Origin of the sequence: Micromonospora sp. NPDC005710 (assembly GCF_040630995.1) — a bacterium.
GTDB lineage: Bacteria > Actinomycetota > Actinomycetes > Mycobacteriales > Micromonosporaceae > Micromonospora.
Map to the genome: position 1 here is coordinate 38,334 of NZ_JBEXYP010000021.1, position 57,671 is coordinate 96,004.

Annotated in this window: 52 protein-coding genes (1 of these 52 only partly in view); 34 read left to right on the plus strand and 18 right to left on the minus strand. The window is 71.1% G+C overall.

What is annotated here, in order from left to right; translation table 11 throughout:
* Window positions 1-165: 165 nt before the first annotated feature.
* The 8 genes from ABZ406_RS24585 (at window position 166) to ABZ406_RS24620 (ending at window position 7,130) form a co-directional block, all read left to right on the plus strand.
* On the plus strand, window positions 166-645 hold the full coding sequence (locus tag ABZ406_RS24585) for a Na(+)/H(+) antiporter subunit C (RefSeq protein WP_357765959.1): 480 nt from the start codon (window positions 166-168) through the stop codon (window positions 643-645).
* A complete protein-coding gene (locus ABZ406_RS24590; RefSeq protein WP_357766146.1) occupies window positions 645-2,150 on the plus strand; it encodes a Na+/H+ antiporter subunit D in 1,506 nt (501 codons plus the stop codon). The genes ABZ406_RS24585 and ABZ406_RS24590 overlap by 1 nt, the downstream gene beginning before the upstream one ends.
* Window positions 2,147-2,758, plus strand: coding sequence for a Na+/H+ antiporter subunit E (locus ABZ406_RS24595; protein ID WP_357765961.1), 612 nt, complete (start codon window positions 2,147-2,149; stop codon window positions 2,756-2,758). Before ABZ406_RS24590 ends, ABZ406_RS24595 begins: the two co-directional genes overlap by 4 nt.
* Complete coding sequence (locus tag ABZ406_RS24600) at window positions 2,755-3,018, plus strand: monovalent cation/H+ antiporter complex subunit F (protein ID WP_357765964.1); 264 nt, start codon at window positions 2,755-2,757, stop codon at window positions 3,016-3,018. The genes ABZ406_RS24595 and ABZ406_RS24600 overlap by 4 nt, the downstream gene beginning before the upstream one ends.
* Window positions 3,018-3,377 (plus strand): monovalent cation/H(+) antiporter subunit G, encoded by a 360-nt coding sequence (gene mnhG / locus ABZ406_RS24605; protein ID WP_357766149.1) that lies wholly within the window; start codon window positions 3,018-3,020, stop codon window positions 3,375-3,377. Before ABZ406_RS24600 ends, mnhG begins: the two co-directional genes overlap by 1 nt.
* A 171-nt stretch (window positions 3,378-3,548) precedes the next feature.
* Window positions 3,549-4,904 (plus strand): hemolysin family protein, encoded by a 1,356-nt coding sequence (locus ABZ406_RS24610; protein ID WP_357765966.1) that lies wholly within the window; start codon window positions 3,549-3,551, stop codon window positions 4,902-4,904.
* 52 nt (window positions 4,905-4,956) lie between these two features.
* On the plus strand, window positions 4,957-6,021 hold the full coding sequence (locus ABZ406_RS24615) for a hemolysin family protein (RefSeq protein WP_357765968.1): 1,065 nt from the start codon (window positions 4,957-4,959) through the stop codon (window positions 6,019-6,021).
* A gap of 179 nt (window positions 6,022-6,200) precedes the next feature.
* Entirely contained in the window at window positions 6,201-7,130 is a 930-nt protein-coding gene (locus ABZ406_RS24620) for a sporulation protein (protein ID WP_357765971.1), read from the plus strand.
* 147 nt (window positions 7,131-7,277) lie between these two features.
* Here ABZ406_RS24620 and leuE read toward each other — a convergent pair whose 3' ends face one another.
* Window positions 7,278-7,949: a leucine efflux protein LeuE gene (gene leuE, locus ABZ406_RS24625; protein ID WP_328650461.1), complete on the minus strand. Its 672-nt coding sequence runs from the start codon at window positions 7,947-7,949 to the stop codon at window positions 7,278-7,280.
* Complete coding sequence (locus ABZ406_RS24630; protein WP_357765974.1) at window positions 7,949-9,196, minus strand: bifunctional pyridoxamine 5'-phosphate oxidase family protein/GNAT family N-acetyltransferase; 1,248 nt, start codon at window positions 9,194-9,196, stop codon at window positions 7,949-7,951. Before ABZ406_RS24630 ends, leuE begins: the two co-directional genes overlap by 1 nt.
* A 36-nt stretch (window positions 9,197-9,232) precedes the next feature.
* On the opposite strand from ABZ406_RS24630, the gene ABZ406_RS24635 reads away from it, so the two are divergent.
* Window positions 9,233-10,573 (plus strand): aminotransferase class I/II-fold pyridoxal phosphate-dependent enzyme, encoded by a 1,341-nt coding sequence (locus ABZ406_RS24635; protein ID WP_357765976.1) that lies wholly within the window; start codon window positions 9,233-9,235, stop codon window positions 10,571-10,573.
* A 329-nt stretch (window positions 10,574-10,902) separates the two neighbouring features.
* Window positions 10,903-11,607 (plus strand): UdgX family uracil-DNA binding protein, encoded by a 705-nt coding sequence (locus ABZ406_RS24640; RefSeq protein WP_357765979.1) that lies wholly within the window; start codon window positions 10,903-10,905, stop codon window positions 11,605-11,607.
* A 70-nt stretch (window positions 11,608-11,677) separates the two neighbouring features.
* Here the strand turns inward: ABZ406_RS24640 and ABZ406_RS24645 are convergent, their stop codons facing one another.
* The gene (locus ABZ406_RS24645; RefSeq protein WP_357765982.1) at window positions 11,678-11,854 is read right to left on the minus strand and encodes a hypothetical protein; all 177 of its coding nucleotides are present in this window, start codon (window positions 11,852-11,854) and stop codon (window positions 11,678-11,680) included.
* A gap of 20 nt (window positions 11,855-11,874) precedes the next feature.
* Between ABZ406_RS24645 and ABZ406_RS24650 the strand changes: the two genes are divergently transcribed.
* From ABZ406_RS24650 to rny, 5 genes are all read left to right on the plus strand, one after another.
* Window positions 11,875-13,233 carry an MFS transporter gene (locus tag ABZ406_RS24650; RefSeq protein ID WP_357765985.1) on the plus strand — a complete coding sequence of 453 codons (1,359 nt, stop codon included), beginning with the start codon at window positions 11,875-11,877 and terminating at the stop codon, window positions 13,231-13,233.
* 5 nt (window positions 13,234-13,238) lie between these two features.
* On the plus strand, window positions 13,239-13,439 hold the full coding sequence (locus ABZ406_RS24655; protein WP_238681837.1) for a DUF3046 domain-containing protein: 201 nt from the start codon (window positions 13,239-13,241) through the stop codon (window positions 13,437-13,439).
* A gap of 184 nt (window positions 13,440-13,623) precedes the next feature.
* A complete protein-coding gene (recA, locus tag ABZ406_RS24660) occupies window positions 13,624-14,670 on the plus strand; it encodes a recombinase RecA (protein ID WP_053656326.1) in 1,047 nt (348 codons plus the stop codon).
* Window positions 14,671-14,684: 14 nt separating this feature from the next.
* On the plus strand, window positions 14,685-15,383 hold the full coding sequence (locus ABZ406_RS24665) for a regulatory protein RecX (RefSeq protein WP_357765989.1): 699 nt from the start codon (window positions 14,685-14,687) through the stop codon (window positions 15,381-15,383).
* A gap of 728 nt (window positions 15,384-16,111) precedes the next feature.
* A complete protein-coding gene (gene rny, locus ABZ406_RS24670) occupies window positions 16,112-17,878 on the plus strand; it encodes a ribonuclease Y (RefSeq protein WP_357765992.1) in 1,767 nt (588 codons plus the stop codon).
* 101 nt (window positions 17,879-17,979) lie between these two features.
* On the opposite strand, the gene ABZ406_RS24675 is transcribed toward rny, so the two are convergent.
* Genes ABZ406_RS24675 through ABZ406_RS24690 form a run of 4 tightly spaced genes read right to left on the minus strand, consistent with a single transcriptional unit; the run spans window position 17,980 to window position 21,384 of the window.
* Window positions 17,980-18,951, minus strand: a complete 972-nt coding sequence (locus ABZ406_RS24675) for an amino acid ABC transporter permease (RefSeq protein ID WP_357765994.1) — start codon at window positions 18,949-18,951, stop codon at window positions 17,980-17,982.
* The gene (locus ABZ406_RS24680; RefSeq protein ID WP_357765997.1) at window positions 18,948-19,655 is read right to left on the minus strand and encodes an amino acid ABC transporter permease; all 708 of its coding nucleotides are present in this window, start codon (window positions 19,653-19,655) and stop codon (window positions 18,948-18,950) included. Before ABZ406_RS24680 ends, ABZ406_RS24675 begins: the two co-directional genes overlap by 4 nt.
* 40 nt (window positions 19,656-19,695) lie before the next feature.
* Entirely contained in the window at window positions 19,696-20,571 is an 876-nt protein-coding gene (locus ABZ406_RS24685) for a glutamate ABC transporter substrate-binding protein (protein WP_357766000.1), read from the minus strand.
* Window positions 20,572-20,628: 57 nt separating this feature from the next.
* Window positions 20,629-21,384 (minus strand): amino acid ABC transporter ATP-binding protein, encoded by a 756-nt coding sequence (locus ABZ406_RS24690; RefSeq protein WP_357766003.1) that lies wholly within the window; start codon window positions 21,382-21,384, stop codon window positions 20,629-20,631.
* Between the two features lie 195 nt (window positions 21,385-21,579).
* Between ABZ406_RS24690 and selD the strand changes: the two genes are divergently transcribed.
* Both selD and ABZ406_RS24700 read left to right on the plus strand, forming a co-directional pair.
* Window positions 21,580-22,569, plus strand: a complete 990-nt coding sequence (gene selD / locus ABZ406_RS24695; protein ID WP_357766006.1) for a selenide, water dikinase SelD — start codon at window positions 21,580-21,582, stop codon at window positions 22,567-22,569.
* 230 nt (window positions 22,570-22,799) lie between these two features.
* Window positions 22,800-23,279, plus strand: a complete 480-nt coding sequence (locus tag ABZ406_RS24700) for a hypothetical protein (RefSeq protein ID WP_355009925.1) — start codon at window positions 22,800-22,802, stop codon at window positions 23,277-23,279.
* 55 nt (window positions 23,280-23,334) lie between these two features.
* On the opposite strand, the gene ABZ406_RS24705 is transcribed toward ABZ406_RS24700, so the two are convergent.
* On the minus strand, window positions 23,335-23,583 hold the full coding sequence (locus ABZ406_RS24705; RefSeq protein ID WP_357766010.1) for a DUF2277 family protein: 249 nt from the start codon (window positions 23,581-23,583) through the stop codon (window positions 23,335-23,337).
* Between the two features lie 162 nt (window positions 23,584-23,745).
* Here ABZ406_RS24705 and ABZ406_RS24710 point away from each other — a divergent pair, with 162 nt between their 5' ends.
* From ABZ406_RS24710 to fxsT, 6 genes are read left to right on the plus strand one after another with little or no spacing between them, the layout of a single operon-like run.
* Window positions 23,746-23,925: a hypothetical protein gene (locus tag ABZ406_RS24710; RefSeq protein ID WP_357766013.1), complete on the plus strand. Its 180-nt coding sequence runs from the start codon at window positions 23,746-23,748 to the stop codon at window positions 23,923-23,925.
* Window positions 23,926-23,955: 30 nt separating this feature from the next.
* Complete coding sequence (locus tag ABZ406_RS24715; protein ID WP_357766015.1) at window positions 23,956-26,259, plus strand: FxsB family cyclophane-forming radical SAM/SPASM peptide maturase; 2,304 nt, start codon at window positions 23,956-23,958, stop codon at window positions 26,257-26,259.
* Entirely contained in the window at window positions 26,256-27,065 is an 810-nt protein-coding gene (locus ABZ406_RS24720; protein ID WP_357766017.1) for an AAC(3) family N-acetyltransferase, read from the plus strand. The genes ABZ406_RS24715 and ABZ406_RS24720 overlap by 4 nt, the downstream gene beginning before the upstream one ends.
* A gap of 52 nt (window positions 27,066-27,117) precedes the next feature.
* Window positions 27,118-27,777 carry a TIR-like protein FxsC gene (locus ABZ406_RS24725; protein WP_357766020.1) on the plus strand — a complete coding sequence of 220 codons (660 nt, stop codon included), beginning with the start codon at window positions 27,118-27,120 and terminating at the stop codon, window positions 27,775-27,777.
* A complete protein-coding gene (locus ABZ406_RS24730) occupies window positions 27,774-29,045 on the plus strand; it encodes a TIR-like protein FxsC (RefSeq protein WP_357766023.1) in 1,272 nt (423 codons plus the stop codon). Before ABZ406_RS24725 ends, ABZ406_RS24730 begins: the two co-directional genes overlap by 4 nt.
* Entirely contained in the window at window positions 29,042-32,911 is a 3,870-nt protein-coding gene (gene fxsT, locus ABZ406_RS24735; protein WP_357766026.1) for an FxSxx-COOH system tetratricopeptide repeat protein, read from the plus strand. The genes ABZ406_RS24730 and fxsT overlap by 4 nt, the downstream gene beginning before the upstream one ends.
* 57 nt (window positions 32,912-32,968) lie before the next feature.
* Here the strand turns inward: fxsT and ABZ406_RS24740 are convergent, their stop codons facing one another.
* Entirely contained in the window at window positions 32,969-33,877 is a 909-nt protein-coding gene (locus tag ABZ406_RS24740; protein ID WP_357766029.1) for an alpha/beta hydrolase, read from the minus strand.
* A 220-nt stretch (window positions 33,878-34,097) separates the two neighbouring features.
* Here ABZ406_RS24740 and miaB point away from each other — a divergent pair, with 220 nt between their 5' ends.
* Window positions 34,098-35,624, plus strand: a complete 1,527-nt coding sequence (gene miaB / locus ABZ406_RS24745; protein ID WP_357766031.1) for a tRNA (N6-isopentenyl adenosine(37)-C2)-methylthiotransferase MiaB — start codon at window positions 34,098-34,100, stop codon at window positions 35,622-35,624.
* 39 nt (window positions 35,625-35,663) lie between these two features.
* On the opposite strand, the gene ABZ406_RS24750 is transcribed toward miaB, so the two are convergent.
* From ABZ406_RS24750 to ABZ406_RS24760, 3 genes are all read right to left on the minus strand, one after another.
* A complete protein-coding gene (locus tag ABZ406_RS24750; RefSeq protein ID WP_357766035.1) occupies window positions 35,664-37,025 on the minus strand; it encodes a cellulose binding domain-containing protein in 1,362 nt (453 codons plus the stop codon).
* Between the two features lie 241 nt (window positions 37,026-37,266).
* A complete protein-coding gene (locus ABZ406_RS24755; protein WP_357766038.1) occupies window positions 37,267-38,856 on the minus strand; it encodes a cellulase family glycosylhydrolase in 1,590 nt (529 codons plus the stop codon).
* Between the two features lie 586 nt (window positions 38,857-39,442).
* Window positions 39,443-40,651: a DUF349 domain-containing protein gene (locus ABZ406_RS24760; RefSeq protein WP_357766041.1), complete on the minus strand. Its 1,209-nt coding sequence runs from the start codon at window positions 40,649-40,651 to the stop codon at window positions 39,443-39,445.
* A 150-nt stretch (window positions 40,652-40,801) separates the two neighbouring features.
* On the opposite strand from ABZ406_RS24760, the gene ABZ406_RS24765 reads away from it, so the two are divergent.
* From ABZ406_RS24765 to dapF, 3 genes are read left to right on the plus strand one after another with little or no spacing between them, the layout of a single operon-like run.
* A complete protein-coding gene (locus tag ABZ406_RS24765) occupies window positions 40,802-41,569 on the plus strand; it encodes a hypothetical protein (RefSeq protein WP_357766044.1) in 768 nt (255 codons plus the stop codon).
* Window positions 41,566-42,480: a tRNA (adenosine(37)-N6)-dimethylallyltransferase MiaA gene (miaA, locus tag ABZ406_RS24770; protein WP_357766047.1), complete on the plus strand. Its 915-nt coding sequence runs from the start codon at window positions 41,566-41,568 to the stop codon at window positions 42,478-42,480. The genes ABZ406_RS24765 and miaA overlap by 4 nt, the downstream gene beginning before the upstream one ends.
* Window positions 42,481-42,487: 7 nt before the next feature.
* Window positions 42,488-43,333 (plus strand): diaminopimelate epimerase, encoded by an 846-nt coding sequence (dapF, locus tag ABZ406_RS24775; RefSeq protein WP_357766050.1) that lies wholly within the window; start codon window positions 42,488-42,490, stop codon window positions 43,331-43,333.
* A 160-nt stretch (window positions 43,334-43,493) separates the two neighbouring features.
* Here dapF and ABZ406_RS24780 read toward each other — a convergent pair whose 3' ends face one another.
* On the minus strand, window positions 43,494-44,960 hold the full coding sequence (locus tag ABZ406_RS24780; RefSeq protein ID WP_357766052.1) for an NAD-dependent malic enzyme: 1,467 nt from the start codon (window positions 44,958-44,960) through the stop codon (window positions 43,494-43,496).
* 183 nt (window positions 44,961-45,143) lie between these two features.
* Here ABZ406_RS24780 and hflX point away from each other — a divergent pair, with 183 nt between their 5' ends.
* Together hflX and ABZ406_RS24790 are read left to right on the plus strand one after the other, a co-directional pair.
* Window positions 45,144-46,598: a GTPase HflX gene (hflX, locus tag ABZ406_RS24785; protein ID WP_357766055.1), complete on the plus strand. Its 1,455-nt coding sequence runs from the start codon at window positions 45,144-45,146 to the stop codon at window positions 46,596-46,598.
* Between the two features lie 50 nt (window positions 46,599-46,648).
* Window positions 46,649-48,328, plus strand: a complete 1,680-nt coding sequence (locus ABZ406_RS24790) for a hypothetical protein (RefSeq protein ID WP_357766058.1) — start codon at window positions 46,649-46,651, stop codon at window positions 48,326-48,328.
* A gap of 73 nt (window positions 48,329-48,401) precedes the next feature.
* Here the strand turns inward: ABZ406_RS24790 and lexA are convergent, their stop codons facing one another.
* A complete protein-coding gene (gene lexA / locus ABZ406_RS24795) occupies window positions 48,402-49,187 on the minus strand; it encodes a transcriptional repressor LexA (RefSeq protein ID WP_357766061.1) in 786 nt (261 codons plus the stop codon).
* A 543-nt stretch (window positions 49,188-49,730) separates the two neighbouring features.
* Here lexA and nrdR point away from each other — a divergent pair.
* Window positions 49,731-50,231 (plus strand): transcriptional regulator NrdR, encoded by a 501-nt coding sequence (gene nrdR / locus ABZ406_RS24800; RefSeq protein WP_357766064.1) that lies wholly within the window; start codon window positions 49,731-49,733, stop codon window positions 50,229-50,231.
* 34 nt (window positions 50,232-50,265) lie between these two features.
* Entirely contained in the window at window positions 50,266-53,172 is a 2,907-nt protein-coding gene (locus ABZ406_RS24805; RefSeq protein WP_357766067.1) for a vitamin B12-dependent ribonucleotide reductase, read from the plus strand.
* 303 nt (window positions 53,173-53,475) lie between these two features.
* On the opposite strand, the gene ABZ406_RS24810 is transcribed toward ABZ406_RS24805, so the two are convergent.
* Window positions 53,476-53,646, minus strand: coding sequence for a DUF397 domain-containing protein (locus ABZ406_RS24810; RefSeq protein ID WP_357766070.1), 171 nt, complete (start codon window positions 53,644-53,646; stop codon window positions 53,476-53,478).
* Window positions 53,647-53,655: 9 nt separating this feature from the next.
* Window positions 53,656-54,498 carry a helix-turn-helix transcriptional regulator gene (locus ABZ406_RS24815; protein WP_357766072.1) on the minus strand — a complete coding sequence of 281 codons (843 nt, stop codon included), beginning with the start codon at window positions 54,496-54,498 and terminating at the stop codon, window positions 53,656-53,658.
* 504 nt (window positions 54,499-55,002) lie between these two features.
* On the opposite strand from ABZ406_RS24815, the gene ABZ406_RS24820 reads away from it, so the two are divergent.
* Together ABZ406_RS24820 and ABZ406_RS24825 are read left to right on the plus strand one after the other, a co-directional pair.
* On the plus strand, window positions 55,003-55,221 hold the full coding sequence (locus ABZ406_RS24820; protein WP_334509957.1) for a hypothetical protein: 219 nt from the start codon (window positions 55,003-55,005) through the stop codon (window positions 55,219-55,221).
* Complete coding sequence (locus tag ABZ406_RS24825; RefSeq protein ID WP_357766075.1) at window positions 55,218-55,400, plus strand: hypothetical protein; 183 nt, start codon at window positions 55,218-55,220, stop codon at window positions 55,398-55,400. The genes ABZ406_RS24820 and ABZ406_RS24825 overlap by 4 nt, the downstream gene beginning before the upstream one ends.
* A 61-nt stretch (window positions 55,401-55,461) precedes the next feature.
* On the opposite strand, the gene ABZ406_RS24830 is transcribed toward ABZ406_RS24825, so the two are convergent.
* Both ABZ406_RS24830 and ABZ406_RS24835 read right to left on the minus strand, forming a co-directional pair.
* Window positions 55,462-56,361 carry a bifunctional 5,10-methylenetetrahydrofolate dehydrogenase/5,10-methenyltetrahydrofolate cyclohydrolase gene (locus tag ABZ406_RS24830; RefSeq protein WP_357766078.1) on the minus strand — a complete coding sequence of 300 codons (900 nt, stop codon included), beginning with the start codon at window positions 56,359-56,361 and terminating at the stop codon, window positions 55,462-55,464.
* Between the two features lie 171 nt (window positions 56,362-56,532).
* Window positions 56,533-56,844, minus strand: a complete 312-nt coding sequence (locus tag ABZ406_RS24835; protein WP_357766081.1) for an NIPSNAP family protein — start codon at window positions 56,842-56,844, stop codon at window positions 56,533-56,535.
* A 241-nt stretch (window positions 56,845-57,085) separates the two neighbouring features.
* Between ABZ406_RS24835 and ABZ406_RS24840 the strand changes: the two genes are divergently transcribed.
* Window positions 57,086-57,671 carry the 5' portion of a DUF2332 domain-containing protein gene (locus ABZ406_RS24840; protein WP_357766084.1) on the plus strand. 350 nt of this gene lie beyond the right edge of the window, so the window shows 586 of its 936 coding nt (coding positions 1-586); the start codon lies at window positions 57,086-57,088; its stop codon lies off the right edge, out of view.

The following is a 57,671-nucleotide window of genomic DNA, read 5'->3' on the forward strand; positions in this document are numbered from 1 at the left end:
AGTGAGCCGGGTTTGCGAGCCCCGCAGTCGCGAACAGAGGTGGCGCCGTGAGCGTGAGGAGTGAGCCGGGTTTGCGAGCCCCGCAGTCGCGAACAGAGGTGGCGCCGTGAGCGTGAGGAGTGAGCCGGGTTTGCGAGCCCCGCAGTCGCGAACAGAGACAGTGCCGTGACGCGTAGCGGTGCGGGGCCGACGTTGGTGCTGGTGCTGGCCGTCGCGGTGCTTGTCGGGTGCGGGGTGATGCTGTTGTTGGAGCGCAGCCTGACCCGGATCCTGCTCGGGGTGATCATGCTCGGCAACGGGGTGAACCTGTTGATCCTGTTGGGCGGGCGGTCGGGCGGTGCGCCGGTCGTCGGCACCGGGCCGGTTGAGCGGATGAGTGACCCGTTGCCGCAGGCCATGGTGTTGACCTCCATCGTCATCACGTTCGGGTTCACCGCGTTCCTGCTCGCGGTGGCGTACCGCAGTTGGTATCTCTCCGGCGACGACGAGGTCCCCGACGACCTGGAGGACCGGCAGATCATCGGTCGGGCCGGTCGTAAGGAGGTGGGTGCCGTCGATCGCGGCGGGGAGGGCCCGAACGGTGACTCGGAACAGGTCGATCCCGAGCCGGCCCGCCGACGGTTGCGACGGAGGGACGCCTCGTGATGAACATGTTGGTGCCGCTTCCGGTGGTGGTGCCGCTGCTCGGTGCGGCGCTGACCCTGCTGCTGGCCGGCAGGCCCCGGCTTCAGCGCGCGATAAGCGTGCTGTGCCTGGGTGGCACGCTCACGGTGGCGGTGGTGTTGCTGGTGCAGGCGTACCGGCACGGGCCGGTGGTGGTGGCGGTCGGGGGGTGGCCGGCACCGGTCGGCATCGTCCTGGTGGCTGACCAGTTGGCCGCGCTGATGCTCGTGGTCTCCTCGGCGGTGACCCTCTGCGTGCTGCTGTACTCGATCGGGCAGGGGCGCAGCGACACGAGCGAGACCACGCCCGTGTCGATCTTCCACCCGACGTATCTGGTGCTCACCGCCGGCGTCACCAACGCGTTCCTGGCGGGTGACCTGTTCAACCTCTTCGTCGGGTTCGAGATTCTGCTGGCCGCCAGCTTCGTGCTGATCACCCTGGGGGGCACCGCGACCCGGATCCGGACCGGGTCGACGTACGTGGTGGTGAGCATCCTCTCCTCGATGATCTTCCTGACGTCGGTGGGTCTGGTGTACGCGGCCACCGGCACACTCAACCTCGCCCAGCTCGCCCAGCGCCTCGACGACCTGCCCGACGGGGTCCGACTGGCCCTGGAGCTGATGTTGCTGCTGGGCTTCGCGATCAAGGCGGCGGTCTTCCCGCTGTCGGCCTGGCTTCCGGACAGCTACCCCACCGCGCCGGCGCCGGTCACCGCCGTCTTCGCGGGCCTGCTCACCAAGGTGGGCGTCTACGCGATCATCCGCACCGAGACGTTGCTGTTTCCGGGCGGGCGTGCCCACGTGCTGCTCATGGTCGTCGCCGGACTGACCATGGTGATCGGCATCCTCGGTGCGGTGGCCCAGTCCGACATGAAGAGACTCTTCTCGTTCACACTGGTCAGTCACATCGGCTACATGATCTTCGGGGTGGCGTTGAGCACCGCCGCCGGGCTGTCCGGCGCGATCTTCTACGTGGTGCACCACATCACCATCCAGACCACGCTGTTCCTCGTCGCCGGGTTGGTCGAGGAGCGTGCCGGAAGCACCGACCTGCGCCGCATCGGCGGGCTGGCCCGGGTGACCCCGGTGCTCGGTGTGCTCTTCTTCATCCCGGCCATGAACCTCGCCGGAGTACCACCGTTCTCGGGTTTCCTCGGCAAGCTCGGCCTGCTCCAGGCCGGGGTGGCGACCGGCGGCCCGCTGCCCGGGGTGCTGGTCGCGGCCGGCACGCTCACCAGCCTGCTCACCCTGTACGTGGCGTCCCGGGTGTGGAACATCGCCTTCTGGCGCGCGCCCCGGCTGGCCACCAGCGAGCCGGTCGTCCGGTTACCGAAGCTGATGGTGGGGGCGACGGTGGCCCTCGTCGCGCTCGGGCTGGCGTTGACAGTGCTGGCCGGTCCGCTCTTCGACGTCACCGCCGACGCGGCCGCCGACCTGCGGTTGCGCACCCCGTACGTGCGGGCCGTCCTGCCGGGCGGTGTGCCGTGACCGATTCCCCTGAGCCGGCTCCCGACGACTCCCGGCCCGCCACGGCGGGGCGGGGACGGCTCGGGCGCTGGCGGGACCAGGCGGTGGCGCTCGGGTGGCTGGTGGTGGTCTGGAACCTGCTCTGGGGCGACATCAACTGGGCCAACCTGGTCGGTGGCCTGCTGGTGGGGGCGGCCGTGCTGGTCTTCTTCCCGCTGCCGGCGGTCAGCTTCGGTGGCCGGTTGCGACCACGGGCGCTGCTGGTGTTCGCGGGCCGGTTCGCCGTCGAACTGGTGAGCGCGAGCCTGCACATCGCCCGGATCGCCGTGCAGCCCGGCTACCGCCCGCGTGGGGCGATCATCGCGGTCCGGTTGCGGGTGGCCACCGACCTGAACCTCGCGCTCACCGCCGAGGCGGTCTCGTTGGTGCCGGGCACGCTGATTCTCGAGGTGGACCGGGACTCCGGAACGCTCTACCTGCACGTCCTGGACACCCACGGTCCGGCGGACCTGGACGTGGCCCGGAACCGCACGCTCGCCGTCGAGCGGCGAATCGTCAGCGCGGTGGGCTCCACCGCCGAACTGCGCCGCCTCGACGTCACCGCACCCGAGAAGGGAACCCGCCCGTGACCACGTTCCTGGCCGTCGTCCTCACCGTGTTGCTGTCGGTCACCGCGCTCCTCGCGCTGACCCGTCTCTACCGTGGCCCATCGCTCGTGGACCGGGTGATCGCGGCGGACATGCTGCTCGCCACGATGGTCGCCGCGGTGGGTGCCGAGGCGGCGGTCAACCGTCACGCCACCACACTGCCCGTGCTGGTGGTGCTCTCCCTGCTCGGCTTCGTGGGGTCGGTGTCGCTGGTCCGCTTCGCCGTCCGGGAGCAGCAGTGATCGCGACGATCGCGGACTGGCTCGGCGCCGGTTGCCTGGTGGCGGGCGCACTGCTCGGCCTGGCGGCCGGGATCGGCGTCCTGCGCTTCCCGGACGCGCTGTCCCGGATGCATGCGGCCACCAAGCCGCAGGTGCTGGGGGTGCTGCTGTTGCTGCTGGGCATCGCGTTGCGGCTGCGGTCCCCGGCGGACCTCGGCATGATCCTGCTCGTGGCGGTCTTCCAGTTGGCGACCGCGCCTGTCGCGGCGCAGATGATCGCGCGGGCCGCGTACCGGTCGGGGCGGCTCGACCGGGGCCTGCTCGACGCCGACGAGCTGGCCGAACGCGGACCGGGCGGCGGGTCGGCGGGGCCGGCGTGACGACCGCCGAACCGGACGTTTCGCTCCTTCGGCCCACCCCCAGCGGAGTCCCAGCCAGCGCGGATAAAATGGCGGCATGATCGACTCTTCTGCCCAGGAGGGCAGCAGTAGCCAGCCGGGTCGTGCCCGGCATATCCCCGTACCGACGACCCCGGGAGCCCTGAGCAACCCGTGTTGATCGTCGTTGGTCTCCTTCTGATCATCGTTCTCACTGCCGCCACCGGATACTTCGTGGCGCAGGAGTTCGGCTACGTCGCCGTGGACCGGGGCAAGCTGCGCCAGCTCGCCGACGACGGCGATCAGGCCGCCGCCCGGGCTCTGACCGTCACCAGCCGGCTCTCCTTCGTGCTCTCCGGCGCCCAACTCGGCATCACCGTCACCGCGCTGCTGGTCGGCTACGTCGCCGAGCCGTACCTGGGCGGTGGTCTCGCCGACCTGCTCGGCCTGGCCGGCGTCAGCGAAGCGGTGAGCCTGCCGATGTCGGTGGCGTTGGCCCTGGTCATCGCCACAATCGTGCAGATGGTCCTCGGTGAGCTGGCCCCGAAGAACCTGGCCATCGCCCGGGCCGAACGACTGGCCCGGGCCCTGAGCCGATCCACCCTGATCTACCTGGCCGTCGCCGGGCCGCTGATCAGGCTCTTCGACCGGGCCTCGGTCCGGCTGCTGCGCCGCCTCGGCATCGAACCGATCGAGGAACTGCCCAGCGGCGCCACCCCGGCCGACCTGGAACAGATCATCGCCGAGTCCCGCGAGGAGGGCAGCCTCGACGCCGAGATGTCCACGCTGCTCGACCGAGGTCTGGACTTCCGCGAACTCACCGCAGGCGAGGCCATGGTGCCGCGCGTCGACGTGCACACCGTCCGGGCGCACGAACCGGTCAGCCGGGTCGTCGAACTGCTGGACACCGGCCACTCCCGCTTCCCGGTACGCGGCGCGGAGGGCGTCGACGACCTGCTCGGCATCGTCGGCATCGCCGACGTTCTCGGCGTACCCCCGGCGGAGCGGGCCACCACCCCGGTCAGTGCGGTCGCCGGGCCGCCGCTGCTCGTACCGGAGACCCTGCCCCTGCCCACGGTGCTCGACCGCCTGCGGTCCGGGCACCGGCAGATGGCGTGCGTGGTCGACGAGTACGGCGGCTTCGCAGGCGTCATCACGTTGGAGGACATCGCCGAGGAACTGGTCGGCCCGATCCGCGACGAGGACGACCCACCGGACCGGGCACCCGCCCGGCAGGACGACGGCTCCTGGGTGGTGCCGGCCCGTTGGCGGATCGACGAGGTCGCCGACAGCACCGGCATCGCCCTGCCCGAGGCCCCGGAGTACGACACCCTCTCCGGGCTGGTGATGCGGGAACTGGGCCGCGTACCGGAGGTCGGTGACCGGCTGGAGATCAGCCTGCAACCCCAGGGGGCGGACGGCGAGGACAGCGAGGCGGAGCCGCGGGCGCTCGTCGAGGTGCTGGCCGTGGACCGGCACGTGGCCGACTCGGTGCGGTTGCAGTTGACCAAACCGGGGGTGACCGCATGAGCGCGAGGAGCGAGCTTGCGAGCCCCGCGGTCGCGACTGAAGGACAGCACCGATGAGCCCCGGGATCGCACTCTTCAGCTCGGTGATCCTGCTGGCGTTGAACGGATTCTTCGTGGCCGCCGAGTTCGCCCTGGTGGCCAGCAAGCGCTACCGCCTGGAGCAGGCGGCGGCGAACGGTGGTCGGGCGGCCCGGGCCGCCCTCGACGGCGTCCGCGAACTGTCGCTGATGCTGGCCGGCGCGCAGTTGGGCATCACGCTGTGCACCCTGGGTCTCGGCGCGTTGGCCGAGCCGGCGATCGAGCATCTGCTGAGCCCTCTGTTGCACGCGGTGGGCCTACCGGACGCGGCCAGCCACCTGGTCGCCCTGATCTTCGCTCTCGGGGTGGTTACCTTCCTGCACCTGGTGGTGGGGGAGATGGCGCCGAAGTCGTGGGCGATCACCGACGCGGAGCGCTCGGCGACGCTGCTCGCGTTGCCGTTCCGCGCCTTCGCCCGGGTCTCCCGGCCGGTGCTCTCCGCTCTGAACGCCCTGGCCAACGCGATCCTGCGGCTGTTCGGGGTCAACCAGCAGGACCAGCTCGCCCAGGTGCACGGCCCGGACGAGCTACGGATGCTGCTGGAACAGTCCCGTGAGCACGGGCTGCTCGGTGCCGAACAGCACCAACTGCTGACCAGCATGCTGGAGTTGCAGGGCACATCGGTGGCGCAGGTGATGGAACCGTTCGCCACCATGGTCACCGTCCGTCGGGACGACCCGGCCGGGCGGATCGAGGAGGTCAGCCGGGGCAGCGGCCGATCCCGGCTCGCGGTGCTCGACGAGGCGGGCGACGTGTGCGGGCTCGTGCACGTCCGGGAGGCGGTACGGGTGGTCACCACCGGCCGGGTCGCCACCGCCGGTGAGCTGATGACGCCGGCGTTCACACTGCCCGCGACGTCCTCGGTCACCGAGGCGGTGGCCGCGATGCGGGCCCGCCAGTCGCAACTCGCGTTGGTCCGCAACGGCGGTGGCCCGGCCCGACCGATCGGCTTCGTGGCCCTGGAGGACCTCCTGGAGGAGGTCATCGGGGAGTTCGACGACGAGACCGACACCGTGCCCCGCGGGCGTCGGATGCGCTGACCGCCCGACCCGGCCGTACTCGCGAAGTGCGGCCGGGCCGGCGGCTGCTCGGCGTGGGCGGGCTTGCCGTGCTGCTCGGCCGGAGGGCGCTGCTCGGCGTGGGCGGGCTTGAGTGGTGCCCGTCCGGGTAGGCGTGCCTGGTGGGGCTGGCGGAGCCCCGTCCCGGAAGGGGGCGCGCGGTGCGGCTGACGGGAGTGTCACCGGAGTCCGGGCGGACCGGGCTGTCCGTGCAGACCGCGCTGCCCAACCCGAGCACCCGGCCGGGCCTGCGCCTGCCCGGGCGGGTGACCCTCGCGGCCGGCCCGGACGACGTGCTGGTGCGGCACATCCGGCTCGGCCTCGTCACCACTGTGGAGCCGGACGACCCGGCCGGGGCCCGCCGTCTCATGCAGTTCCACCACCTACCGATCGCCGGCCGGTTCGTCGTACCCGCCGGTCGGCGACGGGCTGTCGACTTCGCGTTCCCCCTGCCGTGGGAAACCCCGGTGACCACCTTCGGCGGGGTGCCGCTGCTGAGCCTGCGAATGGGCCTGCGGACCGAGGTGTCGCTCGACCCCGACCTCGACCAGGGCGCCATGGTGCCGGTCTTCGTGCACCCGATCCCGACCCAGCAGCACGTGCTGGCGGCGCTGGACACGCTGGGCTTCATGATCCGTCAGGCCGGCCTGGTCGAGGGCGGGTTGCCGGGGGTGGAGCACGCCCTGCCGTTGCACCAGCGGTGGGGCTTCTGGGTGGGGCCCCTCTACGCCGGCCCGATCACCGAGATGGAGGTCATCTTCGTGACGAACTCGGCGGGCCTGGAGGCGATCCTCTGGATGGATCGCAAGCTGGCGCTGGCCGGAATCACCCACCAGAGCATCAGCCGGTTCCGGATCTGGCACGAGGACGCCGACCGGCGGGACTGGGTCGCCACCGTGGACGGCTGGATCCGGCACGCGATCAACCGGCACGCCGCCGCAGCCGCGCACGCCGACTGGTCCGCGCAGATCGCCGGGTCGGCCCACGTCAGCCGGCATCCCGACGAGCCCATCCGACCGGGCTACGGCCTGGGCGGCACCGCCGGCGGCGCCGGCATAGGAGGCGGCGGCTCCGGCGGCGACGGAACCTAGTCCGGCCCTCGCTCCCGCCCCATTCCCGCGATCTTGCACTTTCTGCTGTAACAAATCCACTCAGAACGTGCATTCCGGCAACCGAAAGTGCAAGATCGCGGCCAGGCGGCCAGGCGGCCAGGCGGCCAGGGGCGGAGCCCGGTGGGGTCAGCCGGCGCTGGCGGTGGCGAGCTTCAGGCTGAAGGCCAGGAAGAGAGCCGCCACGGCTGTGGTGCCGCCGGCCGCCAGGCGGCGGCGTTGGCGGAACTGGGCGGCCAGGAAGGTGCCCGCGAAGATCAACGCGGTCAGGTAGAGCGCGCTGGTCACCTGCGCGATCAGCCCGAGCAGCAGGAACGACAGCGCCGGCCAGGCGTAGCCGGGGTCGACGAACTGGATGAAGAACGAGATGAAGAACAGGATCGCCTTCGGGTTCAGCAGGCTGATCACCAGCGCCTTGCGGAACGGGCTGCGCATCGCCGCCGGCTCCGCGGCGTCGATGAGCCGCGGCGTGTTCGGGTCGTTGCGGTCGCGCCAGCGCCGCACGGCCCCGAGCAGCATGGTCACCCCGACATAACCGAGGTACGCGGCACCGGCGTACTTGATCACCATGAACAGCGGGGGGTACGCCTTGAGCAGCGACGCCACTCCGGCGGCGGAGAGGAACATCAGCACCCCGTCGCCGACGAACACACCACCGGCGGCCCGGTAGCCGACCGCGACGCCCCGTTTGGCAGCGGTGGAGAGCACGAAGAGTGAGTTCGGCCCGGGCAGCAGGATGATGGCAACGGTGCCCAGCACGTACGTCCAGATGTCGGTGATCCCCAGCACGCCCGCCATCATCACGCCACCGGTGCTGTCCGCAGAAGTCTTTCTCGCAGCCTGGCCTGTGCGTTCGGCCACTCGTCGACGGTCATCGCGTACTGCACCGTGTCCCGCCAGGAGCCGTCCGGGCGTTGCCGGTGCATCCGCAGCACGCCTTCCCGGGTCGCGCCGAGCCGTTCGATGGCAGCCTGGGAGCGGACGTTGCGGATGTCGGTGTGCCAGGCGACCCGTACCGCGCCCAGGCCGTCGAAGGCCCGGCTGAGCAGCAGCAACTTCGCCTCGGTGTTGATCCCGGTACGCCACCAGGGCTGGCCGAGGAGGGTGTGCCCGATCGCCACCGCCCGCCGCTCGGGGTCGATGTCGTAGTAGGAGGTGCTGCCGACCACCGTTCCGGTCTTCGCGCACCGTTGCACCCAGGCGACCCGTTCGCCCCGGTGCTGGGCGGCCAGGGCGGCGCCGATCACCTCGGCGGTGTCGGCGGGCGTGGTGGGCGGCCCGACGCTGAGGTGCCGCCACACCTCCGGGTCCGCGGTGGCGGTGTGCAACTCGTCGGTGTGCGCCACCTCCAGCGGCTCCAGCCGAACGTGCTCGCCGTGCAGGGGCACCGGGTCGTGCCAGGGCGTACGGGGCGTCCGCAGGTATGCCGGCAGCGGCGCGGTGACCCCGGCGTCCGGCTCGGGTGCCCCGGCGGTGAGGCGCAGCGGCAGCACGCCCGCCCAGTGCGGCAGGTGCCTGTCGTCGTCGTCCTCGCGGACCCCGCCGGTGCGGGCCCGGACGGAGACCTCCCGCAGGGGCAGCGCCAGGACGGCGGTCTCGGCCAGCTCGCGACGGCTGGGCGGGCGGGTGGCGGTGCTGCGGCCCGCGCCGACCTTCTCGACGAGCGCGGTGAGCATGGCGAGCTTCTCCCGCTCGTCGGTGACCAGTCGGGCGGTGCCGTGCGCGACGACCGAGCGGTAGTTGGCGCTGTGGTGGAACTGGGAGCGGGCGTAGACCAGCCCGTCGAGCAGTGTCACCGCGACGCATACCGGCAACCCGTCGTCGTCGCCGCGGGCGGCGAGCAGCGGCCTACTGCCGGTGGAGCCGTGCAGGTAGAGCGTGTCGCCGATGCGGACGTGCAGGGTGGGCAGCACCCGTGGCTGGCCGTCGACGGTGAAGCTGAGCGCGCAGTCGTACGCCTCGTCGAGCACGGCGTGGGCGGCGGCCCGGTCGTAGCTCATCCTGTCGCGGGAGCGGTGGGGTGTGGTCCGGGCGGTGGGTGGATACATGCGCGCGCCCCTTTGTTCTAGTACAATCTCTTGTTTGTGTCAGCACACTATCAGCTCACCGGTACGACAGCCGTCGAGATTTCGGCCAGCATCGAGTCGGGCATCCGGACCGGCGCCCTCTCACCCGGGGCAGCCCTGCCGCCGGTGCGGGCCCTCGCCGCCGAGTTGGGCGTCAGCCCCGCCACCGTCGCCCGCGCCTACCAGGAGCTACGCCAGCGCGGCCTGCTCGCCACCGCCGGCCGGCACGGCACCCGGGTGCGCCCCCGCCCGCCGGTGGCCGCCCGCCGCTCCGCGCTGCGCCCCCCACCGTTGCCCGGCGCCCGGGATCTGACCCGGGGTGAACCCGACCCCCGGCTGCTTCCCCCGCTGGGCCCGCACCTGGCGGCCCTCGCCGCCGCCGACGGCCCGTCGGTCGGCTACTCCGACGCCGGAGTGCTGCCCGAACTGGCCGAGGCGGCCCGCGCCCGGCTGCGCGCCGACGGCGTACCGGCCGGGGAGTTGACCCTCACCGGCGGGGCGCTGGACGGCATCGAGCGGCTGCTCGGCGCCCACCTGCGCCCCGGCGACGCGGTGGCGGTCGAGGACCCGGGCTGGGCCAACCTCCTCGACCTGGTGGCCGCGCTGGGGTTGCGCCCGATCGGCGTACCGCTTGACGACGAGGGACCGCTGGTCGCCGGGGTGGCCGCCGCGCTCGCCGCCGGAGCACGGGCGCTGATCATCACCAGCCGGGCGCAGAACCCGACCGGCGCCGCCGTCTCCGCGGAGCGCGCCGAGGCGCTGCGGACGCTGCTCGCCGGCCGCCGGGACCTGTTGCTGATCGAGGACGACCACGCTGCCGAACTGGCCCGCGTACCCCTGCACCCGCTCGCCGGTGCGACCGGAAGTTGGGCCTTCGTCCGCTCGGTGAGCAAGCCCTTCGGTCCGGACCTGCGGCTGGCGGTGCTCGTCGGCGACGAGACGACTGTGGCCCGGGTGAGTGGCCGTACCCGGGTCGGTGCCGGCTGGGTCTCCACGGTGCTGCAACGCCTGGTGCTCGCCCTGTGGCGGGACCCGGCGGTCACCGAGTCGGTGCGGCGGGCGGCGCGCAGTTACGAGCAGCGGCGCGAAGGGCTGCTCGCCGCGCTCGCGGAGCACGGCCTGAGCGCACACGGTCGCAGCGGCATCAACGTCTGGTTGCCGGTCGTGGACGAGACCAGCACGGTGACCGCTCTGCGCGACGCCGGCTGGGCGGTGGCACCCGGTGCTCTGTACCGGATCGCCGCCCCGCCCGCCCTCCGCATCACCGTCAGCTCCCTGGACCTCACCGACCTGGCCCCCCTGGCCGCCGCCCTGGCCCACGCCGAAAACCCACCCCCCACCCAGGGCTTCCCCACCTGACCCACCCACCCCCGGTTTCCGCGATCTTGCACTTGGTGTTGGCAGAAAGTCGGATTGGCCCCTGTTTGACTGAGCAGAAAGTGCAAGATCGCGGGGATTCGGGACGGCCGGGACGGGTATGCGGGCGCCCGGAGGTGGGGGACATGGCGTCTGGTGGGGCTCGTAAGGGGATCTGGATCGCGGTTGCGGTGGCGATCATCATCGTCATCATCGTGCTGATCGCTATCGCGTCCGGCGGCGACGGGGGCGGTAACGGGTACTGACGTGGAGCAGCAGGCGCGCCGGGGCGTATCCGGCGGTCAGCATCGAACGGGTATATAACAGTCGGCATGGCCGAGCAGACCGGTAGCGCTCCGGGCGCCCAGCGGTTCATCCCGTCCGACGCCGACACCATCGACGACCTGCGCACCGCCTCCGGCGGCTGTCGGGGCTGCGAGCTGTACCGGGACGCCTCGCAGACGGTCTTCGGCCGGGGCGACGAGAGCGCCCGCGTGGTGCTCGTCGGCGAGCAGCCGGGCGACATGGAGGACCAGAAGGGGCTGCCCTTCGTCGGCCCGGCCGGTCGCCTGCTGCGCCGCGCCGTCGACGACGCCGGACTGGACCCGGGTCACCTCTACCTCACCAATGCCGTGAAGCACTTTCGCTTCGAGCTGCGCGGCAAGCGGCGGATCCACCAGACCCCGGATCAGACGCACATCACCGCCTGCCGGCCGTGGCTGGTGGCGGAGTTCGCCCGGCTGCGTCCGGAGATCGTGGTGGTGCTCGGCGCGACCGCCGCCAAGGCGCTGCTCGGCCCGTCCTTCCGGGTCACCCGGCAGCGGGGCGAGTTGCTGCCGTGGCCGGCGTCGGCGCAGCACCCGGCGGACTTCGAGCAGGTGCCCGTGGACGACGCCGGAAAGCGGGCCGACGCGCCGCCGGCCCGGCTGCTGGCCACCATCCATCCGTCGGCAGTGCTGCGGGCCGACGACCAGGACAAGGCGTACGAGGGTCTGGTCGCCGACCTCACCGTCGTCACCCGCGCCCTACCCGGCTGACCGCGCCAGGACCGCAGAGGTAGGGCTCAGCCGCCCGCCGTGATCTTGCTGAACACCTCCTTGGCGGTGATCAGGCCATCGTGGACGCGGTCAGGTCGCCCCGGTGCCACGCTGCGTCGAACCGTTCGACCACGAGCACCCCGGCATCGCCCATCCGGGCACCACGGGCGTGCGCCGCGTCGGCGGCGACCCCGTTCCGGTGAAACCCGGTGCCGCTGGTCGGTGCTGGTGCGCGAGGATGAACCACCCTTTCCGACAGGAGCGCCGATGGCGACCGACCTGACCCTGCCGCGTACCGCCGCCCGACCCGACGTCGCGTCGATCCAGCGGCGGACCCTTCGGCTGCTCTTCACCACCCAGATCATCGCCGGGATCGGCGTGACCATCGGCATCGCCGTGGGCGCGCTGCTCGCGACCCGGATCGCCGGGACCGCTGTGGCAGGTGTCGCGCAGAGCGCCGGGGTGGTCGGTGCCGCGCTGCTCGCCGTTCCGGTCACCCGGATCATGGCGCGGCACGGTCGCCGACCGGGCCTGGTCCTGGCGTACTCGATCGGGGCCGTCGGCGGCCTGCTGGTGGTGCTGGCCGCGGCCACCCACTGGGTGCCGCTGCTCTTCCTCGGCATGTTGCTCTTCGGTGGGGGCACCGCCGCGAATCTGCAGGCCCGCTACACGGCGGTGGACCTCGCCGAGCCGGCCCGGCGGGGGCGACAGCTCTCCCTGATCGTCTGGGCCACCACCATCGGTGCGGTGGCCGCGCCGAACTTCGCCGCGCTGGCCGACCGGGTCACCACCGGCTGGGGGCTGCCCCCGCTGGCCGGCCCGTTCGCGTTCAGCGCCGCCGCGTTCGTGCTGGCCGCTGTCGTACTCCTCGGATTGCTGCGACCCGACCCGCTGTTGACCGCGCGGCGGCTCGCGGCGGCCGAGGCGCCGGTCACCGACGCCCCGGCGACCGAGGCGCCCGCGGTGGGCGGTGCGACAGCGGCCGCCGCGCCGGTCGAGGCCCGCGCGCCGCGCGCCGCCGGGATGCGTGCCGCCTGGTCGGTGGTACGCGGACAGCCCGCCGCCCGGCTCGGCATCGCCGCCGTGGCGGTGGGTCACCTGGTGATGGTGGCGGTGATGGCGATGACTCCGGTCCGGCTCGGTGAGTCGCACGCCGACGCCGACGTGTTGCGGCTGGTCGGCATCGTGCTGAGCCTGCACATCGCCGGCATGTACGCGTTCTCCCCGGTGGTGGGTTGGCTCACCGACCGGCTCGGTCGACGGGCGGTGATCCTCGGTGGGGTAGGGGTGCTGCTGGCAGCCTGCGCGGTCGCCGGCACCGCCGGGCACCACACGCCCCGGCTCTCGGTCGGTCTGGCCCTGCTCGGGCTGGGCTGGTCGGGGACGATGGTGGCCGGCTCGACACTGCTGTCCGAGTCGGTGCCGGCCGGTGTGCGGCCGAGCGTCCAGGGGCTGTGCGACCTGATCATGGGATTGGCTGGGGCCGGGGCCGCCGTGGTGAGCGGGTTTGTCATGCAGTTCGCCGGTTATCCCGTGCTCACCCTGCTCGCGGCGGTCGCGGCGGCGCCCCTGGTGGCGCTAGCGTTGCGCCCGGTGCCGACCAGGGCACCGGACGAGGAGGGCTGATAACTGTGCGGCTGACCGACTTCTGGACGCGGCTGGACGAGGCGTTCGGGCCCGGCTACGCGGCCAGCATCGCCCGCGATCAGGTGCTGTCCCAGCTCGGCGGACGGACCATCGAGCAGGCCCTGGCGTCGGGGGAGCAGACGCACATGGTGTGGCGGGCGGTCTGTGCCGCATACCCCGACCGAGTGCCCGCCCGACTACGCTGAGCAGCCTTTTCGCCCCTTCCGCGTGTCACTTGTCGAGTCGTACACCTGTTCGGCTATTGTCCACAGCGGGGTGCTCGTCCACAGCTCGCGGCCCGTCGGCTGGTTTTCTGTCGGACCTAGCGCCTAGCGTGTCCGCGTGACGCGAAGCTCAGCAAAGACGCCGGCGAAGGCAGGGGTGGCAACCATGGCAGCAGGGCCTGACCGGGAGAAGGCACTCGACCTTGCTCTCGCTCAGATTGACAAGCAATTCGGCAAGGGTTCGGTGATGCGGCTGGGTGACCGTCCGGTCGTCCAGACCGCGATCATTCCGACCGGTTCCATCGCGCTCGACGTGGCCCTCGGCATCGGCGGCCTGCCCCGCGGCCGGGTGGTCGAGATCTACGGTCCCGAGTCCAGCGGTAAGACCACTGTGGCGCTGCACTCGGTGGCCAGCGCCCAGCGACTCGGCGGCATCGCCGCCTTCATCGACGCCGAGCACGCGCTCGACCCGGAGTACGCGAAGGCCCTCGGCGTCGACACGGACGCGATGCTGGTCTCGCAGCCGGACACCGGCGAGCAGGCGCTGGAGATCGCGGACATGCTGATCCGCTCCGGCGCGATCGACATCATCGTGATCGACTCGGTGGCGGCCCTGGTGCCGCGCGCCGAGATCGAGGGCGAGATGGGCGACAGCCACGTGGGCCTCCAGGCCCGGCTGATGAGCCAGGCGCTCCGGAAGATCACCGGTGTGCTCAGCAACACCGGCACCACGGCGATCTTCATCAACCAGCTGCGGGAGAAGATCGGCGTCATGTTCGGCAGCCCGGAGACCACCACCGGTGGTCGGGCGCTGAAGTTCTACGCCTCGGTCCGGCTCGACGTGCGACGCATCGAGAGCCTCAAGGACGGCACCGACGTGGTCGGTAACCGCACCCGGGTCAAGGTCGTGAAGAACAAGGTCGCCGCGCCGTTCAAGCAGGCCGAGTTCGACATCATGTACGGCAAGGGCATCTCGCGCGAGGGTTCGCTGATCGACGTCGGCGTGGAGCAGGCGATCATCCGCAAGTCCGGAGCGTGGTACACGTACGACGGCGACCAGCTCGGCCAGGGCAAGGAGAAGGCCCGGGAGTTCCTGAAGGAAAACCCGGACGTGGCCGCCGAGATCGAGAAGAAGATCCTGGAGAAGCTCGGCGTCGGGGTCGGCGCGGGCGACGCCGCCGGTGGCCCGGAGCTGCCGCCGGTCGACTTCTGACCGGTCGCTGACCCATGGCAGGACGACGCGCCCGTACGGGGCGGGGCTGGGATGCCAGTCCGCCCCGTACGGGCGATGCCACCGATCCGCCGCGCCCTCGGCGAGGCCGCCGGAGTGGGTCCGAGGAGGCCGACACCGTCGAGTCTCCGGCGCCTCCGCGCGACGAGTCCGAGGTGGCCCGCGAGATCTGCCTGCGCCAGCTCGCCGTACGGCCCCGCACCCGGGCCGAGCTGGCCGGGGCGTTGGCCAAGCGGGGCATCTCCGAGGAGGTCTCGGCCGAGGTCCTGGACCGGTACGACGAGGTCGGCATCATCGACGACGCCGCGTTCGCCAGGGCCTGGGTGTCCAGCCGGCACGCGGGGCGCGGTCTGGCTCGCCGGGCCCTCGCCAACGAGCTGCGCCGCAAGGGCGTCGACGGCGAGGTGGCGACCGAGGCGCTGGACGAGCTGGACGAGGAGACCGAGGCGGACACCGCCCGTGGCCTGGTGGAGCGCAAACTCCGTACGGCCCGAGGCGAGCCGGACGCGGTCTTCCGCCGGCTGGTGGGCATGCTGGCCCGCAAGGGCTACCCGCCCGGTGTGGCCATCCGGGCGGTGAAGGACGCGCTGGCCGCGCAGAGCGCCGAGGCAGCCGAGTTCGCCGAGCAGATCGACGCCGACGCCCTCGCCGACGCCGAGGGCGAGATGGAGCGCGACAGCCGCCCGGTCGAGTGAGCGCTGCGGCGGTGGGTGTGTCCCTGAACGGCCCCTACTCCGCGATCTTGCACTTCCTGCCCAGGCATGAGGGGCGTCCCACCCATGTCGACAACCGAAACTTCAAGATCGGCGCGATCTTCCGCCGTTCTCAGCCTCGCGCGACGGTGTGACTCTCAAAAGCGTGCGCGATCTTGACGTGACAAGCCCGACGAGGGTCGCTGGTGTCACAAAGTCGGCTCCTGGGCGGGGTGTCGCCGTCTCTGAACAGGCACGACATCCGTATCAGGGCCGTCGGCTCGCCGCGTTTGTCCTGCCGTGTCCGACACGACATCAGCTTTGAGTGACGCCACAACTTCTCTCCGTTCGGGGGGTTTGATCATGAGTCCTTGACCAGAGCACCCCCGGCGACCTAGCCTCGCCATACAGGCTCACATTGCCCGACCAGCGCAGGCTAAGCGCACAACATAGATCGCGTAACAGAACAGCATCACTTTGGCCGACTCCGCGGCCTTTGGCGGCAGTTCCGGACAGGCCGGTCCGGAACGCTGCGACAACTGCACCCGGTCGCCGACGTTGCCCACGGGCACCGCCGGCGGAGAAAGCTACCCACGGCCAGCCGCTCCGGTCGGGCGTCCACAGCCGCAGGAGTGTGCCCCCGGCACGGTCGCTGCGGTCTCGACGTTAGGGGAGGCGGCCATGGCGGGGCGGCGGCACAGGTTCATCGGTAGACCCGACGGGGTCCCGGCATGAACGCGTTCGACGTCGTGCTCCTCGCGGCCGTCCTCGTCCTCGCGGTGGTGGTGATCGGGGCCGTGCTGGTCGGCATCCGGACAATGCGCCGGATGGGCACCGGACCGGCTCCGGAGGATCCCGCCTTCATCGCCGAGAAGGACCGCCAGGAGCAGTCCCTGGCCGCCCTGCGGACCGCGGCCGACCAGGCGAACAGCACCATCGACGTCGCGAAGTCGGCGGCTGCGGCGGCCCGTACCGAGGCGGCGGCGGCGAACGCCGAGGCGAAGGCGGCCCGCGCCGAGGCGCGGCGGGTCCTCGACGACGCCCGCGCCGAGGCGGACACCGTGCTGGAGCGCGCCCACAAGCAGGCCGAGGCGGACGCCGAACAGTTGCGGACGGCAGCCCGGCGCAGCGGCGAGCGGGAGGTCGCGGTGCTCGCCGCCACCACCCGGGAGCAGGCCGCCGAGGTGGAACGTCGGGCCGCGAGGATGGACGAGCGGGAGCGGATGCACACCGAGGAGGTGGAGCGGTTCGCCGAGCGGGAGCGGCAGCTCACCGCCGCGAAGGCTGCTCTCGCCACCCGGGAGGCCGCCCTCGCCGAGCGGGAGGCCGAGCTGACCGAGTCGGAGGAGCTGCGCCGCCGGGAGCTGGAGCGGGTCGCCGGGCTCACCGCCGACTCCGCCCGACTGGAACTTGTCGACGCCATCGAGACGTCTGCCAAGCGGGAAGCGGCGCTGCTCGTGCGGGACATCGAGTCCGACGCGCGCAACACGGCCGACCAGCGTGCCCGACACATCGTGGTGGACGCGATCCAGCGGGTCGCCAGCGAGCAGACCGCGGAGAGCGTGGTCAGCGTCCTGCACCTGCCCGGTGACGAGATGAAGGGGCGGATCATCGGCCGGGAGGGGCGCAACATCCGCGCCTTCGAGTCGGTGACCGGCGTCAACCTGATCATCGACGACACCCCCGAGGCGGTGCTGCTCTCCTGCTTCGACCCGGTCCGGCGCGAGGTGGGCCGGGTGACACTGGAGAAGCTGGTCCTGGACGGGCGCATCCACCCGCACCGGATCGAGGAGGTGTACGACCTGGCCCGGCAGGAGGTCGAGCAGCTCTGCCTCCGCGCCGCCGAGGACGCCCTCGTCGAGGTCGGCATCACCGAGATCCACCCGGAGCTGGTGACCCTGCTCGGCCGGCTGCGCTACCGCACCTCGTACGGGCAGAACGTGCTCAAGCACCTGGTCGAGACCGCGCACATCGCCGGCATCATGGCCGCCGAGCTGCGGTTGGACGTGCCGATCATCAAGCGCTCGGCGTTCCTGCACGACATCGGCAAGGCGCTCACCCACGAGGTGGAGGGCAGCCACGCCATCATCGGTGCGGACCTGGCCCGCAAGTACGGCGAGCACGAGGACGTGGTGCACGCGATCGAGGCGCACCACAACGAGGTGCCCCCGCAGACCATCGAGGCAGTGCTCACCCAGGCTTCCGACGCCTGTTCCGGTGGTCGGCCGGGCGCGCGCAGGGAGAGCCTTGAGGCGTACGTCAAGCGGCTGGAGCGGATCGAGGAGATCGCGGCGGGCAAGCTCGGCGTGGACAAGGTCTTCGCCATGCAGGCCGGCCGGGAGATCCGGGTGATGGTCAAGCCGGACGACGTCGACGACATCGGAGCGGCGGTGCTGGCCCGCGACGTGGCCAAGCAGATCGAGGAGGAGCTGACCTACCCGGGTCAGATCCGGGTCACTGTGGTCCGCGAGTCCCGGGTCACCGAGATCGCCCGCTGAGTCGGACCGGCGGCCCTCGCCACGCGGACGGTGGAGATGATCGAAGGCCGCCCCGAACTACTCGGGGCGGCCTTCGGTCTGTCTGGTCGGTGTGGCGTGGCTCAGGAGGCCGCGCCGCCGCCCTCGGCCTGGGAGATCAGGGCTGCCGGCGGTGGGTTCTGTGCCGGCGTGTTGGCGGTCTTGCGGCCCCGGGCGAGCCGTCGTTGGACGTACTGGGCGAGCTTCGAGAGCGAGTAGTTCACCAGGATGAAGAGCACGGCGATCACGACGTAGACCTGGATCGGGTTGCCCAGCACGCCGATGATCTGCTTGCCGATGTTCAGGGTCTCCTCGTAGCTGATGATGAATCCCAGCGAGGTGTCCTTGAGCACCACCACCAGTTGGCTGATCAGTGCCGGCAGCATGATCCGGAAGGACTGCGGCAGCAGGATCATCCAGGTGGTCTGGGCCGGGGAGAGCCCGATGGCGGCGGCGGCCTCGGCCTGGCCGCCCGGCAACCCTTCCATGCCGGAGCGCAGGATCTCGCCGATCACCACCGAGTTGTAGATGGTGAGGCCGATGACCAGGTACCAGAGGTTGTCGAAGTAGAGGCCGAACTCCGGGAAGCCGCGGGCCACGAAGAAGATGGTGATCACCACGGGCAGGCCGCGGAACACCTCGACGCAGACCCTGGTGATCGCCGACAGCAGCGTGCTCAGGCCGCGCAGCAGGTAGGCCACCGGTGTTGCCATCCCGGTGAACCGGAGCCGGGTCAGGCTCTTGAGCTGGATCCGCAGGATGGCGAGCAGGGTGCCCAGCACCAGTGAGGAGACGATGGCCAGCGCAGCCGCGATCAGGGTGTTCTTGAAGCCGAGGCCGATCCGCTCCCACACCTGGGAGAAGTTCTCGTTGGAGGGGTCGATCAGCGGGCCCCACAGCTCCATCGAGAGCTGGCCCTTCTCGTCCAGGGGCCGGTAGATCAGGAAGTAGGCCCCGACGAGCAGGACGACGCCGGCGACGATGCTGCTGATCAGGGTGATCCGCCGCTGCCGCGGCCCGGGGACGTCGTAGAGGACGCTCGTCTGCTGACTCATCGGGCCACCGCCTGTCGCTTCTCGATCCGGTCCAGCAGGGCGCCCAGCGGCACCGTCATGATCAGGTAGCCGATCGAGATGCCGATGGCGACCGGGATGAAGGCGTACCCCTCGGCTCCGGTGAGCTGGTCGGCGGTGGCCGACAGGTCACCGACGACCCCGAAGAAGCCGGCCAGCGCCGAATTCTTGATCATTGCGATGATGACCGAGCCGAGCGGGACGATCGAGGCCTGCCAGGACTGCGGCAGCACCACGTGGCGCAGGTTCTGCCCGAAGGTCAGGCCCAGTGACCGCGCCGCCTCCGCCTGGCCGGCGGGCACCGCGTTGACCCCGGACCGCAGCGCCTCGCAGACGAACGCCGCCGTGTAGAGCACCAGGGCGATGAGCGCGAACCGGAAGTACGGCAGATCGGTGCCGAGTCGGGTGAACAGCGAGTCGAGCACCGGGATGCGGAGGAAGTCCGCGTTGGAGCCGAGCGCCGGCAGGCCGAACGCGGCGAAGAACATCACCACTGTCAGCGGCATGTTGCGGAAGACGTTCACGTAGCCGGTGCCGAGCGCGCGGAGCGGCGGCACCGGTGAGATGCGCAGCACCGCAACGATGGACCCCAGGACGAGGGCACCGATCGCGGCGAGGATGCAGATCTGGAGGGTGAGCCAGAAACCACCCGCAAAGACGTCGAACTTGTCGATGAGCACGTTCACGGGTCGGTGTTCCTCCCCACCCTCCAGATCGAGGATCAGATCAGTAGCGGTTGATGGTGGGCGCCGAGCCCAGTTCCGCGCCGAACTTGCCGGCGGTGGCGTCCCAGGCCTTCTTCCAGCTGCCGTCGGCGACCGCCTTGTCCAGCGTGTCGTTGATGAAGCTGCGGAAGTCCGCGTCCTCCTTCTTCACCCCGATGCCGTACGGCTCCTTGGTGAAGTTGCTGCCGGCCAGCTTGAACGACGCCTCGTCCTTGGCGATGTAGCCGAGCAGGATCACGTTGTCGGTGGTGACGGCGTTGACCTGGCCACCCTTGAGGGCGTCGCGGCACTTGTCGTAGGTGTCGAAGAGCACCAGCTGGGTGCCGACGTCCTTGACGTACTGCTTGATCGTCTCGGCCGGGGTGGAGCCGGTGACGGAGCAGACCTTCTTGGTGCCGTCCTTGAACGAGTCCGGCCCGGTGATGGTCGTGTCGTCCTTCTTGACCAGGATGTTCTGGCCGGCCTCGTAGTACGGGCCCGCGAAGGCGATCCGCTCCTTGCGCTTGTCGTTGATCGTGTAGGTCGCGGCGACCAGGTCGACGGTGCCGTTGACGATGACGTCCTCACGGACCTTCGACGGCGTCTCGACGAACTCGATCTTGTCCTCGGGGATGCCGAGTTCCTTGACGATGATCTTGGCGATCTCGACGTCGAAGCCCTCCGGCTTGCCGGAGAGGCCTTTCTGGCCGAAGCCGGGCTGGTCGAACTTGGTGCCGACCTTGATCTTCTGGGCCTTGTTCAGCTTTTCCATGGTGGTGCCGGCGGTGAAGGACTTGCTGCCAGCGCCGGTGTCCCCGTCGTCGTCGCCACCGCAGGCGGTGAGGCCGAGCGCCAGAGCGGCGACCGCGGCGACTGCCGCAACGCGCTTGATACGCATACTTTTCTCCTTCTTCGACGGAGCCCACCGAGGTGCGGCACGCTCCACTACGGACGCCTAGTGCGTGAGGATCTTGGAGAGGAAGTCGCGGGCCCGCTCGCTGCGCGGGTTCGCGAAGAACTCCGCGGGTGGGGCATCCTCGACCAGTTGCCCGTCGGCCATGAAGATGACCCGGTTCGCCGCGTGCCGGGCGAAGCCCATCTCGTGGGTCACCACGACCATCGTCATGCCGTCGCTGGCCAGTGAGGTCATCACGTCGAGCACCTCGCCGACCATCTCCGGGTCCAGGGCGCTCGTCGGCTCGTCGAAGAGCATCGCCTTGGGCTGCATGGCCAGCGCCCGGGCGATCGCGACGCGCTGCTGCTGGCCGCCGGAGAGCTGGGCCGGGAACTTGTCCGCCTGGTTGGCGATGCCGACCCGGTCCAGCAGGGCCAGGCCGCGCTCGCGGGCAGCGGTCGGCTTCTCCTTGCGGACCTTGATCGGGCCGAGGGTGACGTTCTCCAGAATGGTCTTGTGCGCGAAGAGGTTGAACGACTGGAAGACCATGCCGACCTCGCTGCGCAGCTTCGCGAGGGGCTTGCCCTCGGCCGGCAGGGGCTGGCCGTCGAAGGTGATGGTGCCCGAGTTGATGGGCTCCAGTCGGTTGATGGTGCGGCACAGCGTCGACTTGCCGGAGCCGGACGGGCCGATCACCACGACCACCTCGCCCCGACCCACCGACAGCGAGACGTCGTCCAGCACGTGCAGCGGCCCGAACCACTTGTTGACCGCGTCCAGCACGATGAGCGGTTCGCCCGTCGTCACGTCGTCCACCGTCCCCTGTCGTCTCCCGGATCGGGGTCGGTTGACCCCCGGTGCGGCCACTGTAGGCGGCCTGATGTGGCAGAACGCAACCCAGCGGGTCACGGAGCGGTAACACCGGTCACGATCGTTCTCGGGCGTCCGATTTCGGTCACCGGATGGATGGTCGCGGTGGCGATCGTGGTGCCTTGTCGAGATCATGGGGGGATGACCGAACCCGTACGGTTGACCAGGTACGCCCGCGGCGGTGGCTGCGCCTGCAAGATTCCCCCAGGTGAGCTGGAAGTCATGGTGGCCGGTCTCGGCCCGGCGACCGGCACCGCGGAGTTGCTCGTCGGGCTGGATCATGGCGACGACGCGGCGGTGGTGCGCCTCGACGAGCGGACCGGCCTGGTCAGCACCGCCGACTTCTTCACGCCGGTGGTCGACGACGCGTACGACTGGGGTCGGATCGCCGCGGCCAACGCGCTCTCCGACGTGTACGCGATGGGCGGCATCCCGCTGGTGGCGCTCAACCTGCTCTGCTGGCCGCGCGACGTGCTCCCGCTCGAGTTGGCCCGGGAGGTGCTGCGCGGTGGTCAGGACGTGGCGCGGGAGGCCGGCTGTCACCTGGCCGGCGGGCACAGCGTGGACGACGACGGCCCGAAGTACGGTCTCGCGGTCACCGGCACGGTCCGACCGGAGGAACTGATCACCCTCGACGCCGGGCGGGCCGGGGTGCCGTTGTCGCTCACCAAGCCGCTCGGCGTGGGCGTGCTGAACACCAGGCACAAGGCGACCGGTGAGAGCTTCCCGGAGGCGGTGGCCACGATGAGCGCGCTCAACCGCGAGGCCGCCCGCGCGGCGGTGGCCGCCGGCATCCGGTGCGGCACCGACGTGACCGGGTTCGGGCTGCTCGGGCACGCCTCGAAACTGGCCCGGGCCAGTCAGGTCACTGTTGCCATCGACACCGCCCGGGTGCCGTACCTGGCGGGTGCGCGCGAGGCGCTGCGCGACGGGTTCGTCAGCGGCGGCAGTCGGCGCAATCTGGAGTGGGTGACCCAGTGGACCGACTTCGGTGCGGCGGACGAGGCGGAGCGGTTGCTGCTGGCCGACGCGCAGACCTCCGGTGGTCTGCTGGTGGCCGGCGAGGTGCCCGGAGCCCCGGTGGTGGGCGAGCTGCTGCCCCGTGGGGAGCACCTGGTCGTTCTGCGCTGACCGGGGGCGGTCGACGAGCGGGAGGACACGCGGTGGCGGTGGTGCGGATGGCGCACCATACCCGATAAACTGTCACCTTCCCGCTACTCCGAGCAATGCCGCTCAGGGAAATTTTGCCCGGAATGGTCACAGACCGGTAACTTGCCCCCGGCTGGGGTCAAATGCCCCCCACCATCGTGTGTAAGGCCCGATTCGGAGGCCGGTGGGGACGAACGCAGCGAGGAGGCGGAATGACCGAGCTGTGGAACTGGAGAATCGACGGGGCTCAACCCGTGGAGGTCTACCCGGCGCTGGCCGAGGCGCTTGGCCGGGTGGTGATGCCGCTGGCGGTGGCCGACCCGGCGCGGCTGCCGGCGTACGCGGTGGTGTGTGACGTCTGGCAGGCGCCCGGCGAGTTCGCGACGGTGGTGGACTGCTACGGCGTGCCCGAGCAGCTGTCCGAGCACGCGAGCATCGCCGCACTGGCCCGATTGCTGGGCCGCAACTGCCTGTTGCGCGACGACACGCTCGACGCGGGCCGGCACCTGCTCGTCGCCCCGGACGGCACTGTCCGTCCGGTGCACTTCGACGTGCGGGACACCGAGGACGGCGAGGTGCTCAGCAGGCTGCGGCTCTGCTCGCTCGGTGACCCGGGCTGTCGGGGCTGGTCACAGTGCCATCGCTCACGCTGGGCGCCGGACACTGTCGCCCCGGTGCTCGCCGCGGCCTGACCCTCACCAGGGGTCAGGCCCGGCCGGGTGCACGAGCCCGGTGAGTGGGCGGTGGTCAGGTGGCGGCGGTGGCCGACCGGTCGGTGGTGCCCGAACCGGCTCCCCGTACCACCAGTTGGTCGAGCAGGGTGCGCGTCGCCTCGGCCACGGCGGCCACCGCGGCGTCGAACGCGGCGGCGTTGTGCGCGGCGGGCGCCCGGAAGCCAGAGATCTTCCGGACGTACTGCAACGCCGCCGCCTCGACGTCCGCGTCGGTCACCTGCGGGGTGAACGGTTCACGCAGCGTCTTGATGCTCCGGCACATGTCAGCTCCTCCTCGGTCCACCGCGGTCTCCACTCGCCGTGCCGGCAATGGTACCGACGGTGACACTGGGTCGATATTTGTCTATCCTGGTCACGGACCAGAGCCGTTCGAGCCACAGCCGCCGCTCGCGCTCCCAGCGCCCCGGGCCCCCGGAGACTCATTGTGGACCATGCCCCCGCCCGCTCATCCCGTCCCGACCTAGACAATCTCACCCGTAGCCTGCACGTTCCGCTGGACCGGATCCCCGTCGAGCACGCCGAGGCGGTGCGCAGGCGGGTCGTCACCAACGGCTCGGTGCCGTCGGGCACCGTGCCCGTCGCCGCCTTCAACTCGTCCATCTGATCGATGGCCTGCCGGTGCGGTCCACCCAACGTGGACGGGTCCTGCCGGCCGATCAGTCAGTTCGTGCTGAAGGTGCACAGCCGGTGTGACCTCAGCTGCGACCACTGCTACGTCTACCAGCACGCCGACCAGACCTGGCGTGGCCGGCCGGCGAGGATGCCGCCGGCCACGGTCCGGGCGGCCGCGCTGCGGATCGGCGAGCACGCCCGCGACCACGGGTTGCCGGTCGTGCACGTGGTGCTGCACGGCGGTGAGCCGCTGCTCCTGGGCGCCGCCGGGTTGCGGGAGGTGCTGGCCGAGCTGCGCACGACGATCACCGAGTGGACGCGGCTCGACCTGCGCATGCAGACCAACGGCGTGCTGCTCGACGAGGAGCTGTGCCGGCTCCTCGTCGAGTACGACGTACGGGTCGGGGTGTCCTTCGACGGCGACCGCGCCGCCAACGACCGCCACCGGGTCTTCGCCCACGGCGGCAGCAGCCACGACCACGTCCGGCGGGCACTGGCCCTGCTTCGGCGGCCGGAACACCGCGCCAGCTACGCCGGCATCCTCTGCACCATCGACGTCCGCAACGACCCCGACCGGGTGTACGAGGCACTGCTGGCCGAGAGCCCGCCCCGGGTCGACCTGCTGCTGCCCCACGCCACCTGGGACGACCCCCCGCGGCGCCCCGGCCCCGACCCCACCCCGTACGCGGACTGGCTGGGGCGGATCCACCGGCGGTGGGTGGACGACGGGCGGTCGATGTCGATCCGGATGTTCGAGGCGTTGCGCCCGGGTGGCGGCGGCACCGAGGCGTTCGGTCTCGCGCCGGCCGACGTGCTCGTCGTCGAGGCGGACGGCAGTTGGGAGCAGGTCGACTCGCTGAAGACCGCGTACCACGGCGCGGCCGGCACCGGGTTCGACGTGTTCGACCACCCGGTGGACGAGGTCGCCGAGCACCCCGGTGTCGCCGTCCGGCAGGACGGCGTGGACGGCCTCTGTGCGACCTGCCGGTCCTGCCCGGTGGTCGACAGGTGCGGCGGTGGCCTGTACGCCCACCGCTGGCGCACCGGTTCCGGCTTCGACAACCCCTCGGTTTACTGCCCCGACCTGCTCCGCCTCATCGACACGGTGGACGCCTACCCGCCGCCCGCCCCGCCCGCGTCGGGCGAGTGGTCCGCCACCTCGCCCGTCGACGTGGTGCTTGACGACCTGGCGACCGGGCACGGGTCGGCGTCGACGCTCGCGGTGCTCGCCGCCACCCAGCTCTCCATCACCCGGGCGCTGCTGGTGGCCGCCCGGGACCGGTCCGCCACCCCCGCCGCCTGGGAGCTGCTCGTCCACCTCGACCGGGTGGCGCCGGAGGCGGTCCGGGCGGTCCTGGCGCACCCCTTCGTCCGGCCCTGGCTCGTGCACCGCCTCGACCCGTCGGCCCCGCCCGGCCCGGCGGTCGACCCACTGCCGGCCCTGGCCGTCGCGGCGGCCCTGCGGGCCGGTGTCCCGACCGTGCTGCCCGTCCCGGTGCGGGCCGACACGATCACGTTGCCCACACTCGGCAGCCTGGTGCTGCCCGGCCTGGGGCGGAGCGCCGAGGTGACCGTTCGGCCCGGCGAGGTCCAGGTCCGGGGTGGGTCGGTCGCGCGGACGGTCCTCCTCGATCCGCTGGCGTCGCCGTCGACCGGCTGGTTTCCGACCCGCGACGTGCCGGTGCCCGGTGGCCGGCTGCTGCTGGAGGACGGCGACCCGTACCGCGACTGCTACGGCCAGCCGGTGGAGTCCCGGCTGGAGGTGCCGGTGGCGCGGGCGTTGGGCCGTACCCTGGCGGCCGCCTGGCAGGTCGTGCACCGCGACGTGCCGGCGCACGCGGCGGCGCTCGACGGCGGTCTGCGTGCCGTCGTCCCGTTGGCGCCCGACCCGGCGCGACCCCTGCGGAGCGCTACCGCCCGGCACGCGTTCGGCGCGGTCGCCGTCGCCCCGCACGCCGACCCGGAGACGATGGCGGTGCTGCTCGTGCACGAGTGGCAGCACGCGAAGCTGGGTGCGGTCCTCGACCTTTACGACCTGGTCGAGCCGGGGCAGGACGGTCGGATCCGGGTGCCGTGGCGCCCCGACCCGCGGCCGCCGGAGGGCGTGCTCCAGGGGGTGTACGCGCACCTCGCCGTCACCCAGGTCTGGCAGTCCCGGGCGGCGCATGACCAGGGGGACGCGTCCGCTCACGCTGCCCACTTCCTCGGGTGGACCCGGGACGGCGTCGACGCGCTGTTGGCCAGCCGGTCGCTCACCCCGGCGGGTGAGCGGTTCGTGGGCCAGTTGCGTCACACCCTGGAGGAGACCCGTGTCGGGTCCCGATGAGTACACACCGCCCAGGCTGGACCTTCCCCCGCCTCGCCGACGACCTGCGGGCGTTGGGCGTACGCCCGGGGGTGTGCCTGCTGGTGCACTGCGGCCTGCGCCGGGTGGGCCGGCTGGAGCGCGGCCCGGCGACCCTCGCCGGCGCGCTGCGTTACGTGCTCGGCCCGGCCGGCACGCTGCTGGTGCCCACCCACAACGACGGCAACTCGACCACCTCGCGGGCCCACCTGGCGGCCATCGCCGGCATGGACCAGGCGCAGCGCGGGCGGTACGAGGCGGCGCTACCGGGCTGGGACCGGCGGACAACCCCCTCCCAGCGCATGGGTGTGCTCGCCGAGTACGTCAGGTGCACCCCCGGTGCGGTGCGCAGTGACCACCCGCAGACCTCGTTCGCCGCGCTCGGCCCTCGGGCCCGGCAGCTCACCGACGACCATGACCTCGCCTGCCACCTGGGGGAACGTTCACCTGTCGGCGGCCTGTACGCGGCGGACGGGCAGATCCTGCTGCTCGGCCTCGGCTACGAGGCGTGCACCGCACTGCACCTGGCCGAGTACCGGCTTCCCGAGCCGCCCACGCGTGACTACCACTGCTTCCGGCTCGTCGACGGGCTGCGGGTTCCCCTCCACTTCCGGGGGCTCGACCTGGACGACCGGGACTTCCCGACGGTCGGGGCGGCGCTCGACGAGACGCCCGTCGTGCGGCGTGGTCGGGTCGGTCGGGCCGATGCCCGGCTGCTGCCGGCACGAGCCGCTGTCGACTTCGCGACTACCTGGTTCGCCGCCAACCGGTTGGCGGCGCGACGTTGACGCGGGGACTACGCTGATGGTCCGGCCGCGTGGGGAGGGCGGAGGGGCAGCGGTGAGCACAGTGGACGCACCCTCCAGAACGCGCGCCCCGCTCTTCTTCATCAGCTATTCGCGGGCGCCGGTCGGCCGGGCCACCGGCAAACCCGCCGAGTACGTCTCCCGGTTCTTCGAGGACCTCTCCGTCCACGTCAGCGAACTGGTCGGCCCGGTGACCGGAGTGGACGCCGGATTCCTCGACACCTCGATCGCCGGCGGTGAACGGTGGAGCCCGGAGCTTCTCCAGGCCGCCGGCACCTGCCAGGTCTTCGTTCCGCTGGTGTCCAGCGCACTGCTCGGCAGCGAGTGGTGTGGCCGGGAGTGGGACGCGTTCTCCCGCCGACGGATCACCCCGCGACACAGTTCCGCCTCGGTCCACGAGACGGCGATCGTGCCGGTCACCTGGTCGCCGACGAACGGCACCGCACTGCCCCGGGTGGTTCGGGACATCCAGCGCTTCACCCCGACCGCGATGCCGGATCCCGACATCGCGGTGCACTACCAGCGGGACGGGGTCTACGGCTTGCTGACCATGCAGTGGGAAAACGCGTACCGGGCGGTGGTGTGGCGACTCGCCCAGCGGATCGTGGCCATCCACCGGTCGTACCTGGTGGAGCCGTGGGTGCCGGCGAGCGTGGACGAGCTGTGCAACCGCTTCGCCGAGGAGCCGACGTGAGCCCGCCGACGGACCGGCGCCGATCGGGGGCGCGGGGGACGTACTTCTTCCTGAGCTACGCCCACTCGGCACCGCCCCCGGGGGCCCGGGCCGACGCCGACGTCTGGGTCGGCCAGTTCTTCGCCGACCTGAGCGACGAGGTGCGGCGGCAGGCCCGCCCGGTTGCCGGGATGCGGATCGGCTTCTTCGACAAGCACATCCCGTTGGGCGCCGACTGGAAGGCCGCCCTCGCCGAGGCGCTCGGCGACGCCGAGGTCTTCGTTCCGCTGTACTCACCCGGCTACTTCAGCCGCCCCTGGGCCCTGGGGGAGCAGGAGTCCTTCCGGGCCCGGCTGTCCGCCGCCGGGCCGGCCCGGCTCACCGCCGGTCACCTCACCCCGGTGCTGTGGATCCCGTTCCCCCCGTGGGAGGCCCATCCGGAGCTGGACGGTGCCCTGGACCTGGGCCGGGACGTGCCGGAGTACGCCGCCGACGGCCTGCGCGCGTTCTGCATGCTCGCCTCCTACCGCACCCAGTACGAGCTGCTGCTGAGCCGCCTGGCGAGCCGGATCGTGCACACCGCCGAGCGGCGACCGATGGGCCCGTCGCGGGCACCCGGCCTGGACGAGGTGGTCCGTCCGGCGCCGACCGACCCGGATTTCGTCGTCGCCGTGCTGGCCCCGACCCAGGACCGGCTGCCGACCGATCGCGACCCCGCCGGCTACGCCACCAGCGGCCGGCTCTGGCGGCCGTACGCGCGCAGCCAGCAGTTGCCCGCCGCCGAGTACGCGGCCAGCACCGCCGAGCGGCTCGGGCTGTCGGCCCTCACCGAGGACTTCGCGCAGGCGGGCGCGTTGCTCGAGAGGCGGCCGGCGGTGCTGCTCGTCGATCCGTGGATCGCGGCGGCGCCGGACGCGGCAGCGGTCCTCGCCCGCCTGCTGCACGGCCTGCGCGAGTGGGTGGTCCCGCTGGTGGTCACCGACGACGACGACAGCCAGGACGCCACCCGCTGGGCCACCAGGGTGACCGAGTTGCTGCACGACGCCGGTCTGCCCCAGGTGAAGCGGGCGTGCAGCATGCCGGAGTTCGTCGACCTGATGCCGGCGCTCGTCACCGAGGCGCGCCGGCAGTTCCTCAAGTACGGCCCGGTCGTCCCCTTCGAACCACCGCCGGAGCCGGTGCCGAGCCTGCGGGACGGCCTGCCCCCCGCCGGCTCGACCGTTTCCACCGACCAGGCGTCCCCGCCTGATGATCCGGCCCCACCGCGTCCCCACGGAGAAGACCGATGAACAACGATCGCGAAGGCCAGGTCGTCACCTTCTATTCGTTCAAGGGTGGAACGGGCCGGACGATGGCGTTGGCCAACGTGGCCTGGATCCTGGCGGCCAGTGGCCGCAGGGTGCTCGTCGCCGACTGGGACCTCGAGTCACCTGGTCTGCACCGCTTCTTCCACCCGTTCCTCGACGCCGAGGCGATCCAGGGCACCAGCGGCGTGATCGACATGATCCGCGACTACGAGTGGGAGACCACCCGGGTCGACGACCGACCGGACCGCTGGATGGAGCAGTACGCCCGGGTCGGGCGGCACGCGTTCTCGCTGCGCTGGAACTTCCCCGACGGTGGCGGCCTCGACTTCCTGTCCGCCGGCCGGCAGAACAGCGACTACGCCGTCTCGGTGAGTGGCCTGGACTGGGACAACTTCTACAACCGGCTGGGTGGGGCGCAGTTCTTCGAGGCGCTGCGGGCGGACATGAAGCGCCAGTACGACTTCACCCTGATCGACAGCCGCACGGGGTTGAGCGACGTCGCCGACATCTGCACGCTGCACCTACCGGACACGCTTGTCGACTGCTTCACCCTCAGCGACCAGGGCATCGACGGCGCGGCCCGGGTGGCGCACTCGGTGCGGGACCGGTACCGGCGGCGCGACATCCGGGTCCTGCCGGTGCCGATGCGCGTCGACCAGGCCGAGAAGGAGCGGGCCGAGGCGGGTCGCCTGCTCGCCATGCGCCGGTTCGCCGGGTTGCCCGCCGGGATGACCGAGGCGGAACGGCGGCGGTACTGGGCCGCGGTGGAGGTCCCGTACCGGCCGTTCTACGCGTACGAGGAGACCCTCGCGACGTTCGGTGATCCGCCCGGCTCGCCGACGTCGCTGCTGTCCGCGTTCGAGACGTTGACCGGGATCCTCACCGACGGCGCGGTGACAGCGCTGCCGCTGATGGACGAGTCGGTGCGGGAGCGGGGCAAGGCGCGGTTCCGCCGACGCACCGAGGCGATCGACGACCAGATCGTGCTCCGGTACGCGCCGGAGGACGCCATCTGGGCGGAGTGGCTGGAGCGGGTGCTCAGCTCGGCCGGGCTGCGGGTGGTGGAGCCCGTGGCCGCCGTGGGGTCGGCCGGTACGCCGGCCCCGCGCACGTTGACTGTGGTCTCGCCGGCCTACGTGGCGACGCCGTCCGGTGGTCTGCCCGACCGGGACACCAGCACCGGCTCCGCGGCCCTGGCCGTGTACGTCACCGACCTGCGGCCGCTGGCGGAGTTCCCGTCGCAGAGTTCCACGAACCTGGTGAACGTGAGCGCCACGACGGCCGTGGAGCGGGTGTTGCGGCTGGTCGGCCGGCCGGTGCCGTCGTCGGCGGACGGGCCGGCGGGTGGCGCCACCCGCTACCCCGGCACCGAGCCACTGATCTTCAACGCCCCCAACCGGAACGCCCGGTTCACCGGCCGGGAGGACGACCTGGCCCGGCTGCGCGCCCAGTTGCAGAGCGGGGGCAGCGCCGTGGTGCTGCCGGTCGCCCTGCAGGGCATGGGCGGCGTCGGTAAGACGCAGGTGGCTCTGGAGTACGTGCACCGGTTCAAGGCCGCGTACGACGTGGTGTGGTGGATCGTGGCGGACCCGCCGCAGTTCGTCGACACCGCCCTCGCCGACCTCGCGGGTCGTCTCGGGATCCTCGTCGGGCCGACCCTGCCCGACACGGTCCGGTCGGTGCTCCAGGTGCTCGGTCGTGGTGAGCCGTACGAGCGGTGGCTCGTCGTGCTGGACAACGCCGAGGAGCTCGACCAGATCGAGCCGTTCCTGCCGCAGGGCCCCGGGCACGTCCTGCTGACCTCCCGTAACCGCGCCTGGGGTGACCGGGCGAACCCGATCCAGGTGGACGTCTTCGACCGCACCGAGAGCGTGTCGCACCTCGCTCAGCGGGTGCCGACGATCAGCCCGGAGGAGGCCGACCGGGTGGCCGAGGCGCTCGGCGACCTGCCGATCGCGGTGGCCGCCGCGGGCGCGTGGCTCGCCGACACCGGCACCTCGGTCGCCGACTACCTGCGGCAGATCGAACGGCACGGCCCCAGCGCCCTCTCCGTGGAGGCGACGTGGGACCTGTCGCTGAACCGGCTGCTCGAGCAGGCGCCTGCCGCGTACCGGCTGTTGCAGCTCTGCTCGGTGCTGGCCCCGGAGATCGCCCTCGAGCTCATCTACAGCGACGAGATGGCGGCGGCCCTCGTGCCGTTCGACCCGTCGGTGTCCGAGCGGCTCGTACGTGGCGCCCTGGTGCAGCAGATCAACCGCCTGGCACTGTTGAAACTCGACGTGCAGGGCGGTCGGGTCCAGGTGCACCGGCTGTTGCAGGCGGTGGTCCGCGACCGGATGACCGACGACGAGATCACCGCCGCCCGACACCAGGTGCACCTGGTGCTCGCCGCGTCCCGGCCCCGTGGCGACGTGGACGACCCGAGCACCTGGGCCCGGCTGCGCATGCTCTGGCCGCACCTGGAGGTCTCCGAGGCGTTGACCTGCCCGGACGAGTCGGTGTGTCAGCTGCTCATCGACCGGGTCCGTTATCTGTGGCAGCGCGGCGGTCTGGACCAGGCCGACGTGTTCAGTCAGGACGTGGACGACACCTGGAGCGCTCGGCTCGACGACACGAGTGGCGAGGAGGAGTCGCTGCCGCTGCGCCGCCAGTTGTTGCACCTGCGGTTCAACCGGGCCAACATCCTGCGCAGCCTGGGCCGGTTCGACGAGGCCCGGGACCTGGACGAGGCGGTGCTGGCCGAGCAACGTCGGCTGTTGGGCCTGCTGCACCCGCACAGTCTGATGACCGCCGGCAGCCTCGGCGCTGACCTGCGGGCGCTCGGCCGCTACGCCGAGGCCCTGGATCGGGACCGGTCCACCTACGCCTCCTGGCTCCAGGTGTTCGGCGAGGACCACCCCCGCACGTTGAGCGCCGCCAACAACCTCGCCGTCTCGTACCGACTGGTTGGTGACTACCGGTCGGCCCGTCGCTGGGACGACGAGGTGCACCAGCGGCGGCGGCTGGTGCTCGGCCCCACGCATCCGTACACCCTCGTCTCCGCCCTGCGGCTCGGCAGTGACCTGCGGGAGGCCGGCGAGTACGAGAGGTCCGCCACCCTGCTGCGCACCGTGTACGAGACGTACTGCGAGGTGCTCGGGCCGGATGACGGTCAGAGTCTCGCCGCTCAGGTCAACCTGGCGGTGTCGCTGCGCAGTTCCGGTCGGGGCAGCGAGGCCGCGCCGATGTTCGAGACTGCCTACCGCGAACTCGACGAACGCTTCGGCCCGGACAACCCGGAGACTGTGGCGTGCCGGTCGAGTCGCGCGGCGAACCTGTTGGCGGTCGGTGACGCGGCGCGGGCGCTCACCGAGATGACCGCCGTCCGCCAGGCGTTCGAGGAGTTGCTCCGGCTCGGCCCGGAGCACCCGCACACCCTGGCGACGGTGAGCAACATCTCGGCGGCGGAGCGGGCGCTCGGTCGCCGGTCGGATGCACTCGCGTCGGCGGCCCGTGCGGTGGGCGAGTTGCGCAAGGTGCTCGGCCCGGACCACCCGCACACCCTGGCGGCGGAGGTCAACCAGGCGGTGTGTCTCGCCGAGGAGGGCGACTGGGAGTCGGCGCGGGACCGGCTGCGGGAGACCGCCGGCCGGCTGGCGTCGGTGATCGGCGCGGACCACCCCGACACGCTGCGCTGCCTCGGTGATCTTGCCCTGGTGGCGAGGCGGGCCTCCGACGGCGCGGCCACCGAGGACGTCGGCGTCGTGGCGGACCGGCTGGCCGAGGTGATCGGGCCGGAGCATCCCACAGTGCAGACCCTGCGCGAACGGCGGTTCGTGGTCCGGGTGATCGACCCGCACACGATCTGACCGGGCGGTTCGGCGGGTGGCTCGGGTGTCCGGGTCGACCCGCCGGCCCGGGGGCGTTCAGAGTTGCGGGCTGGTGGCGAGGTCGGGTGTGGCCAGCCAGGTGAGGGTCTGCGGCAGGATCTCCACCGCCCCGAAATGCGCGGCGCCCGGCTGCACCTGCACCTCGGCACGCGGGATCCGCGCGGCGAGCCAGTGGGAGTGTTCCACCGGGGAGAAGCGGTCCTGCTCGCCGTGCCAGAGCCGGACCTCGGCGCGGATGGCGCCCAGGTCGAACCCCCAGCCGCGCCGGATCGCCAGAACGTCGTCGATCCACCCCTCGGGGCCGTGCCGCAGCGCCTCGGAGTACATGTCGGTGAGCAGTCGGCGGATCGCGATGTCGTCGACGACCCGGATGTCCTCGTCGGGCAGTTGGGGGCGGAGGAACTCCAACAGCGTCATCGGGTCCCGGCGGGCCTCGTCCGCGCGAACCTTCAGGTTGAGCGTCAGCTCGGCCAGGTCCTCGTCGGCCTGCCCGTAGTCCTCCACGTTCGATTCCGCCATGCCCGCGTACCAGTCCAGGTCGGGTGCGCCGGCCGGGGCGAGGCCCACCAGCACGGCGGCCCTGGTGACCCGGTCCGGCAGCAGCGCGGCGCAGGCCAGGGCGTGCGGCCCACCACCGGACCGGCCCACCACCGAGAACTGGTCGATGCCGAGGTCGTCGGCGATCGCGGCCACGTCGGCGGCGGCGTCGGCCACCCGTCGACCCTCGTGCCGGTCGGAGTCGCCGTACCCGGGTCGGTCGTAGCAGACGAGGTGCACGCCGAGGCGGTAGACGACTATGCCCCGGGGTCGGGGGCCGCTGCGGCTGCCCGGGGTGCCGTGCAGCAGGAAGACCGCCGGCCCGTCCGGTGCGCCAGAGGTCTCCACGGCGAGGTGCCGTCCGTCCGGGGTCGTGACGGTGCCCTGTGTCGCATCTTGTCGCGTCACGGTTGGCCTCCCGCGGGTCGTCATGTGCTCCCCCGTGAACGGAGCCGCGCATCGTCGGCGCCGAGTGCAAAGCCCCCGAAATCGCCCAGAACACATTCTTGTTGTGCAGCGTACTGCCCGTCGTGGATGCCCGCCATGGGCCAGCGGGTCAATGCCGGTGGGTCGGGCCACCCGAACGGGCCGCTACCCTGGTAGCCCGAGGGGAAGGGGCACCAAAAGGGTGGCTAGGACCTACAACGTCGTGACGTACGGCTGCCAGATGAACGTGCACGATTCCGAGCGGATCTCCGGCCTGCTCGAACAGGCCGGTTACGTGCGCGCGGTGCCGACCGACGACACCCCGGACATCGTCGTCTTCAACACCTGCGCCGTGCGGGAGAACGCTGACAACCGGCTCTACGGCAACCTCGGTCGGCTGCGCCCGGTGAAGGACAAGCACCCCGGGATGCAGATCGCCGTCGGTGGCTGCCTGGCCCAGAAGGACCGGGGCGACATCGTCCGCAAGGCCCCCTGGGTGGACGTGGTCTTCGGCACCCACAACATCGGCGCGCTGCCGGTGCTGCTGGAGCGGGCCCGGCACAACGCCGCCGCCGAGGTGGAGATCCTGGAGTCCCTCGACGTCTTCCCGTCCACGCTGCCGACCCGCCGCGAGTCCACGTACGCCGGCTGGGTGTCCATCTCGGTGGGGTGCAACAACACCTGCACGTTCTGCATCGTGCCGGCGCTGCGCGGCAAGGAGAAGGACCGGCGCCCCGGCGACATCCTCTCCGAGGTGCGCGCCCTGGTCGACGAGGGTGTGCTGGAGGTGACCCTGCTCGGGCAGAACGTCAACTCCTACGGCGTGGCGTTCGGCGACGCTGGCGAGCCGAACTGGAAGCGCAGTGGCGGCCGGTCCGCTTTCGCTGAGCTGCTGCGGGCCTGCGGCGACATCGACGGGTTGGAGCGGGTCAGGTTCACCAGCCCGCACCCGAAGGACTTCACCGACGACGTGATCGCCGCGATGGCCGAGACACCGAACGTCTGCCACTCGCTGCACATGCCGTTGCAGTCCGGCTCCGACGACGTGCTCCGGGCGATGCGCCGGTCCTACCGTTCCGACCGCTACCTGGGGATCATCGAGAAGGTCCGGGCGGCGATGCCGGACGCGGCGATCACCACCGACATCATCGTCGGCTTCCCCGGTGAGACCGAGGCCGACTTCCAGCGCACCCTGGACGTGGTCCGGCAGTCCCGGTTCTCGTCGGCGTTCACCTTCCAGTACTCGAAGCGGCCGGGCACCCCCGCCGCGACAATGGACGGCCAACTGCCCAAGCCTGTCGTGCAGGAGCGCTACGAGCGGTTGGTCGCCTGCGTAGAGGAGATCAGCTGGGCGGAGAACAAGCGCCTCGTCGGGGAGACCGTCGAGGTGCTGGTCGCTGTCGGCGAGGGCCGCAAGGACGAGCGGACCGGCCGGATGTCCGGTCGGGCCCGCGACGGTCGACTCGTGCACTTCGCCACCGAGTCCGCCGAGGGGCAGTCGCTCGCCGGCCAGATCCGGCCGGGCGACATCGTGCACACCACGATCACCTACGCCGCGCCGCACCACCTGAACGCCGACGGAGCGCTCGTCGCGCACCGACGGACCCGGGCCGGCGACGCGGCCGAGGCGGGGCGCTCCCCGCGTACCCCCGGGGTGTTGCTTGGTCTGCCGACGATCGGCGCACCGCCTGTCGCGCCCGCGCCCACCGCTGGGTGCGCCACGCACTGACCGCACGGAGGGGCCCCTCGAAGAGGGGCCCCTCCGCGGTCAGACGGTGATCCGGCCGGCGCCGGCGCCGGCCGTCACGATGGACTTGACGTTGCTCGCGGTGTCCAGCTGGTAGGAGTACGGGATTCCCGCCACGCTGCCGCCGGCCTGGCCGGTGGGCGAGTTGACGAAGTGGTTGTTGCGGGCGACCAGGCTGCCGGGGCCCGAGTCTCCCTCGCCGAGGTGGTACGGGTCGTCGACGTTCTCGAAGTAGTTGCCTTCGACGAGCACACCGGCGTTCTCGGTGGACGCGACGCCGTAGCCGCCGTTGGCCCGGTAGTAGTTGTTGTACACGTGCACCGGGTTGCCGAAGCGCACCCGGGGGTTGCGCTGGTTGCTGCCGTCGAACCAGTTGTGGTGGTAGCTCACCCGCAGGTGGCCGACGTCCTGGCTGGCGTTGTCGTCGCTGTGGCCGAGCAGCATGGTCTTGTCGTGGCTGGTGACCCGGTTCCACGAGACGGTGATGAAGTCCGAGCCGCGCTTGATGTCGACGGCGCCGTCGTACCCGTTGCTGAAGCTGTTGTGGTCGATCCAGATGTTGGTGGCCGACTCCTGCACGTTGATCGCGTCGTCGTCCCAGTTGCGGAAGGTCACATTCCGGATGATCACGTTGCGGTCACCGCTGACGTTCAGGCCGCAGCCGACGATCGTCGCCCCGTAGTTGCCGATGATGGTCTTGTTGGAGCGCACCCGCAGCATTCCCGAGCAGGTGATGGTGCCGGTCACCCGGATCACCGCGGCGCCGGTGGCGTTCAGTGCGCTGGTCAGGCCCGAGGCGTTGCTGACGGTGGTCGTGCCGGCATTGCCGCCGCCGGTGGTGCCGCCGTTCTGGGTGGCCCATCCGACGAGCGCCGACGGTTGCTGGCCGGGCGGGGGAGTGCTCGACGGTGGCGGGGTGCTTGGTGGTGCGGTGGTGGGCGGCGGCGTGGTCGGGGAGCCGCCGCCGGTGCAGGCGACGTTGTTGAGGGTGAAGCTGGTCGGGGCGAGGTTGACGGGGTCGCTCCAGCTGGCGTTGAAGCCGAACGTGGCGGCGCCGTTCGTCGCGAGGTTGCCGTTGTAGTCGACGTTCGTCGCGGAGACCTGCGCGCCGCTCTGCGAGACGGTGGCGCCCCACGCCTGGCTGACCTGCTGGCCGGCCCCGTACGACCAGCGCAGCGTCCACCCGGCGATCGGGTCGCCGACGTTGGTGACAGTGACGTTGCCGGTGAACCCGCCCGGCCACTGGCTGGCGACCGAGTAGGCCACCTTGCAGCCGGCGGCCGCCTGGGCGGACACGGAGGTCAGGAGGCTGGCGGTGACCAGTGTGGCGGTGGCTGCGGCGGTGGTGGCGATCAGCGTCGTTCGACGCCGTCCTGTGCGCATGCTGCTTCCTTTCGATGAGGCGGACGGAGGTGTCGCGACGCCCATGCCCGTGGGCGGCGAGTCTCGGCCGGGACCAGTGGTCCTCGGGCCCGCCGGTGCAGGTTCGTGAAGGTAAGCGGCTCCCGCGCTCGCGCCCGCCGCTGCTAAGGCAAGCGCTTTCCCGATGAAAGCATAGAAGAAGCTCGATGTAAATGGTCGGGACGGCCGATGCGGTCCGCACCGCATCGGCCGTCCCGGCAGCTCAGCAGCTGGTGCCGCTGAGCTTCACAGCGCTCGGCGTGCTGGCCGTGCCGTTGGCGGTGAAGCCCACAGTGACCGACCCGCCCGCCGGCAGGGACGGGGCGTGGCTCGGCGCCGCCGCCGTGACAGTCGTGCCGGACTGCGTGACGGTGGCGTTCCAGCCACTGCCCAACGTCACCCCGGACGGCCACGTCCAGGTGACCGCCCACGGGTTCACCGCACCCGAGCCGGTGTTCTTCACCGTCAGCTCGCCCTGGAAGCCGCCCTGCCAGGCGTTGACCTGCCGGTAGGTGGCGGTGCAGGCGCCGGTCGGCGGGTTGGTAGGCCCACCCGTCGGCCCACCCGTCGGGCCGCCCGTACCGCCCGACGGCGCGATCAGGTACGGCTGGAGGATCGCCTGCTTGACGGTGTTGACGTTCGTCCAGTCGTCCAACGCGATGCCGCCGGTGTCACCCGAGTTGGGGTTCCACGACCAGTAGGTGAAGGACATCCCGGTCACCCCGGTCCCGGTGTACGCCATCAACTTCTCCAGCCACACCTTGTCCTTCGGGTCGACAAGGGTGCTGCCGAACTCGCCCATCATGATCGGCGCGATGTTCTGCTTGTAGAGGTAACCGAAGTACTTGTCCCAGATGGCCGGCATGTTCGCCGGGTAGTCCGGTGCGTCGAACCAGGTCTGCCGGTACACCGAGGTGGCGTATTCGTGCGGCGAGTAGACGAGCCGGTTCGCCACGTTCAGTCGAACCGGGAACTGGCCCGCCTTCGACAGATTGCCACCCCACCAACCGCAGTCCTCGTCGTTGCTGGTATCGCCGTCCCAGACGTTGGAGAGGCCGCCGCTCGGGCAGCTCACCCCCTCCACGAAGATCAACCAGTTGGGCTGCACACCGAGGACGGCGTTCCCGGCCCGCTCGGCGGCGAGCCGCCAGTCCCGGGTGGTGTCGCCACAACCCCAGCACGCCCCGGTGGCCGCCGGGTTGGTGCCTTCGGCGTGCGGCTCGTTGTGCAGGTCCGCGCCGATCACCGTCGGGTTGCCCGCGTACCGCTGGGCCAGCATCTTCCAGTCGTTGATCCAGGTCGTCTCGGAGACCGTCGACGTGTACCAGAGCGGCGACTGCCCGGCCGCCGTCGGCCGGTGCCGGTCCAGGATGATCCGCATGCCCTTGCTGCCGGCGTAGTCGATCACCTTGTCCAGGATCTGCAACGGCGACAGCCCGATCAGGTCCGGGTTGACGAAGTCGTTGATCCCACTGGCTGTCGCACCCGGCTTCAGCGCGTCGTTCGAGTACGGCACCCGCAACGTGTTGTAACCCAGCCGGGCCATCGTGTCGAGCTGTCCCCGCCACGGGTTGTTCGACCACAGCCCGTGGAAGGTCTTGTTGTCGGTCTCCATGCCGAACCAGTTGATGCCGGTCAGCCGGACCGTGGCACCGGTGCTGTCCACGATCTGGTTGCCGCTGGTGTGCAGATAACCGGTACCGGTGCCGGCGGCAACGGCCGGGCTGGTGCTGACGGTGGCGGCGAGGAAGACGCCGGCCGCGACGGTGACGAGCGCGGTGAGCGCGCCGCCGAGAGCTTTCGGACGGAACATTCGAGCTCCACTTCGGAGGCCGAGCGTCACCGGTGTGGGACGCCCGGCGGGCGGCCGTCCGCACGTCACGCTTCCCCATGGGTACGCGGACAGTGCGCGACGGCCCATGTCACGCGGACGCATCACTCGCGGCAGCTCACCGGCGACCCCCGACGGCGGTCGTCCCGCCCTCGTTGCCCTCGTCCCGGTGGCCCTACCTGGCTCCGTCGCTCATTCTGATCAGCCCACGTCAATGCGTCAACCAGCCGTCCGGCCGCCCGCCGTCCACCCCCACCCCCTGATCGTGCTCGATCCTCGATGTAGTGGCCCGAGAAGCCTCCGGAAGCCACTACCTCCACTATCGAGCGCGACAGTGGTCGACGCGGGTGCCGCGAAACCCCTCCCGGCCGGTCCGGGACGCTCGTCGCCGCCAAGATCCGCACAACATCAGGGATGTTGCTGCCTGCCGCGCCTCGGAGGCAGCAACATCCGGGAAGTTGTCTGGATCTTGGCGGTGCGGCGCGGGCGCGGCGGATGCCGGGGCGGGGCTGGACACGCGGGAGCCCCCGGTCCCGAACGGGACCGGGGGCTCCGGAACGTCGTCAGCTCAGCCGGCCTGCTCGGCGAGTTGAAGGAACTGCCGCTTGGAGGCGAGGGCCTGCTCGGCCTCCTTGACCCGGCGCGCGTCCCCGGCGCTCTGCGCCCGGGCCAGCCGGTCCTCGGCCTCCGCCACCTGCGCCCGCATCTGGGCGAGCAGCGGATTGTCCTCCTTGGTGGTGCGGCGCCACGCCGAGTCCATCACGTCACGGACCTTGTCGTCGATGACGCGCAGTCGGCGCTCCAGCCCGGCCGCCGCCTCGCGGGGCACCCGGCCGGCCTCGTGCCACTGGGCCTGGATCTCCCGAAGCTTGGCCTGCGCACCCTTCGGGTCGGCGTCGATGTCCAACGCCTCGGCCTCGGCGAGCAGGGCCTGCTTGCGCTCCAGGTTGCCGCGCTGCTCGTTGTCCCGGGCGGAGAAGACCTCGCTGCGCTTGCTGAAGAAGGCGTCCTGGGCACCCCGGAACCGTTCCCAGAGCTTCTGCTCGGCCTCCTTGGAGGCGCGCGGCGCGGCCTTCCACTGGGTCATCAGGTCCTTGAGCTGGTTGGCGGTGGCCGCCCAGTCGGTGGATTCCTGGAGCTTCTCCGCCTCGGCGACCAGCTCCTCCTTGACCGTCTGCGCCTGCTTGCGCTGCGAGTCCAGGGAGGCGAAGTGGGCACCACGGCGGCGGGTGAAACCGTCCCGGGCGGCGGCGAACCGCTTCCACAGTTCACCGTCGGCCTTCTTGTCGACGCCGCGGATGGTCTTCCACTCGTCGAGGATCTCCTTGAGCCGGTCCCCGGCGGTCTTCCACCCGGTGGATTCGGCGGCCAGTTTCTCGGCCTCCTCGACGAGCGCGGTCTTGCGGGCCAGGGCCTCGCCCCGGGCGGCGTCCCGGGCGGCGCGCGCTTCGCCGGCCTTCTCCTCGGCGAGGGTCGCCAGCTTGTCCAGGCGGGCGGCCAGCGCGTCGATGTCGCCGACCACGTTGGCCTCGGGCAGCGTGGTGCGGATCCGCCGGACCGTGCTCAACGAGTGCCCGGCGTCCGCCGCACCCGACTTGAGTCGCGCCTCGGTCAGGTCCACCTCGGTCACCAGGTCGGCGAAGCGACGCGCGAAGTGCGCCAGGCCCTCCTCCGGTGCTCCCGCCTGCCAGGATCCGACCACCCGCTCTCCCTCGGTGGTCTTGACGTACACGGTGCCGTCCGCGTCCACCCGTCCGAAGGCAGTCCAGTCGCTCATGTGCCCATCCTCGTTCTCCCGGCGTCGAGGGATCGATCCCCCGTCGCCGCCACGGCGCAGCCAAGTTGCTTCCGGCATTGTCACAGGTCCGACCCGGTCCGCGTCGAGCGCCTATCGCCGACCGTGACCATACGGTGTCCTAGGGGCCGAATGACCGGATCGGCTCGGAGACGCACCGGGGATTCCCGCTACGGTGAGGAGGTGCCCCTGGTCGCCGCTGCCGTCTGCCCGCATCCGCCCCTGCTCGTGCCCGAGGTGGCCGGCTCGGCGGCCCCCGAGTTGGACGATCTGCGGGGGGCCTGCGACACCGCCGTCGGCCGGCTGTTGGCCACCGATCCGGACATTCTGCTGCTGTTGGGCACCGGTCCGGTGACCGGCCCGATCCGCACCCCGGCGACCGGGTCCCTCCAGCCCTGGGGTGTCGACCTGGACGTGCCGCTGGTGCCCGGCCAGCCGGACCGGGGCGCGGTGCTGCCGTTGAGCCTGACCGTCGGCGCGTGGCTGCTGACCCGCCACGACACCCGACCGCCGGTCACCGCCGTGCAGGTGGCCGCCGACGCCGGCCCGGCCGAGCTGGCCGCGCTCGCCGACGAGGTCCACGCCGCCGGTGACCGGGTGGCGGCGCTGGTGCTGGGGGACGGGTCGGCCTGCCGGGGTGAGAAGGCACCCGGCTACGACGACGCGCGCGCCCTCACGTACGACCAAGGGGTCGCCGCGGCGCTCGCCGACGCGGACCTGGACGCCCTGCTCGGCCTGGACCCGGTGGTGTCGACGGAGCTGAAGGCCGCCGGTCGGGCCCCCTGGCAGGTGCTGGCCGGCGCGGCCCGTTCGGCCGGTGGTGGGTGGCGCGGCGAGTTGCTGCACGACTCCGCGCCCTACGGGGTGGCCTACTTCGTGGCGTCCTGGGAGCGGGTGTGAACGGCGGCCCGGTCGTCGCGGTGGTCGGCCCGACCGCGGCCGGCAAGTCGGCGCTGAGCATCGCGTTGGCGCACGCCCTCGACGGGGAGGTGGTGAACGCCGACTCGATGCAGCTCTACCGGGGCATGGACATCGGCACCGCCAAGTTGACAGTCGCCGAGCGGGACGGGGTGCCGCACCACCTCCTGGACATCTGGGAGGTCACCGAGCCGGCGAGCGTCGCGGAGTACCAGCGGCTGGCCCGCGCGGCGGTGGACGACATCCGGTCCCGGGGGCGTGTGCCGCTGCTCGTCGGTGGTTCCGGGTTGTACGTGCGGGCGGTGCTGGAGCGCTTCGAGTTTCCCGGCACCGACGCGGCGCTGCGGGAACGGCTGGAACGGGAGTTGGCGGAGGTCGGCCCGGCCCCGCTGCACGCGCGGCTGCGCGCCGCCGACCCGGTCGCCGCCGAGGGCATCCTGCCCGGCAACGGCCGGCGGATCGTGCGGGCCCTGGAGGTGATCGAGCTGACCGGCGCGCCGTTCACCGCCTCGTTGCCGCAGCCCACGCCGTACTACCCGTCGGTGCAGCTCGGCGTCGACCTGGACACCGCCGTGCTCGACGAGCGGATCGCCCTGCGGGTCGACCGGATGTGGGCCGACGGCCTCGTGCCGGAGACCCGTGAGCTGGTCGGGCGAGGGCTGCCCGAGGGGCGGACGGCGAGTCGGGCGCTCGGCTACCAGCAGGTGCTGCGGATGCTCGCCGGTGAGCTGACCGAGGGGCAGGCGCACGACGAGACGGTCCGGGCCACCAGACGTTTCGTCCGCCGGCAGCGGTCCTGGTTTCGGCGTGACCCGCGGATCCACTGGCTGGACTCGACGACCCCGGACCTGATCGGGGCCGCAGTGCGTCTGGTGCCGGCCGAGACGCGATAATGGGGGAGTGGAGTTCACCAAGGGCCACGGCACCGGCAATGATTTCGTCCTCCTTCCCGACCCGGACGGTCAACTCGACCTGACCCCGGAGCTGGTCGCGGCGCTCTGCGACCGGCGGCGGGGCATCGGCGCGGACGGCCTGCTGCGGGTGGTCCGCGCGGCGAAGCATCCGGAGGGTGCCGGGTTGGCCGGCGAGGCCGAGTGGTTCATGGACTACTGGAACGCCGACGGCTCGTTCGCCGAGATGTGCGGCAACGGCGCCCGGGTGTTCGTGCGCTACCTGCTGGACACCGGGTTGGCCACGCCCGCCGGCGCGGCGCTCCCGGTGGCCACCCGGGCCGGCGTCGTGCGCGCCCTCGTCGAGGGCGACACCGTGTCGGTGGAGATGCGACGACCCCAGGTGTACGACAACTCGGCCGCCACCCTCGGCGGGTTGACCCTGACCGGGGCGGTGGTGGACGTCGGCAACCCGCACCTGGTCTGCGTCCTGCCGGGCGGTGTGGAGCTGTCGGCGCTGGACCTGACCGTCGCGCCCGGGTTCGACCCGGCGGTCTTCCCGAACGGGGTGAACGTCGAGTTCATCGTGGCGGGCGACCCGGTCGACGGCACCGACGGGCACTCAGTGATGCGGGTGTACGAGCGCGGCAGCGCCGAGACGCTGTCCTGCGGCACCGGTGCCTGCGCGGTGGGCGCGGTGGCCCTGCGCGACGCGGGCCGGGGCACCGGTGTGGTAGCAGTCGACGTGCCCGGCGGCCGCGTGACGGTCACCGTCACCGAGACCTCCTGCTGGCTGTCCGGCCCCGCCGTCCTGGTGGCGAGCGGCGAGATCAGCCTGTCCGCGCTGGCGGTGTGAACAGTCGGTCGAGGTGCTAGGTCAGGATCCCCACCCCCACCCCCACCCCCGCCCCCACCCCCAACCCCGAAAGTTGATCAATAGGTTTGCGTCAGAATCAGCGCGATTCCTGACGCAAACCTCTTGACCAACAGGGTGGGGGGTTGGGGGGGGTCGGGGGTTACGGGGTTGCGCTGGCGATGGCGGCGATCTCGGGGAGGTCCGCCGGTCCCGGGTCGGCGGCTGGGAGCGGGCTCGGGTTGTGCGCTGCGGCGCGGACGGCGGCGGCGACCGCCGGGGCGACCCGGGAGTCGAAGACGCTCGGCACGATAACCGTCGGGTTGATCTTCTCTTCGCCGACCACGTCCGCGATGGCCCGGGCCGCCGCGAGGGCCATCTCCTCGGTGAACTCCTCGGCGTGCGCGTCGAGCATGCCGCGGAACACCCCGGGGAACGCGAGCACGTTGTTGATCTGGTTCGGCTGGTCGGACCGGCCGGTCGCGACCACCGCGGCGTGCTTGCGCGCCTCCCGCGGGTCGACCTCCGGGTCCGGGTTGGCCAGCGCGAAGACAATCGAGTCCTTCGCCATCTGGGCGATGTCGTCGCCGGTGAGCAGGTTCGGGGCGCTGACCCCGATGAACACGTCGGCGCCCCGGATCGCGCCGGGCAGGTCACCCGAGTAGTTGTCCCGGTTGGTGTTCTCCGCCAGCCACTGCCACGCCGAGTTGAGCCCGGTCAGCCCGCGGTGCAGGGCGCCCTCCCGGTCGTACGCGATTATGTCGCCGACGCCCTGGCGCAGCAGCAGCTTCATGATCGCGGTGCCGGCCGCGCCGGCGCCGGAGACGACCACCTTGACGTCAGCGAGCTGCTTGCCCACCACCCGGAGCGCGTTCGTCAGCGCGGCCAGCACGCAGATCGCGGTGCCGTGCTGGTCGTCGTGGAAGACCGGGATGTCCAGCGCCTCGCGCAGCCGGGCCTCGATCTCGAAGCAGCGCGGCGCGGCGATGTCCTCCAGGTTGATGCCGCCGTACGCCGGCGCGATCGCCTTGACGATCTGCACGATCTCGTCGGTGTCCTGGGTGTCCAGCACCACCGGCCAGGCGTCCACCCCGCCGAAGCGCTTGAACAGCGCCGCCTTGCCCTCCATCACCGGCAGCGACGCGGCCGGGCCGAGGTTGCCGAGGCCGAGCACCGCCGAGCCGTCGCTGACCACCGCGACGGTGTTGCGCTTGATGGTCAGCCGCCGGGCGTCGGCCGGGTTCTCGGCGATCGCCATGCAGACCCGGGCCACCCCCGGGGTGTACGCCCGGGACAGCTCGTCACGGTTGCGCAGAGCGACCTTCGAGGTCACCTCGATCTTGCCGCCGAGGTGTAGGAGGAACGTCCGGTCCGACACCTTGCGCACGTCCACGCCGTCCAGCGCGGTCAGCGCGTCGACCACCTGGTCGGCGTGGCCGGCGTCGGCGGTGTCGCAGGTCAAGTCGACGATCACGTGGGTCGGGTCCGAGTCCACCACGTCCAGCGCCGTGACGATCGCCCCGGCCTCGCCGACGGAGGTGGTGAGCCGTCCGATCGAGGAGGCGTCCGCGGTCACGGCGATCCGGATGGTGATCGAAAATCCGGCGCTCGGCAGTCGGGTGATGGCCACGGGATCCCTCCGTAACGGCTGTGCGGCCGATCGGCCGCCGCCCGCATTTCTACCGGGTTGTCGCGGCCGACCAGCATTCGCCCCCACTTTTGGCGACCTTCACCATGGGCATATAGCAGGTGCGTTCGGCGTTGTGTCATGTCAGGATTACGTTCCACTGATCAAAACGGACAGGAGAACCGCTTGCGAGACCAGGAAAGCTTCGTCCCCGTCGAGGACGAGCTTGACGACATCACCACCGGCGAGATGGACCTGTCGGAGCGACAGTCCCTCCGACGCGTCCCGGGCCTGTCAACCGAGCTCACCGACGTCACCGAGGTGGAATACCGCCAGCTGCGGCTGGAGCGGGTCGTCCTGGTGGGTGTCTGGACCGAAGGCTCTGTCACCGACGCGGAAAACTCGCTGGCCGAGCTGGCCGCGCTTGCCGAGACCGCCGGTTCGCAGGTGCTCGAAGGGCTCATCCAGCGTCGTACCCGACCCGACCCGGCCACCTACATCGGCCGCGGCAAGGTCGACGACCTCGGCGCGGTGGTGCTCTCCACCGGCGCCGACACGGTCATCTGTGACGGTGAATTGTCCCCGTCGCAGCTGCGCAACCTGGAACAGCGCACCAAGGTCAAGGTCGTCGACCGCACGGCGCTGATCCTCGACATCTTCGCCCAGCACGCCAAGAGCAAGGAAGGCAAGGCGCAGGTCGAGCTGGCCCAGCTCCAATACCTGCTGCCCCGACTGCGCGGTTGGGGTGAGACGCTCTCCCGGCAGAGCGGTGGTTCCGGCCGGGGCGGCGGCGCCGGCGGCGGTGTGGGTGTCCGTGGTCCCGGTGAGACCAAGCTGGAGACCGATCGGCGGCGCATCCGTCACCGCATCTCCCGGCTGCGTCGCGAGATCAAGAGCATGAAGACGGTACGTGTGACCAAGCGCGCCCGTCGTTCCCGCAACGCCGTTCCCGCGGTGGCCATCGCCGGCTACACGAACGCCGGCAAGTCCAGCCTGCTCAACCGCCTGACCGGTGCGGGCGTGCTGGTGGAGAACGCGCTGTTCGCCACGCTGGACCCGACGACCCGCAAGGCCACCGCCTCGGACGGGCGGCTCTACACCCTCTCCGACACTGTCGGCTTCGTCAGGCACCTGCCGCACCAGATCGTCGAGGCGTTCCGCTCGACGCTCGAGGAGGTCGCGGACGCGGATCTGGTGGTGCACGTCGTCGACGGCACCCACCCGGATCCGGAGGAGCAGGTCCGGGCGGTCCACGCGGTGCTCGCCGAGGTCAGCGCGGACCGGCTCCCCGAGCTGCTGGTGGTCAACAAGACCGACGCGGCCGACGAGGACACTCTGCTGCGCCTCAAGCGGCTCTGGCCGGACGCGATCTTCGTGTCCGCGCACTCCGGGCGGGGCATGGACGAGCTGCGTACCGCGATCGAGGAGCGGCTGCCGAGCCCAGCCGTGGAGGTCCGGGCCGTGCTGCCGTACGACCGGGGCGACCTGGTGGCCCGGGCGCACCGCACCGGTGAGGTGCTCAGCACGTCGCACCTGCCGGAGGGCACCCTGCTGCACGTGCGTGTCGGCGCCGAGCTGGCGGCGGAGCTGGCGGCGTTCGACGTGGAGCGGCAGGGGCAGGCGGCCGGCAGCCGGTCCTGACCGGCCACGGTGTCATCCAAAGGAAACGCGCGGCATGCGACACTGGCCGAATGCGCCGCGTTGTTTCCTCGGTCACGGTTGCCCTCGGCCTGCTCGGGGCAACCGTGGCGCTCGCCGGAGTCGCCGTAGCCGCTCCCGCCCCTGGGGCGTCGGGGCCGCCCGCCGCCAATCCCGGCAAGAAGCGCTGCACGATCACCGATGAGCGCCTGCGGGAGCTGTCCGGCCTGGTCGCGACCAGGACGGGCTTCATCGTCATCAACGACGGCACGGAGGACCCGGCCCGCAAGCGGGTCTTCTTCCTGGACAGCAAGTGCAAGATCTCGAAGGAGCCGATCCAGTACTCGGGGCAGGGTCCGTTCGACACCGAGGATCTCGCGCTGTCCAAGGATGGCGGCACCCTCTGGATCGCCGACACCGGTGACAATCCCGACTCGAAGGAGCGCCGCAGCCGCGTCGCGCTCTGGTCGATGCCGGTCAGCGGTGCCAAGAAGCCGACGCTGCATCGGCTCGCCTATCCCGAGGCCAAACCGCACGACGCCGAGGCGCTGCTCATCGGCGACGACGGAAAACCGCTGATCATCACCAAGGTGACGAGCGGCAAGGCGGAGATCTACACGCCGTCGGCGGCCCTGAAGAGCGGCGACACCGACCCGGTGCCGATGCGTAAGGCCGGCGAGTTGACGCTGCCGAAGACGCAGACGGAGAACACCCTCAACACGTTCGGCCGGATCGCCATCACCGGCGCGTCCCGGGCTCCTGACGGCTCGCGGGTGGTCCTGCGCACCTACGCGGACGCTTTCGAGTTCGACGTGACTGGTGGCGACATCGTTGGTGCGCTGACCAGCGGAAAGCCGCGGGTGACACCGTTGGCCGACCCGTTCGGCGAGGCCATCAGCTACGCCCCGGACGGGAAGTCGTTCCTCACCGTCTCCGACGCGGGCCGCTTCGCCGAGGACGAGCCGCTCGACATCCTCAGCTACACGCCGTCCAGTTCGACGGCCGCGCCGTTGGCCGCTGAGGAGGGCGGCAAGCCGGCCGCCTCGAAGTCCTGGACCGACGGGCTGAGCCTCGACGACATCACCTACCTGGTCGGGGCGGTCGGCCTGATCGGTCTGCTGTTGGTCGCCGCCGGCATCTTCGGCATCGTCCGTGCCCGCCGCCGCCCGCCGACCGCGTCCGACACCTCGGACCCGGATGACGAGCCGTTCGGCCCCCGCGCGGGTCGTGCCGTCGACGGCTTCCCGGCCGACGACGATCGCAGGGGCGGTGGTGTCTACGGGGGCGGCGCGCCGGCTGGCGGTGCGGTCTACGGCGCCGGCGGAGGGCGCGGCGGCCCGGCCCCGGCGGGTGGTGCCGTCTACGGCGGTGGCGGCCAGCCGGCACCGGCTGGCGGTGGCCGCGGTGCGCCGCGACCGGATGGTGGCGGTGCTCCCGTGTACGGCGGCGGTCGTCCCCCGGCCGGTGGTGCCGGTCGCCCTCCGGCCAGTGGTGGTCGCCCTCCGGCCAGTGGCGGTCGTCCGCCGGCTGGTGGCGGTGGCCGTGCTGGCGGTGGCGTGTATGGCGCCGACGGCGGCGGTCAGTCCGGTCGCGCGGAGCCGCCCCGGCGCGGCGGGCAGGAGCCCGACCAACGGGGCCAGCGGCCCGGCCGGCGACGTGACGACGACGCGCCCGTCGACCCGTACGGGCAGTATCCCGGGGGCGGTCGCGGCCCACGGGGCGACCGTTACTGATCGTCGCTGAAGCGCTCGCCTGCCGCTGTCGAGTGGTGCGGGTGAGTGCTGCCGGCACTCACCCGCCGATCGGTCAGATGCGGCGGAGCACCGCCACGACCCGGCCCATGATGGTGGCGTCGTCGCCGGGGATCGGGTCGAAGGCGGGGTTCTGGGGCATCAGCCAGACGTGCCCGTCGCGCCGCCGGTAGGTCTTGACTGTCGCCTCGCCGTCGAGCATCGCGGCCACGATCTCGCCGGAGTCGGCGGTCGGCTGCTGCCGGACGACCACCCAGTCGCCGTCGCAGATCGCCGCGTCGAGCATCGAGTCGCCCTTGACCTGCAGCATGAAGACCTCGCCCTCACCCACCAGCTCGCGGGGGAGCGGGAAGATGTCCTCCACTGCCTGCTCGGCGAGGATCGGCCCACCGGCGGCGATCCGACCGAGCATCGGCACGTACGCCGGGGTGGGCCGCTGTGCCCTCGACAGCTCGTCGTCGATCGCCTCGCTGGGGGCGCGGACGTCCACCGCGCGCGGCCGGTTGGGGTCGCGGCGCAGGAAGCCCTTCTTCTCCAGCTCCTTGAGCTGGTAGGCGACGCTGGACGGCGACACCAGGCCGACCGCCTCGCCGATCTCCCGGACGCTCGGCGGGTAGCCGTGTCGTTCCACCCAGTTGCGGATGAACTCCAGGATGCGGCGCTGACGGGCGGTCAGGTCGACCGTCGCCGGGTCGGGGAAGGCGCTGACCACCGGGGTGACCTGACGCACGGCGGGCTGGCCCGCCCGGCTGCGCGTGGCACTGCGGCGTCGGGTGGCCGGGGGCCCCGCGTCGCTGATCTGCTGCGGGCTCTTCGGCCGGCTGGCCCGTTCCTCGGTCACGTCCGTCCTCCCTGGTCGGCGCTGGGTGCCTCGTCGGCTCGTGGTGCGTGCGGTGGTGCCACGTTGTTCATGACCGTATAGGTGAGATCAGTCATTTTCAAACATCTGTACGACCTCTCACCGGCGTGTCGGGGTGAAAAACCACTCCGGTCGTACGGATGTTCTGATAAATGGTACGTCAGGTAGTACTGGTGTTCGAGAGGTGACAGTTTTCCGGTCGACTCCGGCCGGCTGACCGGTAACCCGGGCGGGGTCGTGACGTTGGGTCTTCGGGCACTGTGCGGGGCGTGGGTGACCGGATGGTCCGTGACGCGCCGGACACGCCGACCAACTTGACCCGGCTTCCCCGGCGACATACGGTCGACCCCTAGATGTAGTAGTGACACGGGCGTAAGTTGCCTACAGGTTGGGTCTGACTACCGACCGCACTCCCGTAACGTCGATCACGGCGGGCGTCGTCCGAGGATGGCACCGTCGCGTTGAGGCGTGCCCCGGGGGTGTGTCCGGTGTGCTCGCAGTTGATCATTATTTTGGAGGTGGGCGATGCGGTGTCCGTACTGCCGGCATGCTGACTCCCGGGTGGTCGACTCGCGGGAGGCCGACGACGGCCAGCTCATCCGACGGCGGCGGTCCTGCCCGGAGTGCGGCAAGCGGTTCACCACCGTCGAGGAGGCGGTCCTCGCGGTCGTCAAGCGCAGCGGGGTGACCGAGCCGTTCAGTCGCACGAAGATCATCGGCGGGGTGCGCAAGGCGTGCCAGGGCCGGCCGGTGGACGACGACTCCCTCGCGCTGCTCGCGCAACGGGTGGAGGAGACGGTCCGGGCCAAGGGGGCCGCCGAGATCCCCAGCCACGATGTGGGCCTGGCGATCCTGGGTCCGCTACGCGACCTGGACGAGATCGCCTACCTGCGGTTCGCCAGCGTCTACCGCTCGTTCGACTCGCTCACCGACTTCGAGCGCGAGATCGACACGTTGCGGGCCGCGGCGCGAGCCCGGGAACAGGGCCGGGCCGATGCGGTCGAGGCCGCCGGCCGTACCAGCTGAATCTTCACGGTTTTTCGAGAGATTGGGACGCGCGGTGGGTGACCGCGCAGACGAGGGGGGCGACGGCGTGACAACTAGCCGTTCACGAAGCAAGGCAGGCGCGGGGATGAAGATGGAGCGGGTGTGGACGACCGAGGGGGTCCACCCGTACGACGAGGTCTCCTGGGAGCGCCGGGACGTCGTGATGACGAACTGGCGGGACGGCTCGATCAACTTCGAGCAGCGTGGGGTGGAGTTCCCGGAGTCGTGGAGCGTCAACGCGGCCAACATCGTCACCACGAAGTACTTCCGGGGCGCGGTGGGGACCCCGGAGCGGGAGTGGTCGCTGCGGCAGCTCATCGACCGGGTGGTCAGCACCTACCGCACCGCCGGTGAGGAGTACGGCTACTTCGCGAGCCCGGCCGACGCCGAGGTGTTCGCGCACGAGCTGACCTGGATGCTGCTGAACCAGGTGTTCAGCTTCAACTCGCCGGTCTGGTTCAACGTCGGCACGCCGTCGCCGCAGCAGGTCAGCGCCTGCTTCATCCTCGCCGTCGACGACTCGATGGACTCGATCCTCGACTGGTACAAGGAGGAGGGGCTGATTTTCAAGGGCGGCTCCGGCTCCGGGGTCAACCTGTCGCGCATCCGCTCGTCCCGCGAGCTGCTCTCCTCCGGCGGCAACGCCTCCGGCCCGGTCAGCTTCATGCGCGGCGCGGACGCCTCCGCCGGCACCATCAAGTCCGGCGGCGCGACCCGCCGGGCGGCCAAGATGGTCATCATCGACGTCGACCACCCGGACATCCAGGAGTTCGTGGTCACGAAGGCGCGCGAGGAGGACAAGATCCGCGCGCTGCGGGACGCCGGGTTCGACATGGACCTCGGCGGCTCCGACATCGTCAGCGTGCAGTACCAGAACGCCAACAACTCGGTCCGGGTCTCCGACGAGTTCATGTCGGCGGTGGAGAACGACAAGGGCTTCGACCTGCGCGCCCGGCTGGACGGTTCGGTGATCGAGACCGTCGACGCCAAGAACCTGTTCCGTTCCATCTCCCAGGCGGCCTGGGAGTGCGCCGACCCCGGTCTGCAGTACGACGACACGATCAACGACTGGCACACCTGCCCGGAGACCGGGCGGATCACCGCGTCGAACCCGTGCTCGGAGTACCTGCACCTGGACAACTCCTCGTGCAACCTGGCGTCGCTCAACCTGATGAAGTTCCTCCGCGCCGACGGTGGCTTCGAGGTGGAGAAGTTCGTCAAGTCCGTCGAGTTCGTCATCACGGCGATGGACATCTCGATCTGCTTCGCCGACTTCCCGACCGAGAAAATCGGCGAGACGTCCCGCGCCTACCGGCAGCTCGGCATCGGCTACGCCAACCTGGGCGCCCTGCTGATGGCCACCGGCCTGCCGTACGACTCGGAGCAGGGCCGCTCGGTCGCCGCGGCGATCACGTCCCTGATGACCGGCACCGCGTACCGCCGTTCGGCCGAGCTGGCCGGTGTCGTCGGCCCGTACGACGGCTACGCCCGCAACGCGGAGCCGCACAAGCGGGTCATGCGCAAGCACGCCGCGGCCAACGACGAGATCAAGCCGACCAGCCCGGTGGCCACCGCTATCGTCCGTGAGGCGACCAGGCAGTGGACCCAGGGCAACAAGATCGGTGACAAGTTCGGGTGGCGTAACGCCCAGGCCAGCGTGCTCGCCCCGACCGGCACGATCGGCTTCATGATGGACTGCGACACGACCGGCGTGGAGCCGGACCTGGCGCTCGTCAAGTTCAAGAAGCTTGTCGGCGGCGGTTCGATGCAGATCGTCAACCAGACGGTGCCGCGCGCCCTGCGCAGCCTCGGCTACCCCGAGGAGCAGGTCGAGGCGATCGTCGAGCACATCGCCGACCACGGCCACGTGGTGGACGCCCCCGGCCTCAAGCCGGAGCACTACCCGGTGTTCGACTGCGCCATGGGAGAGCGGACGATCGCCCCGATGGGTCACGTGCGGATGATGGCGGCCATCCAGCCGTTCGTCTCCGGCGCCATCTCCAAGACGGTGAACATGCCGGAGGCGGCCACCGTCGAGGACGTCGAGAAGATCTACTTCGAGGGCTGGAAGCTCGGCCTCAAGGCCCTGGCGATCTACCGGGACAACTGCAAGGTCGGCCAGCCCCTCTCGGTGGCCAAGTCCAACAAGGCCACCGCGCCGGCCGCCGTCGAGACCGCAGCCGCCGCCCCGGCCACCGTCGAGAAGGTCATCGAGTACCGGCCGGTGCGTAAGCGCCTGCCGAAGAAGCGCCCGTCCGAGACGGTCAGCTTCTCCGTCGGTGGTGCCGAGGGCTACCTGACCGCGTCGTCCTACCCGGACGACGGCCTCGGTGAGGTCTTCCTGAAGATGTCCAAGCAGGGCTCGACCCTGGCCGGCGTGATGGACGCCTTCTCGGTGGCCATCAGCATCGGCCTCCAGTACGGCGTGCCGCTGGAGACGTTCGTCAGCAAGTTCACCAACATGCGCTTCGAGCCGGCCGGCATGACCGACGACCCGGACGTGCGGATGGCCGCCTCGGTGATGGACTACATCTTCCGTCGCCTGGCACTGGACTTCCTGCCGCACGAGCGCCGCGCCGAACTGGGCATCTTCACCGCCAGCGAGCGGGCCGCCCAGTTGCGGGCCGAGGCTGACGCGGAGAGCGCCGCGGCGATGGGCGCGGAACTCACCGCGATGGCATCGTCCGCGCCGGTGGAGACCCCGGCCAAGCCGGAAGCCATCGCGCAGCCGGCCCAGGAGATGGCCGACGTGGCCGCCGCCAAGCCGGCTCCGAGCGTGGGTTCCAGCACCGAACTGCTGGAGGCCGTCATCGGCAAAGCCGCCGACGCACCGCTCTGCTTCACCTGCGGTACGAAGATGCGCCCCGCCGGTAGCTGCTACGTCTGCGAGGGCTGCGGCTCCACCAGCGGCTGCAGCTGACGTACACGAAACGCCAGCGAGCGCGGCAGGGGCACCTGCCGCGCTCGCTGCGTTCCGCCTGCTGATCGACTCGGTTTCCTTGAAACCGGGGCATCAACCTCGTCGGGACGCCCCGACATCCCGAAACGCGAGTCGATCTTCGGCGATCCACCCCGAATAGCCGCTGCCGCAGCGGAAAACGCGCCGCATCGGAGCGAAATCCGGAGCAAGGGGCACCCGTACAAGCGCGGTCGCTCGGCATCGGGTGACGACGACGCATCAACTTCGACGCAGGCACCGCCGGGCGGTGGGGGGCTCCGCTTGCTAGCGCTCCAAATCAGAGAGAAACGCCGACCAGGCTGCGGCGTCGAACCGAAGAGTTGGGCCGAGTTCGTCCTTGCTGTCTCGGACCTGTGCGGCTTGCCCGTCACGCCTGACCTCGACACAGGCGCCGTTGCCGCCGCTGCGGGTGCTCTTGCGCCACCGCGAGTCCACTGCCGCCTCCTACATGTCGGTCCCCGCATCCTGGATGGCCTTGATCATCGCGATTGAGTCGCTGGGTGACAAGGCCGAGGCGCGCAGGCTGTTGAAGACCACGGTACAACGCCTCACATCGTCACCTTCCGCGTAGAGGTCGCCCGTGATGCCCTCGATGTAGACGACTCCGGGCCCGCCCGCGAAGTTGAGAATGTGGAAGCTCGACACCATTGAGGCGTAGGCGCCCGCCCGGAACGGGATGACCTGAAGGGTGACGTTCCACCGCTTGCTGGCTTCGAGCAGTGCGGTCAGTTGCTTAGCCATGACGGCCGCTCCGCCAATTTGTCGGTGCAGTACCGCCTCGTCGAGCACAGCCAACAGTCGCAGCTTCCCTGTCGCGATCAGCTCTTGGCGTTGCATTCGGACGGCGACTCGACGCTCGACCGCCTCGGGTGAGGGCTCCAGCGCGTCCTCGCTGGTCAAGGCTCGGGCGTAGTCCTCTGTCTGGAGCAGCCCTGGGACGACCAGCGTCTCAAAGTTGTGTACCTCTTCGGCCGCCGACTCCAAGCCGATGTACTGACGGTACGACGACGGCAGGTCGCCGTACTTGGCCCACCAGCCGCGCTGCTTGCCTGTCTTCGCCATCGACAGGAGTGTGTCGCGCAGTTCGGCATCGGTGACGGCGTATCGATCGAGCAGGGCGTTGAGCGCCGGTGCCTTGATGCCAACGCGTCCGGCTTCGATCCGCCGGAGCGTGCTCGCCGAGACCTCGATGACGTCGGCGGCTTGTTCGGCCGTGACGCTGGCCTCTTCGCGGACCCGGCGCAGCTGCGCGCCGAGCTGGAAGCGAACGAAGGTCGGGCTCTCCATGCGGTCATTGTGCCGCCACGACAGCCGTGTCGGCTGACCGGACACGCGCAAGCTTTTTGAGTGGATAGCGTTGACCATATAAAAGTGCGCGCGCAAAATGAGCGCGCAGTTCGATGTGTCCGACGCGAACCACCGGAGGGCCGATGCCAGACCGGGTGCCGTACGACGACTACCTGCTGGCGGTGGCGCTGACTCTGGCTCGGCGGCATCGGCCGGTCTGGTCGTGGCAGCGGTGGCGGTGGGTCTGCCGGTGTGGAGCTGAGCTGCCGTGCCGAGCCCGGCACCGTATTCCGATCCGACGAGGCCACTGGCCGGGGGAGGAGCAGGAGTGACCAAGGATCAGGTCGGATGGATCTTGTCCGTGCACTTGCCGGGCGTCGACGGGCTCTGCGCTGGTTGTCGCTGGTGGTGGTCGCGGCTGTCCCCGTACCCCTGTGATCAGGCGGAATGGGCGGCCCGCTGGCACGCCCGGGTCGCCACCCGGCGCTTCCTGGATGGTCTGTCGTGACCACCCACGGCCCGGTCCTTCCGGTGTGGACCTGCGGCGGCTGCGCCGCGCCCTGGCCCTGCCGGACCCGGCGCACGGAGTTGCATGCCGAGTTCGAGGGCGCGCCCGTGTCGTTGGCCCTCTACATGGGGTCCTACCTGGTCTGGGCGGCCGAGGACCTGACCTGGGTGCCTGCCGGGCTGCTGCACCGACGTTTCCTGGGTTGGGTCCGGTGAGTCTGATCCGGCGGGGCGATGAGCGGTTCCACTACAGCGACAACTCGCACAAGTGGATCCCGCCAGACCCGGACTACGACCAGGAGGTCTGGGACGAGATGGTCCGGCAGCACCAGCTCCAGCACCTGGAGGAGATCTCCAACCGCAGGAAGCCGCCTCGATCAAGTGAGGAGAGATAGGTCGGAAGATGGCCCTGGGACCTACTTTTCATCACTTGATCATGGAATCGAGCGAACCGGGCTACTGGTTGGCGCGTTCGGCGGCGCGGACGGCGTTGCGGAACAGCATCGCGACGGTGGTCGGGCCGACCCCGCCGACCCGGGGCGTGATCGCGCCGGCGACCTCGGCGCACGCTTCGTCCACGTCCGGCAGCAGGCGCCGCCCGTCGTAGCGGACGCCGGCACCGATGACGACGGCGCCGGGCTTGACGTGCTCAGGTTGCACGATCCCGGGTACGCCGGCGGCGGCGACGAGGATGTCGGCGCGGCGGGTGTAGCGGGCCCAGTCCGGCACACCGGTGTGGACGACGGTGACGGCGGCGTTGGCGGTGGGACGTTTCTGGGCGAGCAGCATTGCCAGGGGGCGGCCGAGGGTGGCGCCCCGGCCGAGGATGACCACCTCACGACCGGCGACCGGGATCTCGTAGTACGCCAGGAGGGCTTCGATGCCGGCGGGGGTGCACGGCAGCGGGCCGGGCAGGCCGACGGCGAGACGCCCCATGTTCAGTGGGTGCATGCCGTCGACGTCCTTGTCGGGGTCGATGGTCTGCAACGCCGCGTCGTAGTCCAGGTGCCCCGGCACTGGGTACTGCACGAGCAGCCCGTGCACGTCCGGATCGTTGTTGAACCGGGCGATGGCCTGGTGCAGCTCGGCCTGGGTGGCGGTGGCCGGCAGGTGCACGTGCGGGGAGGCGAAGCCGAGCGCGGCGGCCTGACGCTGCTTGATGGCGATGTAGCCGGCGCTGGCGTCGTCGTCCCCGACGAGGATGGTGGCGAGGCTCGGTGTGATCCCGCGACTGGACAGGCGAGCGGCCGCGTCGGCGGTCTCGGCCAGGACGGCTTCGGCGACCGGTGCACCCGGCAGGAGCCGGGCCGTGCCCGATGGGCTGTGGTGTTCGACAGATGCGCTGGACGTGGTCATGGCGGTTCCTCGACGCAGGCGCCCAGGCGGTCGACGCCCGCGAGAGGCTCCCCGATGGTTGGACCATCCCCGTGCCGCCAGTCGCCGGTGTCTCGATCATGCCCCATCACCAGGGCGGTTGCCCAGTTGGGACCAGCAGCGTCGCCCGGAGCGGTGCCCGTCGCGCCGGGCCTAGTCGGTCGGGAGGAGCGGGCGCATGAACGTTCGTTCGTACCGCACGACACACCCCGAGTTGTCGCGGATGCTGTCCGCCGCGACGAACTCCGGGTCGTTGCCGAAAAGCGCGCGGTACCGCTCGTAGGCGGCCAGGCTCTCGAAGCTGAACAGCGCCTCGGCCTTGTCGCTGGCACCCTCGGCGGGCAGGAAGTAGCCGTGGTGCACACCACCGTGCTTCGCCACCAGTCGCATCCAGGCTCGGGCGAAGTCCTCGAACGCCTCGATCTGCCGGGGATCGATGGTGTAGTGCACGACGCAGGTGATCACGGCGTCACCCTACGGCCCGAATGGTTCGGTAACACCCGTGCTCCGTCTGACGAAGAAGGGGTGTGAAGGCTACGAGGGAGGACGGCCTGTGAGCGAGCCGAGCCAAGCCGACGACGACATCTCCGGCATCGGGTCCGATCCGGTTGCCTCCCAAGAGGCGACGCGCACTCTCCGAGGCGGGTGAGTCAGCGCACGAAAATGGGGGCTGAATTTCCGAGGAATGGGCTGCGACGATGAGGGCATGACGACCGCTGAGGCGTACGCCACGTTCGGCAGCCGCGAGGCGCACGGGGTGTCGCCGGTGTACGAGCGCCTGGCGCAGGCCGTCGCGCGCGACGGCGACCTGCTCAGCCTGCTCGACGGGCTCCCGCCGGCCAAGCGGCAGCCGAATCTGCTGTTCGGCGTCGTCCGGTGGCTCGGTGGCCCGGTGAACGACCCGGTCGCCTTTCACGACTTCGTGGTGACGCACTGGCCGGCCGTCGAGGCGGAACTGCTGACCCGGGCCACCCAGACGAACGAGGCGGGCCGGTGCGCGGTCCTGCTGCCGGTGCTCGCCGCGCTGCCGCAGCCCCTCGCCCTGCTGGAGGTCGGTGCGTCGGCCGGGCTCTGCCTCTACCCCGACCGGTACGGATACCGCTACGGCGATCATCAGGTCGGCTCCGGTGAGCCGATCCTGGAGTGCGCTGCCACCGGGTTGGTGCCGCCGGCACGCGTACCCCAGGTGGTGTGGCGGGCCGGCCTGGACCTCAACCCGCTCGACGTGACCGACCCCGACGACGTGTCCTGGTTGGACGCCCTGATCTGGCCGGAGCAGGCCCACCGGCGGG

Bases quoted from the DNA above. Each gene is read 5' to 3' on its own strand.
- ABZ406_RS24675 (WP_357765994.1), bottom strand. From the start codon at position 18,951: ATGAGTCAGCAGACGAGCGTCCTCTACGACGTCCCCGGGCCGCGGCAG.
- selD (WP_357766006.1), top strand. From the start codon at position 21,580: ATGACCGAACCCGTACGGTTGACCAGGTACGCCCGCGGCGGTGGCTGC.
- ABZ406_RS24750 (WP_357766035.1), bottom strand. From the start codon at position 37,025: ATGCGCACAGGACGGCGTCGAACGACGCTGATCGCCACCACCGCCGCA.
- ABZ406_RS24640 (WP_357765979.1), top strand. From the start codon at position 10,903: ATGGCCGAGCAGACCGGTAGCGCTCCGGGCGCCCAGCGGTTCATCCCG.
- ABZ406_RS24815 (WP_357766072.1), bottom strand. From the start codon at position 54,498: ATGGAGAGCCCGACCTTCGTTCGCTTCCAGCTCGGCGCGCAGCTGCGC.
- ABZ406_RS24830 (WP_357766078.1), bottom strand. From the start codon at position 56,361: ATGACCACGTCCAGCGCATCTGTCGAACACCACAGCCCATCGGGCACG.
- nrdR (WP_357766064.1), top strand. From the start codon at position 49,731: ATGCGGTGTCCGTACTGCCGGCATGCTGACTCCCGGGTGGTCGACTCG.
- ABZ406_RS24705 (WP_357766010.1), bottom strand. From the start codon at position 23,583: ATGTGCCGGAGCATCAAGACGCTGCGTGAACCGTTCACCCCGCAGGTG.
- ABZ406_RS24765 (WP_357766044.1), top strand. From the start codon at position 40,802: ATGACCGGATCGGCTCGGAGACGCACCGGGGATTCCCGCTACGGTGAG.
- leuE (WP_328650461.1), bottom strand. From the start codon at position 7,949: ATGATGGCGGGCGTGCTGGGGATCACCGACATCTGGACGTACGTGCTG.
- ABZ406_RS24590 (WP_357766146.1), top strand. From the start codon at position 645: ATGAACATGTTGGTGCCGCTTCCGGTGGTGGTGCCGCTGCTCGGTGCG.
- ABZ406_RS24630 (WP_357765974.1), bottom strand. From the start codon at position 9,196: ATGTATCCACCCACCGCCCGGACCACACCCCACCGCTCCCGCGACAGG.
- ABZ406_RS24790 (WP_357766058.1), top strand. From the start codon at position 46,649: ATGCGCCGCGTTGTTTCCTCGGTCACGGTTGCCCTCGGCCTGCTCGGG.
- fxsT (WP_357766026.1), top strand. From the start codon at position 29,042: ATGAACAACGATCGCGAAGGCCAGGTCGTCACCTTCTATTCGTTCAAG.
- ABZ406_RS24700 (WP_355009925.1), top strand. From the start codon at position 22,800: ATGACCGAGCTGTGGAACTGGAGAATCGACGGGGCTCAACCCGTGGAG.
- ABZ406_RS24650 (WP_357765985.1), top strand. From the start codon at position 11,875: ATGGCGACCGACCTGACCCTGCCGCGTACCGCCGCCCGACCCGACGTC.
- ABZ406_RS24760 (WP_357766041.1), bottom strand. From the start codon at position 40,651: ATGAGCGACTGGACTGCCTTCGGACGGGTGGACGCGGACGGCACCGTG.
- ABZ406_RS24755 (WP_357766038.1), bottom strand. From the start codon at position 38,856: ATGTTCCGTCCGAAAGCTCTCGGCGGCGCGCTCACCGCGCTCGTCACC.
- recA (WP_053656326.1), top strand. From the start codon at position 13,624: ATGGCAGCAGGGCCTGACCGGGAGAAGGCACTCGACCTTGCTCTCGCT.
- ABZ406_RS24720 (WP_357766017.1), top strand. From the start codon at position 26,256: ATGAGTACACACCGCCCAGGCTGGACCTTCCCCCGCCTCGCCGACGAC.
- rny (WP_357765992.1), top strand. From the start codon at position 16,112: ATGAACGCGTTCGACGTCGTGCTCCTCGCGGCCGTCCTCGTCCTCGCG.
- ABZ406_RS24615 (WP_357765968.1), top strand. From the start codon at position 4,957: ATGAGCCCCGGGATCGCACTCTTCAGCTCGGTGATCCTGCTGGCGTTG.
- ABZ406_RS24685 (WP_357766000.1), bottom strand. From the start codon at position 20,571: ATGCGTATCAAGCGCGTTGCGGCAGTCGCCGCGGTCGCCGCTCTGGCG.
- ABZ406_RS24665 (WP_357765989.1), top strand. From the start codon at position 14,685: ATGGCAGGACGACGCGCCCGTACGGGGCGGGGCTGGGATGCCAGTCCG.